This is a genomic window from Pseudomonas sp. KCJK9000 (assembly GCF_046230725.1).
Taxonomy (GTDB): domain Bacteria; phylum Pseudomonadota; class Gammaproteobacteria; order Pseudomonadales; family Pseudomonadaceae; genus Aquipseudomonas; species Aquipseudomonas promysalinigenes.
In genome coordinates, this window is the sequence record NZ_JBJJLN010000028.1 from 1 (window position 1) to 55,975 (window position 55,975).

The window sequence follows — 55,975 nt, forward strand, 5'->3', positions numbered from 1 at the left end:
CGCCGTTGCAAAATAAACCATAATCGGACGTGAGGTGAAGCATAAACTCAATTTTAAGCCCGATTTTTTCTCGTTATCCGCTGCCTGCTGTACATTTTGAGTTGCCGCTTGACGAATAATGGAAATGGCATTTCAAAAAAATCATACCAGTCGTGCCTTTCTGGTCAGCGTTTTGCTGATAAGCGCCAGTCGGAATTCGCCCGCCAGCAGCGGCCGCGCTGCCTGGCAGTTGCGGTTGCCAAGTGCGTACGCCAATTCATCTCCCGAGCCTTCCTGGTTTTTTATCCGTGCGATGGCGCATGCTACGTTGGCGGGGGCAGGCCATTGACGGATAATGCTGTTTTTGGGCCCTTGCCCTGAATTGAGGGTGTCAATCTGTGAGGTTTTGCAAAAATGGTTAAAGCGCGGCCGCGTCCGGCGGTGAATGGAGTGGCATCGGCAGACCGTGTTTTGACTGTGCTGACGGCGTTTCAGATAGGCGATTCAGCGCTCAGCCTTGTAGAGCTGGTCGAGCGTACTGGGTTGATCAAGAGCACCATCATGCGCTTGATGGTGTCCCTGGAAAATCATGGTTTCATCACTCGCATGGCCGATGGCAGATACCAGTTGGCGAGCGAGGTCATGCGTTTGAACACCGTGTACCAGGAGGCGCTCGACCTGGAAAAACACGTGATGCCACGTCTGCACCACTTGGCGGAGCAGTCGGGTGAGACAGCATCCTTCTATGTGCGCCATGGTGCATATCGGATGTGCCAATACCGAGTCAACTCTTCCCATCGGCTGCGCTTGAATCTTCAGCCCGGCGATATGCGGCCTATGGATGAGGCCGCAGGCGCCCAAGCATTACGTGCGCCTTACCCGGTCGGAATCACATTGGATAAGCCATTTTATTCCAAAGGCGCGACCGATCCGCATGCCGCTTCAATGGCCCTGCCCATCTACGGCGCGCAGCAGAAGCTCATGGGGGCGCTGGTGATTTCCGGGCCGGCCAGCCGTTTGACGGAAGACTATGCCGAGAGCCTCAAAGCGATGTTCTTTGAAGCGGCAAATGACCTAATGCGAAGCCTGGGCTACAAGCCTGCGTCTTCAGAGCCCGAAGCGATTAAGTGACCGGGCGACGGGCACCGCGGCAAACGGGGTGCGATCGCCAACGGATCTTTTCATGCCAGGCATGCCATGCCTAGGCCACGAGTTGGCTTGCCCTGGGCCAGCCAACCTCAAGCCACCCCTTGCGCGTGCCGGTCAGCTCAGCCCTTCGGCCTGTAGGGTTTTCTGCACGGCCGGCCGGCTGGCTACCCGCTTGTGAAATTGCGCGACCGCCGGCCAAGGTGTCAGGTCGATGCCTAACATCGGCGCCCAGTTGACGATGGTGAACAGGTAGGCGTCGGCCACGCTGAAGTGTTGTCCTGTCAAAAACGCCTGGCTGTGCAGGGCCGTGTTTACCAGGCCCAAGCGTTTGCCGAAGGTATCCAGGGTTTTTTGCTTGGCCTGGGGGCTGATGCCTGGGTTGAACAGCGCAGCAAGCGTCTTGTGCAGTTCAGTGCCAATGAAGTTGAGCCATTCCTGCACCCGCGCGCGCTCCAGTGAACCCGCCGGGGGCAGCAGGTTGGCCTCGGGTTTTTGGTCGGCCAGGTACTGAACGATGGCAGGGCCCTCGGTGAGCACTTGGCCGTCATCCAGTTGCAGGGCTGGTACATAGCCCTTGGCATTGACCGAATAGAAGTCGGCCCCGCTAGCTGTGGTATGAGCCTTGAGGTCGACTTTTTCGGCGGTGTAAGGCAAGCCCAGTTCGTTCAGCACGATGTGCGGCGAGAGTGAACAGGCACCTGGTGAGTAATAAAGCTTCATGGTTGTCTCCCATTGAGCAAAGGACGGGGCGCAGCAGCGTTAACGTTATGCCACCTACGTGCGATCTCAAGTACGGTGATGACCAATGGTCGATGATCGCGCTGGCGCTTACGGTTCACCGAGCGTTTCGCGTGCGGGGCTTAGACGGCGGGTATGGAAGTCGTACTCGAACAATTCAGCATAGCGCCCCCACTCGATGGCGACTTTGAGTACGCGTTCGGCTTCTTCGGCATCCATCGACTCGGCCAGGCGTTCGAGCACGGCTTTTTCCAGCAACCCCGCAGGCTCCAGGCGCAGGCTATCGAGGATATAGCCGATCAATCTCACGTGGCTCTTGCACTGGCGCGCGAACAAATCCTGGCGCCGTGCCTGGCGTGCAGTGACGTAGTTGCGCCCTTGGCGGGTAAGGCGGATGTCGCCCTCGACGACCTGGGCCAAGCCGAGCAGGCCAAGGGCCTCGTAGATCGGGAACAGCGCCTCGTCAGGCTGCTCGGCTTCCTCGGCCAGGTGAGGCAGGTCGGCTTCGCCGTTGAACGGCTCGCCAGCAATCAGTTCCAGCACGCTTTCCATGCGCGCGATGTCGGCATCAGGTAGCCGGTAGCCCAGTTCAACGGTTGACGGGGCGCCTGCGGCGGCTATTTCTTCAGGGCGTTGGGTCATCAGTGCATAGACCTCGTCGACCAGCCCGCGAACCTGGGCCGAGTCAGCGTTGCGCGGCCGGGGCAGGTCGATGTGCAGCTCGGAGCGAACGCGCCCTGGGTCGCTGGAGAGAATGAGGATGCGGTCAGCCATCATCACGGTCTCCTCGATATTGTGCGACACCACCAGAATGCCGCGAGTGGTGATGCGGCGCTCTTCCCAGAGTTCGAGCATGTCGTCGCGCAAGGTTTCGCCGGTGAGTACATCCAGCGCCGAGAACGCTTCGTCCATCAGCAGCACTTCTGGGTTCATCACCAAGGCACGGGCGATACCCACGCGCTGGCGCATGCCGCCAGACAGCTCACGGGGCAGGGCGCCACCAAACCCGGAGAGGCCGATCAGCTCCAGTGCAGCGTTGGCCAGGCGCTCGCGCTCAGCTCGGTTCACGCCCTGGGCTTCCAGGCCAAGCTCGACGTTTTGCTGCACGGTCAGCCACGGGAACAACGCAAAAGTCTGGAAGACCATGGCTACGCCGTCGACCGGGCCGTGGATCGGCTGGCCGCGGTAGCTGACGGTACCGCAGTCGGCGCCAACCAACCCGGCGATGATCCGCAGCAGCGTCGATTTACCGGAACCGGAGCGGCCGAGCAGGGCGACGATCTCATGCTCGCGCAGTTGGAAGTCGACGCCTTCAAGAATGGTCCGCGGCGTGCCATCGCTGGCCCGAAAGGCCTTGCTCACGCCCTTGAGTTCGATCAGCAGTGGTTTCATGGCAAATCCTCAGCGGCGGCTCTGGGCAAGCACATACAGGCGGCGCCAGAAAAACCGGTTCAGCAGCATCACATAGATGCACATGACCCCTATGCCCAAGGCAATGCGGTGAAAGTCACCGGCGTCGGTCATCTGCTTGATGTAACTGCCCAGGCCGTCGGCGACCAAAGAAGTGTCGCCCCAGCTGACATACTCGGCGACGATGCTGGCATTCCACGAGCCGCCGCTGGCAGTCATGGCGCCTGTCACGAAACTGGGGAGCACCGCCGGCAAGTACACACGGCGCCACTTCAGCCAGCCACGCAAACCCAGGTTGTCTGCGGCAAGGCGCAGCTCGTAAGGGATGGCCGTCGCGCCGGCGACCACGTTGAACAGGATGTACCACTGGGTGCCGAAAACCATCAGCGGGCTCAGCCAGATGTTTGGGCTGAGTTGAAAGTGCACCAGTGCCATGACCACCACGGGGAATAGTAGGTTGACCGGGAAGGCAGCGAGAAACTGGGCCAGCGCCTGGACTTTCTGCGAGTAGCGCGGGCGCAGGCCGATCCACACTGACAGCGGCACCCATATCAATGAGGCAAGGGCAATCAGCAGCATGACCCGGCACAGGGTGATCAAGCCCAGGCCCAGTACATGCAGTGCCTCGCCCCAGCCGACATCCTGGTGCACGAACAGCCCCAAGCGCGCGAAGGCCAATGCACAGGCAAGCACCAAGATGACGTCCCAGGCCTGCGGCCCCCAACCCGGTAGGCGCAGCCACCGGCGCGGCGCTGTACTGCCGTCGCGGCGCACAGGGAATGCGCCGGTAGCCTGTTGTATGCCTTTGGCTAACCACTCGCTCAATGCGCTCAGCCAACGGCTGCGCCGGGCAGCGTCGAGCACCCAGGAGCGCTGCGCGGTGTCGCCTTGTGCGTCTTCGAAGCGAAAGCGGTCGGCCCAGGCCAGCAGGGGGCGAAAAAACAGCTGATCGTAGAGCACGATGCCGGTGAGCATCGCACCGATTGCCCAGGCAATGGCGCCCAGGTTGCGTTGGTCGATGGCCACGGCGATGTAGGAGCCGATGCCAGGCAGCTTGATATCCTGCCCGGCCACCGAGATGGCCTCGGCGGCTACCAGAAAGAACCACCCGCCGGACATCGACATCATCATGTTCCACAACAGGCTCGGCATCGCGAACGGCAGCTCCAGGCGCCAGAAGCGCTGCCACACCGAGAGCCGCAAGACTCGTGCCGCCTCGTTCAGCTCCGCCGGCACGCTTCGCAACGACTGGTAAAGGCTCAGCGCCATGTTCCACGCCTGAGAGGTGAAGATGGCGAAGATCGCCGCGCACTCGACGCCCAGCAGGTTTCCCGGAAACAGCGCGATGAACGGGGCAATGGCGATGGCCTGAAAGCCCAGGATGGGCACCGACTGCAGTACGTCCAACAAAGGAATCATGGCCTTTTCAGCGGCACGGTACTTGGCGGCCAGCGTGGCGAACACGAAGGCGAACAGCAGCGAGATCCCCAGTGCGATGAACATCCGCACGATGGTGCGCATCAGGTAGTAGGGCAGGTAGGCCGGATCGAGTGAAATTGGCAGTGATTGGCCGACCACGAACGGCCGACTCATCTGCATGGCGGCATACGCGGCAAGCACAAGCACCACCAGCACCAGTGGCAGCAGTACCCAGTCCCAGCGATTCGGTACGCCATTGCGCAGGCCTGGCGACGGGTTGAACAGGCGGGCCATGTACAAGTCTCGAGCGTCAGGGTGTGGGAGGGGCCGGTGCCATCACATGAGCCAGTATGGTTCAGGTGGGTGACAGTTCAATGTGCCCAAAGGGTCGGCCTCAGGCAGAGGAAAGTCACGTGAAGGCGCAGTGCCCTTGGGTAACTTTTTTGATAGGTTCGGGCCGCTTCAGAGCCCGCCTTAGCGTCCTATCGGTGGCCCAGCGCGAAGCACTGACCCAAGCCTTACCACTCGATCGCTTGCCCGTCCCACGCCCAGAAGCCCCCGCTGTCTGCGGGCCCGAATCTTTGTACCTGTTCGATCACGCACTGTGCGGCGAATGCCGGGTCGAACAGCTTGCTCGCCGGTACATTGCCTTGAAATGGGCGCGATAGATCGGTGTCGGTTGTGCCGGGATGCAACGCCATAATCGTGGCTGCCGGGTTCAGGCGCCGCAGCTCGATACTTGCGGTGTGCAGCAACTGGTTGAGCGCAGCCTTGCTGGCCCGATAGCTGTACCAGCCGCCCAGGCGGTTATCGCCGATCGAACCCACCCTGGCCGACAGAGCAGCGAAGGTTGCCGGGTTATTGCGCAAGAACGGTAGCAGGTGTTTGAGCAGGAGTATGGGAGCGAAGGCGTTGCTGGCGAAGCTCGCCTGCAGGCTGGCCAAATCCAACTGGGCCAGTGATTTTTCGGGCTTGGCGCCGTCCTGGTGGAGAGTACCCAGCGTACTGATGACCAAGTGAAGGTGGTCGCATTGTGCCTTAAGCTCAGTGGCCATTGTTGCAAGTGCCTGTTCTTCGCGGGCATCGCAATCGATCAGCACCAAGCGCTTGCCATGCTGCGTGGCCAGGCGTGCCAGCGCGTCATTGTGGGTCGCATTGCGCGAGATGGCCCAGAGCCTGCTCACCTCATCGCTTGCCAGCAATGTGCTGCATAGGGCCAAACCGATGCCGCGGCTGGCGCCTGCTATCAGCACATTGGCTTGGCCATCAAGGTTGGGTATCAAGGGCATGGGGCACCTCTTGCAGTTGTAAGCCACTGAGCTTAGCACCGGCCGAACCGTGCTGGCCTGGCATTGAACTCGCGAAACGGCGCGCTACGCTTTGGGCAGCGATGCTTTGTTCTGCAGCCTTTGCCCCCGTCCATTGAGTGAGTGCGCAGATGATTCGCAGCTACCTGCTAATGCTGGTCACCGCTGCCTTGTTGGCGGCCTGTGGCGACGACTCCTCCCACTACGCAGTCTCCGATGAGCATTGCCAGCCCGATCGGCTGAAAACGCTGCCCAACAATCCCAGCCGGGATAGCTTGGTGGAAAAGTGCATGCCGCGTCAGTCGCCCTGAGGCTGTAACTGCGTGCCTGGGGCAAACTGATCTTGAGGTCGCTGTTCGACGAGCGAATCGTTGTGGCGCCTGCTTGGGGCCAATGGCGGGGCGGCAGGCACCTTGTTCGCTATGCCAAACGGCACATGAACCATTGGCAGGTCACCTGCGGCCGAGAACAAATGGCTGCGTTGATCGTCGAAGAACATATGTGGCTTCAAGATCTGAAGCACGCGAGCCTTCTCCATGCCGCCGAGGAAGAATGACTCGTCTGGCGAAACGCCCCAGTTTTTCAGTGTTGTCACCACCCGCTCATGGGCTGGAGCGTTACGCGCCGTGACGATCGCGATACGCAGAATCCGCTTGTACTGCGGGTCCTCTGCCAGCTTGCGGTCTTCGAGTTGGCGTATCAGCGAGAGCTTGCGATACAGGTCTGCCAGGGGCCCAGGTTGGTGTGGGATGGCCTTGCGGTCGCGCTCATGGGCCTGGAACTCACCCAGATCCAGGTGCTGTTTGTACACACTCTCTGCCTCGTCATCGGCGATGACGCCATCGAAGTCGAAGGCCACGCGTAATTCGGAGTCGATTTCGTCATCATAGATGCGCGTGGGCAGCACAAGGCCGGCAGGGTAGTCGGCATCGATGGCGCGCTGCACGTCGCCCTCGTGGGCGCTGAGAAATAGCGAAGCGTTGAACGCGGGGATGTACTCGTAGGGTGAGCGCCCGGACATGAACGCTGCCCGGGTGATATCCAAGTTGTAGTGGTTGATCGAGCGGAACACCCGTAGCCCCGTCTCTGGGGAATTGCGCGAGAGTAGCACCACCTCGACTGGCAGTTGTTCGGGGAAGGCTTGGTTGATGCTCAGGAAACGCCGGATGAACGGAAACGCCACGCCTTTGGGGAAGGGCACGTCGAGGTTTTGTTCCTGATGCAGGCGGTACGCTTCGACGCCTTCGGCTTGATAAATGTCGTCGGACACCGTCAGGTCGAACAGAGCGCTGGAGGCGACGCCGACGACGAGTTTCTGCTCGATGGGGTAGGGCATGGATTGTCCTGGGAAAAACGGGAACAGGCTCAATCATAGGCCAATGCCCCTCCAGGATGGGCGATTTCATATCGGCGCTGCTCGCTGCGCCGCCTGTGCTAAATGACGGTGGGCGAGCCATCCAGATCGCGACGGGCCCTGGCCCGCTCGGCTGAGTCATCAATGCTGTCTATCAACCCATCCACGCTATCAATTTGACTGCGACAACCTGCCTCAGTAACTTGCCCCGCTGTTCGCTGCAACCCAGAGATCATCCGCTTTGCCTTCCTCCTGACCTACCGCCGCCACTCCCCCGCAAACCGTAAATTCACGACCTTCGGCATGCCTTCTGGCATCGCTGTCGTCCCTGCGTTCGAGTCTTTCAAATGTCTGTCAATGCACCCTCCCAGATCACCGAACTCGTTATCGAGGCCGGTACCAAGAAAGCCCAGTTGCCCGCCCGTGCCTTGCTGATTCTGGGGTTTCTCGCTGGCGGCTTCATTTCGATGGGCTTTATCCTGGCCATCCATGTCAGCGCCATGATTCCCGGGCAGTGGGCCTCGCTGGGCAACCTGCTGGGTGCGGCAGTGTTTCCCATCGGCCTGATTTTGGTGATCCTGGCCGGAGGTGAGCTGCTGACCGGCAACATGATGAGCCTGCCTTTAGCCATGTTCGCCGGGCGTATCCGCGTGGCGGCCGTGGCGCGTAACTGGCTTTGGGTGACTTTGGCCAACTTGCTGGGGGCCTTGTTCGTGGCCTACTTCTTCGGCCACCTGCTGGGCCTTACCGAAGGTGCCTACCTGGACAAGACGGTAGCTGGGGCCACGAGCAAGGCCAGCGCCGACTTCGTACATGCCTTCGTTTCCGGCATCGGTTGCAATTGGCTGGTGTGTCTGGCGGTTTGGCTGGCCTACGCAAGCCGGGAGATGAGTGGCAAGATTCTGGGGATCTGGCTCCCGATCATGGCGTTTGTGGCCATCGGCTTTCAGCATGTGGTGGCCAACATGTTCCTCATCCCTGCTGCAATCTTCGCCGGTTACCTGAGCTGGGCTGCCCTGCTGCACAACCTGGTGGCGGTATTTCTCGGCAACGCGGTGGGTGGGGCGATTTTCGTGGGCCTTGCTTACTATGTATCGTTCGGCGCCTCTGCCAAGCACCAGGCAACGGCGCAGTCATCTCAGGCCCCCGCGAACTAAGGCGCAGGGCGAGATGTGTTGAGTGCGTGGGGATTGGCCACGTTCTTCGGAGTGCCCTGGAAAAAGGCCAGTAGGTTGTCGAACGCATCGCCGAAATAAAGCTCGTAGCCGTTCCTTTCCACGTAGCCAAGGTGCGGTGTGCTTAGCACCCGGGGGTGGGTGAGCAGCGGATGGTCAGGGGCTAGGATCGGTTCCTGCTCGAAGACATCCACTGCTGCGAAGCCGGGCCTGCCGGCATCGAGCGCCTGCAGCAGTGCCCCCGGAGCGATGAGTTCGGCACGGCTGATGTTTACCAGCAGGGCATCAGCCTTCATGCGTGACAAATCGGCGAAGGTCACAGCATGGCGCGTGGTATCTGACAAACGCAGGTTCAGGCTGAGGATATCGGCCTCGGCGAAAAAGGCCTCGCGCGACGCCGCCGCCCGATGCCCGTGCGCCTGTGCCGCAGCCCGGCTGGCTTCGCTGCCCCACACCAGTACCGGCATGTCGAATGCCTGGGCGTAGCGGGCCAGGCGCTGGCCAATCTTGCCGTAACCCCAGATGCCCAGTACCTGGCCGGCCACTGCCTGGCCCAGATTGACCTGCCATTGGCCTTGCTTGAAGGCTTCGATCGCCGGCACCAGCTGGCGCCGGGCGTTGAGGATCAGCGCCCAAGCCAGCTCAGCCGGTGCCACCGGCGAGCCACGCCCCTCGGTGACGACGATGCCGCGGGCGGTGCACGCTTGAAGGTCAAGGTGCCCCGCGACCTTGCCGGTCTGGCTGATCAGCTTGAGGTTGGGCAAGCGCTCGAGCAGGGCTGCGTCGATACGGGTGCGCTCACGGGTCAGCACCAGGGCGTCGGCGTTGGCCAGACGTGCAGCCAATGCCTCCAGTGAGGCAGGCTGCCTGTCGTGAAACACGCTCACCTCATGCCCTGCCAGGCGCTTGTAGCAATCGAGTGTGCGGATCACGTCCTGATAGTCGTCTGGAATGGCAATGCGCATTGTCGTAGGCCCTGGGGTTGGTCGTGGCGATGGTGCTGAGAGTTGCGGTTCTGCCACACAGAAGTCAACCATGACCGCCTATGGCCGATGGCGCGTTCAAAGGGCAGCTTACTCAGCCCAATGCCTGGGGCCAGGCTTTGTGGTGCTCCACCAGAAAGTCCACGAAAACCCGCACCCGCGCTGGCATCGCCGACCCGCCCACGAACACGGCGTGCAAAGGCTCCTGGTCGCAAGGGTTGAAGTCCTCCAGAAGCGCCACCAGCTGGCCGCTTTTCAACTCATCTGCCACGGTGAATGTACCAATCCGGGCGATGCCTGCACCCAACCTGGCCAATTGCGCGAGCGCTTCGCCACTGTTGCACTCGATGTTACCCGTTACCTTCATTGAAAAATGCGCTTGCCCGCGGCGAAAAGGCCAATCCGGCGCCGCGCGCCGGAAGTTGAAGCGCAGGCAGTTATGCTTTTCTAGGTCCTCAGGCACTTGTGGCGTACCGCAGCGTGCCAGGTACTCGGGCGATGCCACCACTACCTGGCCAGTGTGGCCTATGTAACGTGCAGTCAGCGAGCTGTCTGGCAGCTGGCCAAAGCGCAGCGCGACATCGGCTTGCCCGCCATGGATGTCAGCGATTTCATCGCTCAGGGCCAGGTCCAACAGCACCTGTGGATACTGGGCGCTGAATGCCGTCAGCAAGGGCACTAGGGTCTGGCGTCCGTGGCCGAGTGCCGCACTGACCCGTAAACGCCCCCGTGGTACCCCTTGGTCGGTGATCGCCTCTTCGACCTCCAGCAGGTCTGCCAGGATGCGCCGGGCGCCGCGCAGATAGGCCTCACCCTCGGTAGTCAGGTTGATCGCGCGTGTGGTGCGCAGTAGCAGGCGAGTCCCCAGGCGCTGCTCGGCACGGGCAACGATGCGGCTCACCGCTGACGGTGTAAGGCCCAGCGCCCGTGCGGCGCTCGACAGGCTGCCGCTTTCGACCACCTTGCAGAACACCTCCATTTCCCCGGATCGACCGTAGTATTCCATTTGTGCCTCCAGCGCAAAGGTGATTGCCAATAAAGCTGTCTAGTGCGCTAAAGGGAGTGATCGTAGCATTCGCGTCATAGATAAGGAGCCTCTCATGCGAATCAATCCCCCCCTTGTGGCACTGGCCATCGGCGCCTTCGGCATCGGTGTCACCGAGTTCGCCCCCATGGGCATGCTGCCCGGTATCGCCGCCGATCTTGGCGTATCCATCCCGGCGGCAGGCCTGTTGGTCAGTGCCTACGCCTTGGGCGTGCTGATCGGTGCCCCCTTGATGACCCTGGCCACGGGCAAAATCCCTCGGCGTTATTTATTGATCGCGCTGATGGCCATCTTCACCCTGGGCAACGTGATGTCGGCGATGGCTACCGACTATCAGAGCCTGCTCTTGGCGCGGGTAGTCACCTCGCTGAACCACGGTGCGTTCTTCGGCGTGGGTTCGGTGGTAGCGGCCAGCGTGGTACCCCCGGACAAGCGCGCAGGCGCAGTGGCGGCCATGTTCATGGGCCTGACCCTGGCGACCATCGGCGGCGTGCCTTTGGCCACCTGGTTTGGCGAACTGCTCGGTTGGCGCACGGCGTTCTGGGGCATTGCCGGCCTTGGCCTGGTAGCGATGGCGTCGCTGTGGTTTGCGCTGCCCGATGTGCCGCTGCCCAAAAGTGCCGGCGTAATGGCCGAAATTCGAGTATTGGGCCGCGGGCCGGTGCTGGCGGCCTTGACGCTCACGGTGGTGGGCTCCAGCGCGATGTTCACTGTGTTCACATACATTGCGCCGATGCTGCACAGCCAGGCACAGGCTTCGACGTCCTTCATCACAGCCATGCTGGTGCTGTTCGGCATCGGCCTGACCCTCGGTAATGTGTGGGGCGGCAAGGCGGCGGATCGCTCGGTCGATCGGACCTTGATCGTTTCGCTGCTGGTGCTGATCGCGGTGCTGCTGGTGCTTCCAGCGACGTTTGGTTGGTCGCTGCCCACGGCACTGGCGATTCTGCTCTGGGGCATTGCCAGTTTTGCCTTGGTGCCGCCCCTGCAAATGCGGGTGATGGATGCGGCAAAGGACGCACCCAACCTTGCATCGGCGGTCAACATCGGAGCCTTCAACCTGGGGAATGCGATCGGTGCTGCGCTGGGTGGCGCGGTGATCAACGCCGGGTTGGGGTATTCGGCGGTCGCTTTCGCCGGCGCTTCGATGGCCGCGTTGGGCTTGGTGTTGACCCTGGCCTGGCGCAACCGCCCGGTCGTCCCCGTTGACCAATCGGTACAGCCCTACAGCCCCTCCTGAACCCTTTGCAGGAAGGTGACCACCACCGGGCGTGAGCGCTGCAGCACGCCAGGGCGGTGACACGTTCGCCTAAGGCGGGCGCGTGCTGGCGATGAGATTACTTGTCGATCCACTGCCTGAGGGCGTATAAACTGCTCCCACTTTTGGCCGGTCGCTTCCTGAACCGGCCGCGGAAACAAGAGAGTCGACATGGGCGCACAGTGGAAAGCCAAGCATAGAGAAACAGCTGCCAACGCCAAAGGCAAGATCATGGGCAAGCTGGCCAAGGAAATTCAGATCGCCGCCAAGTCCGGCGCCGACCCGGACATGAACCCGCGCCTGCGCCTGGCCATCTTCCAGGCCAAGAAAGCCTCGATGACTCGCGAGACCCTTGAGCGCGCGATCAAGAAGGGCGCAGGCCTTGACGGTGAGTCCGTGCAATACCACGCCGTCAGCTATGAAGGTTTCGCCCCGCACCAAGTGCCGCTGATCGTCGAGTGCCTGACCGACAACGTCAACCGCACCGTTGCCCAAATTCGCGTGCTGTTCCGCAAGGGCCAACTGGGGGCCAGTGGTTCTGTAGCGTGGGACTTCAACCACGTTGGCTTGATCGAGGCTACCCCGGAAGGCGACGCCGACCCGGAAATGGCCGCGATCGAAGCCGGGGCCCAGGACTTCGAGGAAGGTGAAGAGGAGGGTTCGACCCTGTTCATCACTGACACCACCGACCTGGATGCGGTGCAGAAAGCGCTGCCAGACCATGGTTTTACCGTGACTTCGGCGAAGATCGGCTATACCCCGAAAAACCCGGTGAGCGCTGCCAGCCTGAGTGCCGAGGCGCTGGCCGAGGTTGAAGCCTTCCTCGAAGCAATCGACGAGAACGAAGACGTGCAGAACGTCTATGTCGGTCTGACCGCTTGATCGCTAAGGGCCGCTCAGCGGCCCATTCGCCGGTGAACCCGCCCCCGCAGGAATGACACAAGCTTTGGTTTTGTGCGGCCCTGCAGGGGCGGGTTCACCCGCTAATGGGCCTGTGCTTTTCAGACGGGAGCTTGCATGAACCCGACTTTCGCCACCCTTAGCCTTGCACACCTGCGCACCCTCGACTGCCTCCTGCAGCTCAAGAATCTCAGCCATGCCGCCGAACGCGTGGGGGTCAGCCAATCGGCCCTGAGCCGGCAGTTGGCTCATCTGCGCGAGGCCTTTGACGACCCACTGCTGGTCCGCCAGGGCCGGGGTTATGTGCTCAGCGAACATGCCCAAACCCTGATCGAGCCCCTGCGCCAAGTGCTTGAAGCGCTTCATGCGCTGCGCCAACCTGCCGTCTTTGATCCAGCGCGCTGCGAGCGCCGCTTTTGCCTGGCCGCGTCGGACTACGTGGCCGAACACATGCTACCGCTGTTGGTGGCTGCGCTGGAGCAGGAGGCCCCAGGCGTGTCCATCGACTTTCGCACTTGGCAGGCCGGGCAGTACGCCTTGCTTGCCAGCGGTGAAATCGACCTTGCTACCACCCTGTTCGACGAGTCGCCACCGAACCTGCACGGTCGCCTGCTTGGCGAAGACCGAGCGGTATGCCTGATGCGCAAAGATCATCCCCTGGCGGCTCTCGAGCAGCTGGGGCAGGACGATTACTTGGCCTGCAAGCATGTGCGGGTCTCTGGCGGCGGCGACAAGGACAGCTTCATCGATCGCCAGCTGCGTGCCCAGGGTTTGCAGCGGCGCATCAGTCTGCAAGTGCCGTTTTTCTCGGCTACGGTGCAGGTGCTCGGCAACAGCCAGGCGCTTGCCACCGTCCCTGAGCACATCGCGCGGCAGTTGTGCCGTTTGCATGGCCTGGCATGGCGACCGTTGGCATTCGTCGAGCATACCCAGCGCTATTGGGTGGTGTGGCATCAGCGCCTACAAGCTTCGGCCGAGCACCGTTGGTTGCGCAACCGAGTGTTCGAGCTGTGGCGGCAGTCGCAGTTCGGCGTGCAGGGCGGTGCTGCGGGTTTGCCATAGCAGCTATGCACGAAGCGGGGTTATTCGCTCAAGCGCAGGGGCCTAGACTGCGGGGTATCGGATAACCCCCAGGAGTGCGCGCGTGACCCCAGAACAATTTCGCCTGTACGGCCATCAACTGATCGACCTGATCGCCGACTATCGCCAGACCGTTGCCCAGCGCCCGGTCATGGCCCAGGTACAGCCAGGCTATCTCAAGGCCCAGTTACCTGCAGGCGCCCCCCAGCAGGGCGAGCCCTTCGAAGCGATCCTCGATGACGTCATCCAGTTGCTCATGCCGGGGCTGTCGCACTGGCAACACCCGGATTTCTACGGTTACTTCCCCTCCAACGGTACGTTGTCGTCAGTACTGGGTGACTTTCTCAGTACTGGCCTCGGTGTGCTGGGCCTGTCGTGGCAATCGAGCCCGGCGCTGAGCGAGCTGGAGGAGACCACCCTCGACTGGCTGCGCCAGCTGCTTGGCCTGACGGCGCAATGGAGTGGGGTGATTCAGGACACTGCCTCCACCAGTACCCTGGTAGCGCTGATCAGCGCACGCGAGCGTGCCACTGACTACGCACTGGTACGCGGCGGTCTGCAGGCCGAGGCCAAGCCGCTGATCGTCTACGTCAGCGCTCATGCCCACAGCTCGGTGGACAAGGCTGCACTGCTGGCAGGCTTTGGTCGTGCCAACATCCGCCTGATCGCCACCGACGATCAGTTCGCCATGCGCCCACAGGCCCTGCAGGCAGCCATCGAACAGGATTTGGCCGCTGGCAACCAGCCCTGTGCGGTGGTTGCTACCACCGGTACCACCACCACTACCGCCCTTGACCCACTGCGCGCGATCGGCGAAATAGCCCAGGCCAACGGGTTGTGGCTGCATGTGGACTCGGCCATGGCAGGTTCGGCGATGATTCTGCCGGAGTGCCGCTGGATGTGGGACGGCATCGAGCTGGCTGATTCCGTGGTGGTCAATGCGCACAAGTGGCTTGGGGTAGCGTTCGATTGCTCGATCTACTACGTGCGTGATCCTCAGCATTTGATACGAGTAATGAGCACCAACCCCAGCTACCTTCAATCGGCGGTGGATGGCGAGGTGAAAAACTTGCGCGACTGGGGTATTCCACTGGGGCGGCGGTTCCGGGCGCTCAAGCTGTGGTTCATGTTGCGCAGCGAAGGGGTCCAGGCATTGCAGCAGCGGTTACGGCGCGACCTTGACAATGCACGTTGGCTGGCAGAGCAGGTGGGGGCGGCGGCGCAGTGGGAAGTGCTGGCACCTGTGCACTTGCAGACCCTGTGCATTCGTCATCGGCCGGTAGGGATGGAAGGTCAAGCACTGGATGCCCATACCAGGGCGTGGGCAGAGCGCTTGAATGCGTCCGGGCTGGCGTATGTGACGCCGGCAACGCTCGAAGGGCGGTGGATGGTGCGGGTGTCGGTAGGGGCCCTGCCGACCGAGCGCGAGCATGTCGAGCAGCTTTGGCGCAACCTACAGGCGGTGGTTGCAAACTGAAAGCGCCGGGGCCGCATGGCGGCCCCGGCGGTCCATCAGTGGCTTACTGCCTGGAAGCTGCCCTTGCGGCTGGCTTCGAAGGTGTCCTTGTCCATTGGCTTGGCGTCTGGATTACCCAGGTCTTCCATCGCCAGGCGATGGGTTTCCGGCGCAATGTAGGCCGCCAGTGCACACACGCAGGTGATGAAGAAGGCCAGGCCACCCACGACCAGCGGGATATTCTCAGAGCCCGGTGGCGCCACCAGGGCGAACAGGGCAGGCAGCATGGCAGTGAGCATGGTGCCGATGTTCTGCGCGATGGCCATGGCCGAGACGCGGTAACGGGTCTGGAACAGCTCTGGATAGAAGCTTGGGAATACCGCGTTGTAGCCTTGGTAGACCATGCCCCACATCAGGATCGAGGTGGCGAATGCCAGCGGCATGTTCTGGATGCTGATTGCGTAGAGGTACACGAAAGCCAACAGGCCAGAGCCCAGGCAACCGGCGATCATGGTCGGGCGACGGCCAATCTTGTCCGACAGGTTGCCTACGAATGGAATCACCAGCACCGCGACGATGTTGCCCACCACCGGGATCCACAGGTATACGCTCTTGTCGAAACCGATGCCGTAGGCCGGTTGCACGGCGTACGCAGCCCCGAAGATGGTGGCGACCACAGGGATCACGTTCATCAGGGCCATGAACATTACCAGCACCATGTGTTTCCAGCTGTGGCGGAAGGCCTCGCTGATTGGCGATTTGGCAACCTTGGCCTGCTTCTCTTCCTTCACGAACGCTGGGGTTTCGTGCACTTCCTTACGAATGATGAAGCCTGCGATCAGCACAATGGCGCTCATCAGGAACGGGATGCGCCAGCCCCAGTCGTTGAATGCTTCGCTAGGCATGAAGTAGGCCAGTGGCAGGAATACCGCTGCCGCCATCACCTGGCCAGCCTGCACACCCTGCAGGGTGAAGCTTGCGTAGTAGCCACGCCGGCCGAACGGCGCATGCTCCATGATCATCGAACTGGCACCGGAAATTTCCCCGGCCACGGCAAAGCCCTGGACCAGGCGCAGCAACACCAGCAGAGCTGGGGCGAGCATGCCGATGTCGTGGTAGGTCGGCAGCAGGCCGACAGCCATGGTCGAGATACCCATCAGGAACATGCACAGCAGCAGAACGTTCTTGCGCCCGCGGGTGTCACCCCAGTGACCGAGCACGAAGGCGCCGACCGGGCGCGCCAGGTAACCCACACCATAGGTGGCAAGCGACGCGATGATGGCCATCTTCGGGTCTGTGTTGGGGAAGAAAATCTGCGGGAAGATCAGCGCCGCAGCCTGGGCATAAATGAAGAAATCGTAGTATTCGAGTGCCGAGCCAATCCAACCGCTGGCGGTCGCTTTCTTGGCTTGAGAGCTGGAGTGAGCCATCGTTGTCTCCGTTGTTCTTGTAGGTCGCCGCACGGCTGGCGTCGCTGGACGCGGCCAACTGGGTGCGTTCGCTTGTCGGGAGTAGGGCGTGGGTTATAGCGCGATTGCTCGCAGCAAGTGTCTGCAATGTGAGAACGAACGAGCAGGTGCGGATCGCAAGGCGATGGAGGTGTGCATAGGTCGGTACCCGGTTTATTGAACTTATTATGTTGTGACGTTGGGCTGGTCTGCGCAGGTTTTCCCAACGGCCCTCTGGGCAGCAGGGGCAGTGGGTGTAGCTGCGTCTGGGTTCATGTTTGCCTAGGCTTGGCAGCGAATCAATTCGCCAAAATCGGTATTGTGCGATAATCGAACGCAAAACTAACCGTTTCGTACAAACAGATTGCCGGACTGACTTTACCTGCGAATAATCAACTGTGCCAGAAACCCTGTTGGGCTTCGGCCTGTCGTCTGTTCAACAACAAGGAACTCCCCATGCAGCGTTCGATTGCCACCGTGTCCTTGAGCGGTACTCTGCCGGAAAAGCTCGAAGCCATCGCTGCCGCCGGTTTCGACGGCGTAGAGATCTTCGAGAACGATTTGCTGTATTACGCTGGCAGCCCCCGCGAAGTGCGGCAGATGTGCGCCGACTTAGGCATTGCCATCACCCTGTTTCAGCCGTTTCGTGATTTCGAAGGTTGCCGCCGCGACCGACTGCAGAAAAACATCGACCGCGCCGAACGCAAGTTCGACTTGATGCAGGAACTGGGCACCGACCTGGTACTGGTTTGCAGCAATGTCCAGGCGGACGCCCTGGGGGATGAGCAGATTCTGGTGGATGACCTGCGCCTGCTCGCCGAACACGCTGGCAAACGCGGCCTGCGCATCGGTTACGAAGGCTTGGCCTGGGGCCGCCACGTCAATAGCTATCAGCAAGTCTGGAACTTGGTGCGCCAGGCCGACCATTCAGCGCTGGGGGTGATTCTTGACAGCTTTCACACCTTATCGCTTAAAGGCGACCCGGCTGCGATCCGTGACATCCCCGGCGACAAGATCTTCTTCGTGCAAATGGCCGACGCGCCCATTCTGAACATGGACGTGCTGGAGTGGAGCCGCCACTTCCGTAATTTCCCAGGCCAGGGCGAATTGGACTTGGCCGGCTTCCTGGCACCGATTCTGGCAACGGGCTATCGCGGCCCGTTGTCGCTGGAGATCTTCAACGATGGGTTCCGCGCTGCCCCCCCTCGGCAGAATGCCGCTGACGGCCTGCGCTCGCTGCTCTACCTCGAAGAGCAAACCCGCCTGCGCTTAGAGCAGGAGGGCACTACGATCGAGCCGGGCGTGCTGTTCACCCCACCGGCTGCCAGTGCCTATGGCGGTGTGGAGTTCCTCGAATTCGCTGTCGACGAAGCCGTCGGTGCGCGTTTGGGCAGTTGGCTTACCCGGCTGGGCTTCGCCGAAGCCGGCAAGCACCGCAGCAAGGACGTGCGCCTATTGCGTCAGAACGACATCAACATCGTGCTCAATGCCGAGCCCTATTCCTTTGGTCATAACTTTTTCGAAGCCCACGGCCCCTCGCTGTGCGCCACCGCCCTGCGGGTGAAGGATGAACACGCCGCGCTGCAGCGTGCCACCGATTTTCGCGGCCAGCCATTCCGTGGTCTGGTCGGCCCCAACGAATGTGAAGTGCCGGCCGTGCGTGCGCCTGACGGCAGCCTGATCTACCTGGTGGAGCAGGGCAAGGAGGGGCCTTCATTGTATGACACGGACTTCCGTCTGGACGCGGCTGCCACTGTCACCGGTGGCCTGCAGCGTATCGACCACATGGCCTTGGCACTGCCGGCCGAGGCGCTGGACAGTTGGGTACTGTTCTACAAGAGCTTGTTCGATTTTGCTGCCGATGACGAAGTTGTCCTGCCAGACCCATACGGCCTGGTCAAAAGCCGCGCTCTGCGCAGCCCCTGCGGTAGCCTGCGGTTGCCGTTGAACATATCGGAAAACCGCAACACCGCCATTGCCCACGCGCTGTCCAGCTATCGTGGCTCGGGGGTGCACCACATCGCTTTCGACTGCGCGGACATCTTCAGCGAGGTGGCGCGGGCTAAGGAGTCTGGTGTACCGCTGTTGGAAATCCCGTTGAACTACTACGACGACCTTGCGGCGCGCTTTGATTTCAACGATGAATTCCTCAGTGAGTTGGCGTATTACAACGTGCTGTACGACCGTGATGCCCAAGGCGGCGAGCTTTTCCACGTCTATACAGAGCCATTCGAGGAGCGCTTCTTCTTCGAAATCATTCAGCGCAAAGGCGGCTATGCCGGATATGGCGCTGCCAACGTGGCGGTACGCCTGGCTGCAATGGCCAAACGTCGCAGCGGGGCTGCGCGCAAGCCGGTGCTCTGACGGCTGATGCGACAAGGCACCGGTGAACCGGTGCCTTGAACCCAATGCTAGGGGAGCGCGACGGCATTGCCGTCTGCGCAAATCAGCGTCGCAACAAGCGGCTGACAAACAGTGTCAGGCCCGCAGCCACGGCCAGTGCCGTCAGCGGCTTCTCCCGGACGAACGCGGATACGTTATCCAGGGCATCGCCATAGCGTTTGGTCACCTCGCCTGACACTTGGCGCGCATCTCCCTGTGCTTCGAGCTCAGGGTCTTCCAGCCACTGGCCTGCCGCGCTCTGCGCCTTGCCTGCCACTTTCTCAGCAATCCCTTCGATCTGTTCACGCTTCATGGTCAAGTGATTCCTCTGTTATGAACAATGCATGGTCTGGCAGAGCGTTAGGTCGGCGTTGCTGCGCATTAGTTCAGACAATCACCTTGGCAATAGCCGCTTCCCTGCATCCGCTCACTCACGGATAATCCCTGGTCAATTCCAATAATCATTCCCGTGAGCCTCCATGACCGACCCCGTAGCCCCCCTCAGCCCGCCTGAACCCTCGGCTACGCGCCAACCGCGCAAGAACAACCCCGAGAAAACCCGTGAGGACATCCTCCAGGCCGCCATCAACGAATTCGTCCAGCAAGGCCTGGCCGGTGCACGCGTAGACGCTATCGCTGAGCGTACGGCCACCTCCAAGCGCATGATCTACTACTACTTCGGTAGCAAAGAGCAGCTGTATGTCGAATGCCTGGTAAAGCTCTACGGCGACATCCGCAAGACCGAGCAGAATCTGGAGCTGGAATCGCTGCCGGCCGAGCAGGCAATCCGCCGGCTGGCCGAGTTCACTTTCGATCACCATGACCGCAATGTCGATTTCGTGCGCATCGTCAGCACCGAAAACATTCACTACGGTGAGTACGTCAAGAAGTCCCCGGCCATCCGGGAGATGAGCAGCCTGGTGTTGCAAGCCCTGGGTAGCACCCTGGCGCGTGGTGTGGAGGAGGGGGTGTTTCGCCCCGGCATCGAGGTCATCGACCTGCACATGCTGATGAGCGCTTTCTGTTTCTATCGAGTGTCCAACCGCCATACCTTCGGTGACATCTTTCAGATCGACCTGGCCGACGAGCAAGTCAAACAGCGTCACAGGCAAATGATCTGCGACGCTGTCCTGAGTTATATCCGGGCTTGAAGCGCCTTATTCGCCCAACCGCTGCTCCCGTGAAGGTGGGTAGCCGAAGTAGGCGGCGTAGCACTTGCTGAAATGCGATACCGAGACGAAACCGCAGGCCACTGCTACCTCCATTACCGACAGGTCGGAATATTGCAGCAGGCGGCGGCTTTTGGTAATGCGCAGCTCCATGTAGTAGCGCCGCGGCGAGGTGCCAAGCTGTGCTTGGAACAGGCGGTCGATTTGCCGGCGCGAGCGGCCGCTGTAGGCAGCCAGCTGATCGAGGCTCAGGGTCTCTTCGAGGTTGTTTTCCATCAGCTCGACGATGGTGCGCAGGTGCAGGCTCATGGATTTTTTCGCCCCGGGCCCTACCTGGCGATAGCGGGCACCAGAGAACGAGAGAATTTCTTCCACGCCTTCGGCCAGCCCGTCGCCGTAAAGGCGACGCACCAGGCCGAGCATCAGCTCCATGGCACCATTGGGGCTGGCGGCACTGAGACGGTCGCGGTCCAAGGTGAAGCTGGCCGGGGTAATGCGGGTTTGCGGGCTGCGTTCGGCTAGGCTGGCGCGCTGTTCTGGGTGGACGCTGCAGCCGTAGTCGTCGAGCACGCCGGCTCGGCCAAGGAACCAAGAGCCATTCCACAAGCCGCCCAAGGCCATACCGTGGGCGGCGGCATCGCTGAGCAGGCGGTCGAGCTCGGGGTACTTGAGGGGGGTGCGCAGGCCACCGCAGACGATCAGCAAGTCAAGTTCCTTGAGTTCGTTCAAGGTCAACTCATTGGCCACCAACTCCAGGCCCAGGTCGCTCAATACCCGATCACCCGTCAGGGACAGCGGTGTGAACCGGAAGCTGTCAGCACGCAGCAAGTTGGCGGTGACCAGCACGTCCAGTGCCACGGTGAAACTGGCCATCGAGAAGTGCTCAAGCAGGATGAAGTCGACGCGGTAGGGCGCTTGCGCAGAACCGCCGCTGGCTTTGAGCCGCAGCATGTTACTGGTGCTGGTCTTCTTGCTGAACTGACGTGGGGTAGGCACTCTAGGCTCCGCTTCCTGGCTTGCCGGCAGAGTGTGGCTGCAGCCTTCGCGAAAGACAATCGCCTGGGTGGGCTTGGTGTATTGAAGGTCGTATTGAGGCAAGTCAGCTATGCTGACGCTATTGCTTTGGAGAATCTCGATGAAGTACCCCGCTGCCTTGTTGTTAGCGCTAATGCCGCTGCTGGCCAACGCCCTGGAGCCCGGCACCCGATTGGCGCCTTGGACCTTGCTCGACCAATATGACCAGCCGTACAGCCTCAATGCCAACACGCACGTGTTGCTGGTGGCCCAGGACATGGATGGCGCAAAACTGGTCAAAGCGGCCCTGGCCGAAACACCCAAGGGCTACCTGGAATCGCGCGACGCCGTGTTCGTGGCAGACATCCAACGGATGCCAGCGTTGATTAGCAAGCTGTTCGCTGTCCCGGCGATGCGCGATTACAGCTATCGGGTCATGCTCGACCGCGATGGGCGAGTGGCCAGCCGTTACGATGTGCCCGCCGGGCAAGTGTTGTGGTTGCAGTTGAAAGACGGGGTGTTGGTGCGCCAGCAGGCCTTCGCTGAGGCTCAGGCACTCAAGGCGGCCATGGCCGATTCGCCTGCGCACTGAGGTGGACTGCACTATGGCCCACTAGAATTGAAATGAACCCTCAGGTCTGTCAGCGGCCCAATTTGTACATGCCAACAGGAGAGTGCTCATGGAAATCGGAACGGTCTGGATCATTGTCGCGGTGTTGGTCATCCTGCTGGAGATCATGGCCATCTGGCATATCATCGGCAGCGACCGGCGCGCTGAGCGCAAGATGCTGTGGGTGGTATTCGTTGTTTACGCACCGTTCCCAGGGTTGTTGTTCTGGGCCTGGCGCGGGCCGCGTGCCGTCAAGGGCAGGTCGGTGCTGGAAGAAAAATGACCCTGCGGCCTCAGACGCTGGCGCCTGAGGCCCAGGCGCTCAGTCGGGGCTGATGCTGATGTTTATGGCTGGGGCCAGGCCGCTCACCAGTAAGCTGCCGGCGAAGCCGACTGTCTTGTGTACCTCCAATGTTTTGAACGCGTCTCGAATGCAGGCGCGTACCAACCGTCCCGCTTCCTTGCGTTTCTCTTCAAGGGTGCCTGGGCCCAGGTCCAGCTCACCCAGGAGCGTCGTTTCGATTTTGTCCGTGGTTTTCCAGCCCATCTGCTCGCGCAAGTAGCTGCGGGCGCTGGCGGCGTCGCTCTCATAACGACTATCGATTGGGCTGACCGTATAAGAGAGTTGGAACGCGTGGGGCTTGCTCATGGCTTCTCCTTCGGGATAGCGGCACTGTGCTGCAGTGCACGGCTGCGTGCCGGGAATGGCAATTTAGCGAAGCACATGGCGTATTCCTACATACAAGGTGTTGAGTGCAATTGGCCCTATGTAGAAAGCTCCTACAGTGCGGGCAGCGGCCGGAAAAGCCTTACAATGCTCAATTTGACCGAGCTGCTTTCTTCATGCTGCCCATCGAACTACAACGCACCACGGCCGATCAGGCTGATCTGATTCGCAATCTCTATCAGTTCTATGCCTATGAGTCTTCCGATTGGGAGCAGGAAGATGTGGAGGTCGATGGCCGCTTCTACATCCATGAAGACCATCTTGTACGCTACTGGCAGTGCCCTGGCTGGAGTGCCAACCTGGTGCTGGTCGATGGGTTCATCGCAGGCTTCGTGCTGCTGGAGCGCAGCGAACTGCCCGGCATCGATGCCATGGAGCTTGCGGATTTGTTCATCCTCAAGCGCTATCGACGTCAGGGCATAGGCCGGGCCGTAGCCATCGAACTGCTCACGCAACCTGGTGACTGGCTGTTGCGCTGCCACGCTTTGGACACTGGCGCGGTTGCGTTTTGCAACGCTGTGGTGAGCGACTTGCACCGGCCTGCGCAGCGGATATTCCCAGGCGATGACCCCCAGTTGCTGACTTACCAGATAACGTCCGTTTTGCACTGATTGAAGGTGAATCAGCCAGTTTTTGTGAAACGCTTCACAAAATTTCCGGCCAAGGCATAATGCCATCACTCTTTCACAACTTCTGGCCGAGCTGGCCCGTGTTTCATTCGAGCATGATGCACGCTCAGGTAAATTACATGTCGTTAGCCGCCAACCCCGACATCATGTACCGGCTGTTGATTCAGAGCGTGGTGGACTATGCCATCTACATGCTCACCCCGGACGGGGTAGTGGCCAACTGGAACCCTGGCGCTCAGCGAGCCAAGGGCTATCGTGCCGAAGAAATCGTCGGCAAGCATTATTCGCTGTTCTACAGCGAAGCCGACCGCTGCGCAGGCTTGCCCGAGCAGAACCTCGAACAGGCCCGCAACATCGGCCGGTTCGAAGAGATCGGTACCCGCCTGCGCAAGGACGGCACAGTCTTTCACGCCCATGTGGTGATCGAGGCAGTGCGGGACGATCAAGGCCAACTGGTAGGCTTCGCCAAAGTCACGCGTGACATTTCCGAACGCCGCCAGCAGGAGCTGGAATTGCTGCAGGCCAAGGAGCTTGCCGAGCAGTACAGCCAGGAAATGGCCAATCTGTCGCAGTTCCTGGACTCGGTCATCGCCAACATTCCCGCCAGCGTCATCGTTCAGGACCTGCAAAGCCAGCGCATCCTGCTCGCCAATCAGCAGGCCGAGCAGCTGTTCGGGCAACCTGGCAAGCCCATGATCGGCCATACGCCCAGGGAATGCCTGGCACCTGCCGTAGCGGCTTATCTGGAAACTCAGCTCAGCCGGGGGGCGCGCAGCAGCAAAGGCTTCGCCGCCCAAACCCTAGTCGATACCGCCGGTGGCTCGCGCACGCTTCGCAGCCGTGCTTTGCTCAGCCAGAAATGCGAGGGCCAGGCCGATTACGTGCTGTTCGTGGCCGAAGACGCCACTGAGCAACTGGCCGCCCACGCCCAGATCCACCACATGGCCCACCACGATGCCCTCACCGGCCTGCCCAACCGAACACTGTTTCACGAGCGCCTCAAGCAGGCGCTGGCCCGGGGGCGGGATAACCAACAACTGACCGCCACACTGTGCCTGGACCTGGACAACTTCAAGAACATCAATGACTCCCTCGGCCATGGTTACGGCGACAAACTGCTGCGAGCCCTGGGCAAGCGGCTGCGCAGCGAGCTACGCGAGGACGATACGCTGGCCCGGCTTGGCGGTGACGAGTTTGCCGTGGTGCTGGCCCAACTCGACAGCCGCGACGCTGCCTGCGCGACCGCCAAGCGCCTGATCGAGGCGATGAGGCCGCCCTTCCATATCGAAGGGCATCAGTTTTCCGTGGGCTTGAGCATCGGCATCGCCCTGGCTCCCGAAGACAATGAAAACGGCGAACAACTGCTGGGCTACGCCGACATGGCCTTGTACGAGGCCAAGCGCAACGGCCGCAATCGCTACGAGTGCTTCCATTTGGAACTGGACGTCGCCGCACGCCAGCGCCGGCTGGTGGAAACCGACCTGCGTACCGCTCTGCACCTGGGGCAGTTGCATTTGCACTACCAACCCGTGGTGGATCAGCAGACCAATGCTGTGACCGGCTATGAGGCTCTGTTGCGCTGGCAGCATCCAATCCGTGGGATGGTCATGCCCTTGGATTTCATTCCCATCGCCGAAGAAACCGGGTTGATACATGAACTGGGCACGCGGGCACTGAACCTGGCCTGCCAGGAAGCCGCCAGTTGGGGCACAGAACAGACGGTTTCGGTCAACCTGTCGCCTGTGCAGTTCAAGAACGCCAATCTGGTTCATACCGTGGCGTTGGCCCTGGCGGACTCGGGGCTGGCGCCGCAGCGCCTGGAGCTGGAAATCACCGAGTCGGTGCTACTGGGCAACAGCGAGGAAAACGTGCGCACTCTGCGTGCCTTGAAGGACTTGGGTGTTTCCATTTCGCTGGATGATTTCGGCACAGGCTATTCCTCGCTGGGTTACCTGCGCGCGTTCCCGTTCGACCGCATCAAGATCGATAAGTCGTTCGTCCACGATATGTGTGACAGCCGTGAGGCAATGTCGATCGTGCGCGCCATCACTGAGCTGTCCAATAGCCTGATGATCAAGACCACGGCCGAAGGCGTAGAGTCGCAGGAGCAGATGCAGCGGCTGCGAGCTGAAGGCTGCTCGCACCTGCAGGGTTACCTGTACGGGCGCCCGGTGCCGGCTAGCGAGCGCCTGAAACAGGTCAGCCTATAGTGCCAGCGCTGGTCCCCTGGCGGCGTTGCAGCCTTCAGCTACTCCAGTCGGGCGCGAAGTCCGGGCTGACCAAGCGCTGATCTTTGGCCAACCCTGCAATCAGTGCCCGGTCGGCATCATCAAGCTGCACCTGCAGCGCCGCCAGGTTGGCCAGCTGGTTCTCCCGAGTGCTGGCTTTGGGGATCACCGCGACTCCGTCCTGGTCCAACAGCCACTTCAGTGCGACCTGGCTGGGCAGCACGCCATGCTTGCTGGCGATCTCTTGAATGGCCGACTGCTGCGCCGCGTGGCCGCGAGCCAGCGGCGAGTAAGCCGTCAGCGCCAGGTCATGCTGGCGTGCATAATCGAGCATTGGCTTCTGGCTGAGCAGTACATGGTATTCGACCTGGATCGCCGAAAGCGGCGCGCCGAGCTCCTCGATTACCCGGCGTAGCAGGCCGAGCGGAAAGTTGGCCACGCCAATGCTGCGCGCCTTACCTTCTTCACGCAGGGCCACCAGGGTTTCGATACTCCGGGCCAGGTCCCAGTCCTTGCCAGGCCAGTGGATATGGAACAGGTCGACCTGCTCAGTGCCCAGCGCGCGCAGGCTGTCTTCCAGCGACTGGCGCATGGCTGTGGGGGCCAGGCGATCCCACCAGACCTTGGTGGTCAGGTGTATCTGCTCGCGCGGCACGCTGCTTGCGCGCAGCGCCTGGCCAACGGCCGCCTCGTTGTCGTAGGCAGTGGCCGTATCGATATGGCGGTAGCCCAGCTCCAGTGCCTGCTGCACAGCGCGGCTGCAGGCATCACCGGTCATCGGCCAGGTGCCCAGGCCGATGCAGGGCATGTCAAGGCCGTTGGTGGTTGTAAGCCGGTGCATGAAAACTCCTTGTTAGCAGTCGAAGGTCCGCGATCGATAGTGCGCGCTCTGGCCGTCAGGGGCCATGCCGGCGAGGCAGAAAGTGGTCGATCAGCGAACGTATTGCTGCACCCACCCTGCAAAGCGTTGAAATGAACTTCCTCACGTTGTCGTATCTCTTCTAGAATCCGTGCTGTCGCAGCTTCCCTTGGCGCAGCATTGAGCCGCGCCGCCGTCGAGTACGCCATGAGTTCCAGCACACCGCTGTCCGGAGTCAACCAACCCCTGCGTGGCATCGCCCTGGTGGTGGTGGCGACGTTCCTGTTCGCCAGCCACGATGCCCTGTCCAAGTTCCTCGGCGGGCTGTACCCGATCGTCATGGTGGTGTGGGCACGTTATGTGGTGCATACGCTGCTGATGGCCGGGATCTTCCTGCCCAAATCAGGCCTCAATGTGCTGCGTACCCGCCGGCCAGTGCTGCAAACATTGCGTGCGCTGAGCCTGCTGAGCACCAGCCTGTTGTTCACCACAGGCCTGCAGTACCTGCCATTGGCCGAGGCCACCTCGGTCAACTTCCTTGCGCCTGTGCTGGTTACAGCGCTGTCGGCTCCGCTGCTCAAGGAGCGGGTCACCGTTGGCCAGTGGGTGGCCGTGGTGCTGGGCTTCATTGGCGTATTGGTGGTTGTCCACCCCGGTGGCGCGATGTTCACCCCAGCCATTTTGTACCCGTTCGGCTCGGCCCTCGGGTTTTGCTTCTACCAATTGCTCACGCGCATTCTGGCGGCCCACGACAGCCCCACCACCAGTAACTTTTACGCCGGGTTGTGCAACACCTTGGTGATGAGTGCGCTGGTGCCGTTTTTCTGGGAAGTGCCGCGCTGGGACCACGCGCTGCTGATGCTTGCCTTGGGAGGCTTTGGCATGAGCGCCCACCTGTTGCTGACTCAAGCGTTCCGCCACGCCGCCCCGGCGCTGCTGGCGCCGTTCAGCTACTGCCAGATCGTTTTCGCAGGCTTGCTGGGGCTGCTGATCTACCGCCAGATGCCCGATAGCGCGAGCCTGCTGGGTATCGCCATCATCTGCCTCAGCGGCCTGGGCGCAGCCTGGATGCAGCGCAAGCGCTAAACTGGCCGATGCCACTGGGGCGACCGTTCATGCAAACATCGAAGGTGCCTGCCATGTCTGAATACACGCTGCATTGCTTCGCCGAGTCCGGTAATGCCTACAAGGTTGCACTGATGCTCGAACTCACCGGCCAAGACTGGCAGCCGGTGTTCGTCGACTTCTTTCACGGCCAGACACGTGATAGCCAATGGCGCGAAACGTTGAACGAACAGGGCGAGGTGCCGGTGCTTGAGCATGCTGGGCAGCGCCTTACCCAGTCGGCGCTGATTCTCGATTACCTCGCCGAGCGCACGGGGCAATACGGCCCAGGTGACGAAGATGAGCGGCGTGAAATCTGGCGCTGGATGCTGTTCGACAACCACAAGTTCACCAGCTACTACGCCATGCTGCGTTTTCTGCTGTGCCTGAAGCAGACCGGCGAGACCGAAGTGACCGGTTTTTTGCGCGAGCGTGCCAAGGCGGCTTATCGGGTTGTCGATGCGCACCTGGCCAACACGCCGTTCATGGTCGGCAGGCGGCTGACCATCGCTGACCTGTCGCTGGCTGGGTATGTGTTCATGCCCGAAGATACCGGCATCGTGCTTAGCGAATTCGGCCATATCGAAGCCTGGAAGCAGCGGCTTCGGGCGTTACCAGGTTGGAAGCACCCCTATGACCTGATGCCGCGCACCGCTTCATAGGGGTAACGCGCCAATTGCAGGTCGGATAGATACAAAAGTGCCCTTGTCGGTTCTGTTGCAATGCTTTCCAGGCGGCCGGCCTGAACAGCGTGCTCACAACGACAAGGAACACCGACCATGCAAATGCCCCATACCCTGAAAATCCGTAATGGCGACAAGGTCAAGCCGACCTTCTCTGTACAGGAGTACGCCGCCCGTCATGCCCGGCTGCGGGCCTACATGGCCGAGCAGGACATCGAAGCGGCCATCTTCACCTCCTACCACAACGTCAATTACTACAGCGATTTCCTCTACTGCTCCTTCGGTCGCCCCTATGCACTGGTGGTCACCCAGGACAAGGTCGTCTCGATCAGCGCCAATATCGACGGTGGCCAGCCTTGGCGGCGCACGGTGGGCACCGACAACATCGTGTATACAGACTGGCAGCGCGATAACTACTTCATAGCCATCCAGCAAGCTCTGCCACTGGCCTCGCGCATCGGCGTTGAATACGACCATCTCAACCTGCAAAACCACGCCAAACTTGCGGCCTGCTACCCCAGGGCCGAACTGCTGGACATCGGCGTGCCATGCATGCGCCTGCGCATGATCAAGTCGGCCGAGGAGCAGGCACTGATCCGTCACGGCGCACGGGTCGCCGACATCGGAGGAGCGGCGGTGGTCGAAGCGCTGCGCGATCAGGTGCCAGAACATGAAGTGGCTCTGCATGCTACCCAGGCGATGGTCCGCGAAATCGCTCGCAGCTTTCCCGACGCTGAGCTGATGGATACCTGGACATGGTTCCAATCAGGGCTCAACACCGACGGTGCGCATAACCCGGTGACCAGCCGCAAAGTCAATAAAGGTGACATTCTCAGCCTAAATTGCTTCCCGATGATTGCCGGCTACTACACAGCGCTGGAGCGCACCCTGTTTCTCGACCATTGCCCCGACGATCATCTGCGCCTCTGGCAGGCCAACGTCGAGGTGCATGAGGCCGGTCTGAAGCTGGTGCGCCCAGGCATGCGCTGCTGCGACATCGCTCAGCAACTGAACGAAATATTCCTGCGTCACGACCTGCTGCAGTACCGCACCTTCGGCTACGGCCATTCGTTCGGCACGCTCAGCCACTACTACGGCCGCGAGGCCGGGCTGGAACTGCGCGAAGATATCGACACGGTACTGGAGCCGGGCATGGTGGTGTCGATCGAACCCATGATCATGTTGCCCGAGGGGCGGCCAGGGGCGGGTGGCTACCGCGAGCATGACATCCTGATCGTCAATGAGCAGGGGGCTGAGAATATCACCCAGTTCCCGTATGGGCCGGAGCACAACATCATCCGCAAGTAAACCGCAGCCTGGCCCCTTCGCCATCACTGCGGCGAAGAGGCCTGCTGGCACCACAACAATAATGACCGTATGACCCCAACACCCTGCCTCCAATTAGAACAATCAGAGGGTAACCCGTCATGTCCAGCACCACGCTCAATATCCCCACCCTCGACGGCGCTGCAGCCGGCGCCGAACGCCAGGCATTGCGCAAGGCCGCGCGAGCCAGCTTCATGGGTAATTTCGTCGAATGGTTCGACTACGCAGCATACGGATACCTTGCGACCATCATTGCCGCCACCTTCTTCCCCCAGGCCGACAAGACCAGTGGCCTGTTGGCGACCTTTGCGGTGTTTGCCCTGTCATTTCTGGTACGCCCACTGGGCGGCGTAGTCTGGGGCCACTTGGGCGATCGCCATGGACGGCGCAACGCCCTGTCATGGTCGATTCTGATCATGTCACTTTCCACGTTCTGCATCGGCTTGCTGCCCGGCTATGCACAAATCGGCCTGTGGGCGCCATGCCTGCTGCTAGTGATTCGGCTGGTGCAGGGTTTTTCGGCATCGGGTGAGTATACCGGCGCAGCGGCATTTCTGGCCGAGTACGCCCCCGCTGGGCGACGCGGGCTCTACACCAGTATCGTGCCGGCCAGTACGGCGGCGGGGCTGCTGTTCGGCGCAGCATTCGTCGCAGCACTCCATGAACTGCTCAGTAGCCAGGCTCTGCACAGCTGGGGCTGGCGCCTGCCGTTCCTGCTGGCGGCACCGTTTGGCCTGGTCGGTCGCTACATCCGCATGAACCTGCAGGACACGCCGAAGTTTCTGGAAATGGAGCAGCGCCTGGAGCACAAGACGGGCATGACTGCCACGCCGATCGGCGTGCTGTTGACCCATCACCGTCGCAGCCTGGCCATCGGCCTGGGCGTCACATGCCTCAATGCCGTTGCGTTCTACCTGCTGCTCAGTTACATGCCAACCTATCTCTCCAGCGAAATGGGTATGAGTGAGCGTGACGCGTTCATCGCCTCGACGGTATCCCTGGCGACCTACATCGGCCTGATTTTTCTGATGGGGCGGCTGTCCGACCAGTTCGGGCGCAAGACCATGCTGGTAGTGGCTTCACTGTTGTTTCTGGGCTTCACGGTGCCGCTGTTCAAGCTGCTCGATGGCCAGCCGCTGCTGGTGATCCTGGCAATCCAGATCATCTTCGGCGCCATGCTGGCCATGAATGACGGCACCTTGCCGTGCCTGCTCGCCGAGATTTTCCCGACCGCAGTGCGCTTCAGTGGTTTCGCCCTGAGCTTCAACCTGGCCAATGCGCTGTTCGGCGGCACAGCTCCATTCATCGCGACTTGGTTGATCCAGGCCAGTGGCAATAAGCTGGCGCCGGCTGGCTATCTGCTGGTGGCGGCGCTGGTAGCCCTGGTGGCGATGCTGATGTGCAAGGAGACAGCACATTCGCCATTGAAGGATTGATGCCCCAAAGCCGTCAATGCAAAGAGGCCTGGCGCCGCTCGCCCAGTGGCGACAGGCCGAAGAAGCGGCTGTAGCTCTTGGAAAAATGCGCCGGTGAGCTAAAACCACACGCCAGCGCCACCTCGCGCACCTGCACATCGCTGTGCAATAGCATCTCCCTTGCCCGTGACAGGCGCAGTTGAAGGTAATACTGGCTGGGGGTGCGCTGCAGATACTTGTGGAACAGTCGCTCTAGCTGGCGCACCGTCACTTCGTTGAGGCTGGCCAGTTCTTCCAGCCCCAGCGGCTCTTCAAGGTTCGCTTCCATGATCGCTACCACTTGGCTCAACTTGGGTTGAGCGCTGCCTAGCAAGGTGCGCAGCGGCACCCGTTGGCGCTCGCGCTCCCCTCGCACGCGGTCGCACAACAGTAGCTCCGCGGCCTTGGCAGCGATGGCCTGGCCGCCTTCCTGGCGGGCCACTAGTTGCAGCATCATGTCCATCGCCGCGACGCCACCGGAGCAGGTAAAGCGGTCGCGGTCCAGCTCGAACAGCTGGCTCGAGATGATGATGCCGGGAAATTGCTCTTGTAGGGTCAGCAAGTCTTCCCAGTGGATGGTGCAGCGGTAGCCAGCGAGCAGATCGGCTTTGGCCAGCAGATAACTACCCGTGCAGATCCCGCCTAGCGGCAAACGTTCATGGGCCAGTTGCCGTAGCCAGTCGATCAGCGGCCGTGCGCCACTGCGGCTGCGATCAATCGGGTTGGCACCGACCACGAACAGCGCATCGAGCGTTGGCGCCTGGGCAATGCTGTAGTCGGGCAGCACCCGCATGCCGTTGCTGGCCACCACTGGCTCTGCACTGGCGGCAATCAGCACGGTACGGTACAACGGGTGACGCGCGGCCAAGTTGGCCATGCGCAGGGTTTCCACAGCCGACGCCAGGCCGATGGTGGTGAAGTTTGGCAACACCAGAAAGCCGAAGGTTCTGGTTGGCGGTAGGGATTGGCCGGTAGCAAGGGGGTGGACCATTGCGATCTTCCTGTGCAAGCTGAGGCGTAGTGGGTCAGGGGCAGTGGAAAAACAGGCCTTGTGGATGTCTTGTTATTAAGGGTCGTCGCCGGGCTGATCTTAAACCCCCGCGCAACGGCCAGGAATGGTCCTGACTATAAAAAGGAAGGTGATCGTACGTGAACCCCGAATCCATGCTGGCGGCGCTACCGGGCTTCGCCATTGCCCCCGAGGCGGTCCAGGTGCTGCCTGATGCCGCGGCCTATCGCACCTGCCTGCTCGAGCGCATTGCCTCGGCGACGCGGCGCATCGTCATCGTTGCACTGTACTTGCAGGAGGACGAGGCCGGCCAGGAGGTGCTCGACGCGCTCTACCAGGCCAAAGCGCACCGGCCGCAGTTGCAGGTGATCATCGTGGTCGACTGGTTCCGCGCCCGCCGTGGCTTGCTGGGGGGCGGGCGCCAACCGGGCAATGCAGCCTGGTACCAGGCCCAGCGCCAGTTGCATGGGCTCGACATCGTGATCCATGGCGTACCGGTGCAGACCCGTGAGTTGTTCGGCGTGCTGCACCTCAAAGGCAGCGTGATCGATGACTGCGTGATCTATACCGGTGCCAGCCTCAACAATGTCTACCTGCACCGCTTCGATCGTTACCGGCTTGACCGTTATCACCTGTTCCATTCGCCGGGGCTGGCCGACTCCATGGTCGACCTGGTTCAGCGCCTTTTGCATCATACCGCGACCCCTCGGTTGGACCTCCCAGCGCCCCCGCCTACCCGCAGTCTGCGCGGCGACATACGGCGCCTGCGCGCACGCCTTCGGCGCATGGCGTACGACGCGCCGGCGGCGGTGGCAGGGCAGGGGTTGCGGGTGATCCCATTGCTCGGGGTGGGTCGCGGCAACCCGCTCAACCGCACAATCTGCGCTTTGCTGGCTCAAGCGCATGAGCAGGCGGTCATCAGTACCCCGTATTTCAACCCCCCGCGCGTGGTGATGCGTGAGATCGACCATGCCTTGGACCGTGGCGTGCGTATCGAGCTGATTGTCGGCCACCGTACTGCCAATGACTTCTATATCGCGCCTGGTGAGCCATTCAGTGCCAGCGGCGCTTTGCCTTACCTGTACGAGGATAACCTGCGAGCTTTTGCACGGCGCCGTCACACCGCCGTCGCCAGCGGTCAACTGCAGATACGTATCTGGAACGACCCAGGGCATACCTTTCATGCCAAAGGGGTTTGGATCGACCAGCGTTATTCCCTGTTGACCGGCAACAACCTTAACCCACGCGGGTTCAACCTCGACCTGGAAAACGGCCTGCTGATCGACGATCCCCAGGGACAATGGCGGGTGCCGCGTGCGGTGGAGCTCGAGAGTATCCGCCGGCATGCTCCACAAATCAGTACGGTCGCCGAACTGGGCGAGAAGGCCGAGCACCCCAAGAACGTACGCAAACTCCTGCGCCGCTTACGCTACAGCCGGCTTGAGCCATTGATCAAGCGAATGCTCTGACCGGCGGCGGACACAGGCGGCCCTTTTGCTGGGCTGTGCGAATCCTTGTTGGCAAGCATCCGCTAAGATCAACTTCAGGCCTGGAGCGTTAGGTCGCCAACCAGGCCAGGACATGCACAGCTTGCAGGGAGCTATTCATTTGCATGCAAAGCGAAGTGTCGCCCCTCTGAAAAGTTCTCTCAAGCGCATACAATCAGCCTTTTCTCGTTAACCAGATAGGCCAATCCGTATATGGCGCTTGATCCACCTACGATGCTGACCATCACCGTCGCCCTGGCCGCTGCTGCGGCGTTCTACCTGGCGATCGAGTGGCGCAGTGTCCGCGAAACTTCGCTGCTGTTCTGGAGTGCAGGTTTTGCCACCATCACAGTCGGCTCGACCCTGGCTCTGCTGCGCGGGATCGGCCTGCTGCTGATCGGGATCTGGTTTGCCAATGGCTTGCTGGTGGTCGCGCACGCGTGCTTCCTGGCCGGGGTGGTGCGTTTTACCCAAACCCGGCTTTCGCGGGGGTGGCTGCTGATCGTGCTGGTGTGGTTTGGCTTGCTGCTGCTGCCAGTGGGGCCGCAATGGTCGAAAGTCATGCTGACCGTCAACTCGCTGCTGGTGGCACTGTTGACCTTGAAGGCCAGCTGGCTGCTACGGCCCCATGGCAAATCATTGAGTGTGGGAGCGGTGCAACTGCGTTACGTGCTGCTGTTCCATGGCCTGTTCTATGTGGCCAAGGCGATCGTGGCTTTGACGTCCGGTTCGCTGATCGACCTGGCAACCTTTGGCGGCTTGATCATCCAGATCTCGCTGGTGGAGGGGGCAATGGCACTGATGCTTATTGCGCTGTCGATGACCGGCACTGTTCGTTATCGCCGGGAAGAGCGCATTGCCCGATTGGCCGCCCGTGACCCGTTGACAGCGTTGTACAACCGGCGTGCCCTGGAAGTTCGCGCACCGCACCTGTTCAAGGCGGTCAGTCCCACACACCCAGGTGCGTTGTTGCTGATCGATATCGACAATTTCAAGCTGGTCAATGACCTGCACGGGCATGCCGCTGGCGACCGTCTGTTGATTGCCTTAAGTGAAATGATTCGCGCAGTGCTGCCGGAGCGGTCGCTGGCCGCGCGGCTGGGTGGCGATGAATTCGTGATTCTGCTCAGCGATGCCAGCAGCGATAAAGTGGTGGAGCTGGGCAGCCAATTGCGCGAGCAGTTCCAAACGTTTGCCAGGGAGGGGATGCCGACCCCGCAGGCAGTGACCTTGAGTATTGGCGCCAACCTGTTCGACCAGCCGCCAGCCAGCCTGGCAGCAGTGATCGAGCAGGGGGATGTGGCGTTGTATCAATCCAAGCGCGGGGGGCGTGACAGCATCCGCCTGGTGAATCGTACCTTGGCCGGCTTGTGACAAGCGGGGCCGACGTGCGGCCCCGGCTCCCTCAGGTCACCACCTGATAGCAAGGCACGTAAGCTGCGCCGCCTGGTAGTTTCATGCGGTGCTGGTCGACGAATGCCTGCAACAGGCGGCCGAGCGGCTCGAGTATCGCCGCATCGCCACGGATCTGATACGGCCCGTGCTCTTCGATCAAACGGATCCCCTTGTCCTTCACGTTGCCCGCCACGATGCCGGAAAACGCCCGGCGCAGATTGGCGGCCAACTCGTGGGGGGGCAGATCGCGGCTCAGGGCCAATTCGGCCATGTTGGCGTGGGTTGGATCGAACGGGTGCTGGAAGCCTCCGTCGATTTTCAGCAGCCAGTTGAAGTGGAAGGCATCGTTGCGTTCGCGGCGGAACTGCTTGACCTCTTTGAGCCCTTCGACCATCTGCCGCGCGACCTGCGCCGGGTCATCGATGATGATCTGGTAGTGACGCTGCGCGGCTTCGCCAAGGGTGGCGCCGACGAAGGCATGCAGCTGTTGCAGGAACGGTTCGGCGCTGCGCGGCCCAGTAAGCACCACTGGGAAGGGCAGGTCCTGGTTGTCCGGGTGCATCAGGATGCCGAGCAGGTAGAGGAACTCTTCAGCGGTGCCGGCACCGCCAGGGAAGATAATGATGCCGTGGCCGACACGGACGAAGGCCTCAAGGCGCTTTTCGATGTCTGGCAGGATCACCAGTTCGTTGACGATAGGGTTCGGCGCCTCGGCAGCGATGATGCCAGGCTCGGTCAGGCCCAGGTAACGGCTGCCGTGCATGCGCTGCTTGGCATGGGCGATGGTGGCACCTTTCATCGGGCCCTTCATCACGCCCGGGCCACAGCCTGTGCAGATGTCCAGCTTGCGCAGGCCCAGCTCATGGCCGACCTTCTTGGTGTATTGATACTCCTCGCTGCTGATCGAGTGGCCACCCCAGCACACGACCATTTTGGGTTCCACACCCGGACGCAGGGTACGGGCGTTGCGCAGCAAATGGAAAACGTAATCGGTGATTCCCTGGGAGCTTTCCAGGTCGATGCGCTGGCTGGCCAGTTCGCTTTCGGTGTAAACGATGTCGCGCAGGGCGCTGAACAGCATTTCTCGGGTACTGGCGATCATTTCGCCGTCGACGAAAGCATCGGCAGGCGCGTTCAGCAGTTCAAGGCGTACGCCCCGGTCTTGCTGGTGGATACGGACTTCGAAGTCCTTGTAAGCCTCAAGGATGGTCTTGGCATTGTCGACATGGGCGCCGGTATTGAGAATGGCCAGGGCGCACTGGCGGAACAAGGTGTAGAGCGTACCGCTACCGGCTTCACTCAATTGTTGGACTTCACGTTGCGACAGCGTCTCCAGGCTGCCTTTGGGGCTGACGGATGCATTGATGACGTGGCGTTGAGGCATCTAAGTCGTTCCTGTGCAGGTAAAAACATCCTTGTAAGACAACACCATACCGATCATTGCACGTCAACCTAAAAGGCGTTGTACGGCCAAAGTGATTGCCAGGCCACCCGCGACGAGCCATACGTTGAGCAGTGCGCCAGTGACCAGTGCTTTGGGGCCTGCCTGACGGATCTGGCTCCAGCGCGTCTGAATCCCGAGGGCGGTCATGGCCATGGTCAGGGCGAATGTGTCCAGGCTATTGACTGCTTGGGTCACACTGCCCGGTAGTACCTGCAGCGAGTTCACCACAACCAGGGCGAGGAAGCCGAAGGCGAACCAGGGCAGGGTGATGGGACCATTGCCCTGGGCAAGGCCCGGCCGGCGTGAGCGGCTGACCCAGATACCCACCACCAGCAGCACCGGCACCAACAGCATCACGCGGGTCATCTTGACGATGGTCGCAATGTGCGTGGCTTCAGGGCTGACGTTGCTGGCCGCGCCCACGACTTGAGCCACCTCGTGCACGGTGCCGCCCAGGAACAGGCCGGCACCCAGTGTGTCCAGCGGCAGCCAGCCAGCGTTGATCGCCCATGGTAAAAGGAACATCGACAACGTACCGAACAACACCACGCTGCCCACTGCCATGGCACTTTTGTGAGGAGCACTGCGTAGCGCCGATTCGAACGCGAGCACTGCCGCAGCACCGCATATCGCACTGCCGGCTGCAGTCAGCAACGCGGTGTCGCGGTCCAGCTTCATCAGCTTGGTGCCGCACCACCAGCCGATCAACAGCGTGCTGCTGACCACCAGCAGAGAAACGCAAAGCCCAGCCCAGCCGACCTCGGCAATTTCTTGCAAGCTCACGCGCAGGCCGAAGAAGGCTACGGCGATGCGTAGCAACTGGCGTGCGGAAAAGTTGATGCCGGCCGCCCAACCTGCGGGTACGGCGTCGCGCAGAACGTTGCCGTACAGGGCGCCGGCCACTATCCCAACAATCAAGGGGCTGATGCCGATGCTGGCAATGCTGGGCAGGGCTGCCAATTGGGTGACTGCCAGCGCAAACAATGCAACGAACAGAATGCCGTTGAGCCGCCCTCGGGGGGAATGGGTGGGCGCCAACGAGGAGTTGGAAGAAACCGTGGCCATGTTAGGACCTCTGGAAGGATTGCGACATGGCCTAGATTATTCTGGTTATAAGCTTATAAAAAATCGTGATTTAGGATGGAAAATATCCGACTAGCTGATATTTTAGGGGTATGAGTCCAGAGCAGCTGATAACGTTCGCAACCGTCGCCGAGCATGGCAATATCAGCCATGCCGCTTTGGCGTTGCATTTGTCGCAACCTGCGGTTTCCGGCCAGCTCAAGTTGCTCCAGGAAGACTTCGGCGAGCCGCTCTATCAGCGTGCCGGCCGTGGCGTGCGGCTGACCGCGGCCGGCGAGCAATTGCTGGCACATGCGCAGCGGCTTCGGGAAACCTTCCGCCAAGCCCAGGCTTTGGCTGAAGCAATGCGTGGGCTGGAACGCGGCACGCTGCGCATTGGTGCCAGTACCACGCCGGCCAGCTACCTGTTGCCCTACCTGATCGCAGACTTCCATGCGCGCTATCCCGATGTGCTGGTCAGCACGACCCACGGCAATACGGCAGAAATCGTCGCGGCACTGCACAGTGTCGACATCGCCTTGATAGAAGGCCCGCCTGGGCAAGACTTGCCCGTGGGCACGGGCGTCACCCCGTGGCAGCAGGATGAAATCGTGGCGATCGTTCCCGGCGGTCATCCGCTTGCGGACGCAACCGAACAGTCCCTCACGGCGCTGGGCGCTTACCCTTTGGTGCTTCGGGAAAGTGGCTCCGGGGTGCGTCAGATCGTTGAGCGGGCTTTTGCCCGGCAAGGTATCGCCGTGCGTGTGGCGCTGGAGATCGCGGGTGTGGAGGGGGTAAAAGAGGCCGTCCGGGCTGGCATGGGGATTGGCTTCGTGTCGGCTATGTCGATCCGCCACGAAGATGGCGTATTACGGGCAGTGAGAATCGCGCATGAACCTCTGCTGCGGCGCTTTTCCATTCTTCTACCCCATGCCGCCGCACCCTCGCGAGCAGCGTCACGGTTCATGGAGCTCTGTTTAGAGCAACACTAGGCTGTGATAGCCAAGCGATCAGTGTTGTACCGTTTGGCCGAACTGCTTGACTGCCTCCACCACCTGGCGTGCCCCGCATTGAATTTCCTCGATCACTTTGCCTGCCTTGCCAACCATTTCAACACCAAGGCCGGTCTTGTCCAGGCTGATCTGCATACCCTGAACGGCTTGTTGGGACAGATCATTGTTACGCTGTACCACCTCTTTGATTTCCATCGTGGCCTGAGCGGTACGCACTGCCAGGTTGCGTACTTCGTCTGCTACCACAGAAAAACCTCTGCCGTGTTCTCCTGCTCTGGCCGCTTCGATCGCTGCGTTCAAGGCCAGCAAGTTGGTTTGCTCGGCGACTTCGCGAATGGTTTGAATAATCTGGGTGATGACTTCCGATTGCTGGTTCACCGCATGGATACGCTGCGCAGCCTTGGACAGTTCTGCAGCGATTTCCCTAACAGTGGCAATGGTATCGCCGATGATGCGCGCGCCTTGCACTGCGTGGTCATCGGTCCTCTGGGCAACCGCGTACGCCAGGCTTGCCGCCGCTGACTCAGCTTTTTGCTGATTGACTTGAGCGGTGATGTCGCGGGCAAATTTAACAATCTTGTAGAGCTTGTTTTGCCCATCGAACACCGGATTGTACGTGGCGCTCAACCAAACGGTAGCGCCCAGCCGATCGATCCGCTCGAAGCGGCCAGAGCAGAATTCGCCTTTGTTCAATTGAGCCCAGAACTTCTTGTAGTCAGCCGAGCCCGAGGCTTCACGGGTGCAGAAAAGGCGATGATGCTTGCCTTTGATGTCTTGCAGTTCATAACGCATGGTCCGCAAGAAATTCTGATTGGCCTCAAGCACATGACCATCAGGATCGAATGACACCATGGCCATTGATCGGTTGATCGCGTCCATGGTGCTGTGCTGCTCTTGTTCAAGCTTTACCCGTTCGGTGATCGGGTGGGCCAGCATGATGATGCGTTCCACGCGCCCGTCGGCGCCATGGACAGGGTTGTAACTCGCCTCTAGCCACAGAGTGGTTCGATCTTTACTGCGCAACATCACGCGATTCGAAACAGGCGTACCCTGGCGCAGCCTTGGCCAAAGATCGCCACTGGTACACGAGGTCGTCGACTCATGTGCTTCAAGCAAGTCGTGGTGCTTGCCGATGATATCTTCCAGGTTGTAGCCAAGCGCATGCAGGAGGTTTTGGTTGGCAGCGAGTATCAAGGCATTTGGCGTCAACTCCAGCATCATGTTGGATAGATCCAGCGCGCGCTCCCTCGCTTGCTTGCTTTTCAATGCCAAAGAGAGGTTTTCAAGATCGAGTTTAAGTCGTTTATTGAACATAGGCTGGCCCGATATCGGTGCGCACGAGGGATGAAAGCATTGGGTTATGAAAAGCCAAGTCTGGAGAGCGCTGCTAAGGCCAATGGACGGCGGGAAGGCCTTCGTAAGCTGGGCGAGCGAAAAGAAAGCCCTGGAACAGGTTGATACCAAGCGCTTGCAGGGTGACGAGTTCTTCGAAGGTCTCGACCCCTTCGGCGATGACCTCGATGCCTAACTCGCGGGACATTGTGACGATCCCTGTGGTTATGACTTGCTTGGGTCTGCTCTGGCCTATACCTCGGATCAGGTCCATGTCGATTTTAATGATATCTGGCTGAAACTCCGCGAGCAGGTTGAGGCCGGCATAGCCTGCGCCAAAGTCATCGATAGCAGTCTTGAAGCCTTGTTTTTTATAACTGCTCAAGATTTTCTTGATATGAGATCTGTCGGTGATGCTCTCACTCTCGGTGACTTCGAAAATCATCTTTTCAATGGGGAACTGGTACTTTTCAGCCGCTTGAAGCGTTGTCCGTATGCACGCTTGCGGCTGGTAGACGGCGTTGGGCAGAAAATTGATGCTGAGAAACGCTTGGATGCCGTTCTGTGCGGCCAGTTCGACGGATTTGACGCGGCAGGCCTGATCGAAGCTGTACCTGTTCAGATCATTCACTTGGCTCAAGACGGCTTGAGCACCTGCTCCGTCTTTGCCGCGCACCAACGATTCATAACCGAAGATGCTGTGATCGCGCGTGTTCACGATTGGCTGGAACGCCATCGTGAAGTCGAAGTCCATACCTTTATTGTCCCTGCAGTTGCGGCAACCGGAAGGCTGTTCAAGCGTAAGGGGTATCAGTTGCATAGGTAATCTCGCACCTCATGGGTTGACGGCAGTGTGAAGGCTCCGTGCCAGTTCCGAAGGTGCGTACACGCTCAGTGGGTACAGTATTGCTCCAATACTTGTACAAAGGAAGTGTGTTGTACAAGTATTTTGCATATTTTCCGTGCCGAAATGGCCAATTCAGGCGGTGATAGTGCCAATCTGTACAAATTTGTTCGTCATTGCTTGTGCAAAAAACCGATGTGACAGGCCAGTGAGGTGCTGCAGGGTTGGTTTAGCTTTGGAAGAGTGGCGTGTGCCGTGATAATGGGCACTTCGAAAAGGGCCCTGTCATGCTTAGCATCAACAATCATGTGCATCTGCCAGATGCTGAAATCGAATTGACCTACATCCGCGCGCAAGGGGCGGGCGGGCAGAACGTCAACAAGGTGTCGAGCGCTGTGCACCTGCGCTTTGATATCCGAGCTTCGTCCTTGCCCGAGTTTTACAAGGAGCAACTGCTGGCCTTGCGCGATAGCCGCATCACCGCAGATGGGGTATTGATCATCAAAGCCCAGCAGTTTCGCACCCAAGAGCAGAACCGCACCGACGCGCTGGCGCGTTTGGCCCAAATGATTCTCGCGGCGGGCGAAATCCAGAAAAAGCGCCGCCCCACCAAACCTACCCTTGGTTCGAAAACCCGTCGCCTCGAAGGCAAGGCCAAGCGCAGCACCATCAAGGCGGGGAGGGGCAAGGTAAAGTTCTAGGGTTATGCCTGCACTAGCTGGCGACGCGCCGGTGTAGCCGGCCCCGCAGATCAGTTCACCTTGAACACGTGCTTCATGTAAGCCACGAAGTTCTCGTCCCGACACTGTGTCTTGCCAGGGCTGTCGGAAATTTTCGCCACTGGCGCGCCATTGCAGTCGGTCATTTTGATCACGATGTTCATCGGTTCAACACCGGGAATATCGCATGTCAGGCGTGTGCCAATGCCGAAGCTTACGTTGATACGCGGATGCAAAGCTCGATACAGACCCAAGGCTTTGGCGAAGTCCAGCCCGTCGGAGAAGATCAGCGTCTTGCTCTTTGGGTCGATCCCCAGCCGTTCGTAATGCGCGATGGCCTTTTCCGCCCACACTAGCGGGTCGCCCGAGTCGTGGCGCAGGCCGTCGAACAGCTTGGCGAAGTACAAGTCGAAGTCGCCCAGAAACGCGTCCATGGTGATGCAGTCGGTCAAGGCGATACCCAGCAAGCCCCGGTATTCCCGCACCCAGCATTCCAAGGCCGCCACCTGGCTGTCCACCAGGCGCGGGCCCAGTTGTTGGTGGGCCATGAACCACTCGTGGGCCATGGTACCCAGCGGCTTGAGTTCAAGCTCGCGGGCCAAGTGCACGTTGCTGGTGCCGACGAAACGGCCAGGGAAGTCATGCTTGAGGATGTAGACCACCTCTTCCTGCACTCGGTAGGAAAACCGCCGCCGAGTGCCAAAGTCGGCCAGTTGAAAGCCAGCGAGCTCTTCGTTGCTGGCCTGTGCCTTGAGCCAGTCAAGCTTCTGGTACAACCGCTCACCTACTTGTTCGATGACAACGTCACGGTAGCGGATACGGTTACGCACCTCGCTGATGATCGCCAGCAGCGGTATTTCGTAGAGAATCACGTGCAGCCAAGGCCCACGCACACGAATAGCCAACTGCCCAGCGGCGTCGAGGCCGACCTGCACGTAACGCAGGTTGAAGCGGAACAGGCTGAGGAAGCGCAGGAAGTCCGGCTTGAGGAACGGGATCTTTTCCAGATAGGCCAACTGGTCATGGGTGACGGTGACTTCAGCCAACTGCTCGATCTGATAGCGGATTTCTGCCAGGTATGGCGAGAGGTCTTCGCCATTGCGGCAGCGAAACTCCCATTCCACCTCAGCGTTGGGGTAGTTGTGCAGCACCGCTTGCATCATGGTGATTTTATAGAAGTCGGTGTCCAGTAGGTTCTGGATGATGCGCGGGCCAAAGACGCTTTCACTCATGGGCGGTCTTCCTTGATCAGAGAGAGTTGGTAGTCCAGGGCTGCTTCGTCGCCGCACAGGATCACGCCTTCGGCGGCCAACGAGCCGCACGCGGTGATGGCACCTGCCTGGGTCAGGGCTCGGCAGGCCGGTAGATAGAGCAGCACCTTGAACCCTGCCTGGCGCAGTTGCCGTGCGGTGGTCTTGACGCAATAGTCCAACGCCAGGCCGCCAACGATCACAGCGCCTACACCGTGCACTTTGAGGTACTCGATAACCCCCGTGGACCGCCGCTCTGCCAGGTCGTGATAACAAGCGCCGTAGGGGTGCAGGTCAGGTTCGACTCCCTTCCAGACGAAGTAGTCGTAGTCGATGGGCGCGGGCAAGCCGGGCAGCAGGTCGAAACCAGGGGTGCCGGGAACGCAGTGGCTGACCCAGGTCAGGTCGGCATTATCTAGGGCGAGGGGTTGCAGCATCTGGCCGGGTTCGGCCACCACCCACGCCGCGTTGGCCGGATGGGCGTCCTTGCTGCCCAGGCGCAGATCGGCGCGCAGGGCCATCGTGTTGAGGTCCGGGGCGATTTCGTTGCCTTCGGGCACCGGCAACTCCTGAGGGGCATTGGCGGTGAAGCCATTCTGCGCATCCACATCGAAACTGGCGATCTTCATGGCGGGTCTCCTCGCTGGAATGACTATATAATCCACCTGGTGTTGTAAGTATGTCAAGTTCTCCGTTTGGTGATGTTCTGGCTTGCCATACTTAGATGCTCTGGTGGATTATTGGCTAGATTGATAAGGAGCTTTGTCGTGAGTACAGTCGAAGTCCTGGCCAGTGTCGATATCGTCGCCCTGCGCTTGGCCCCTGATGCCCAGCATCTGCAAGTGTTGTTGCGCCGTCGGCAGCGCGAACCCCATGCCGGCCAATGGGCCTTGCCTGGCGTCATCGTCAATGGGCGCATTGCCGATACCACCCTGGACGGCGCGGCGCAGCGCGCCTTGTGTGAGAAGGCTCGGGTTGTGCCGTGCCACCTTGAACAAGTGGGGACTGAAGGCAATGCCTTCCGCGATCCGCGTGGGTGGTCGTTGAGTACCTACTACCTCGCGCTGCTCAACCCGCAACAGCAAATTGAAGATGAGCAATTGGCATTTTTCGATCTCGTCAGTGTGATCGAGCGCAAGGTGCTATTGCCGTTCGACCATAACCTACTGGTCGAACGGGTGCGCGAACGCCTGGCATCCAAGACTCTTTACAGCAGTCTGCCGTTGTATCTGCTGGCGCAAAAGTTCACGGTGCTCGATGCAGTAGGGGCGGTGCAGGCGTGCTTGGGGCAGGCGGTGAACAACACTTCGCTGCGCAAACGCCTGGATCGCTTGCGCGAGCTGGGGTGGGTGCGCGATACGGGGGAAAAGAACCAGCCCCGACTAGGCCGACCGCAGCAGTTGTATGAGCACACCCCGCAAGGCGACCGGGTATTCATGTTCGACCGCAGCCTTCTGCCAGAAGGGGCTTGAACGAGCGCAGGCTTACTCGTCGCTGTAGTTCATGATCGATAGCAGGCGAATTGGCACTTTCACCAGTTGCTCCGGCCCATGGGGCGTTTCGCCATCGAATGTCAGGCTGTCCCCGGCCTGCATGCGGTAGAGCTGGTTGCCGTGGCGATAGACCAGTTCACCCTCCAGCAAATGTAGGAACTCGGTACCGGGATGGGCGAAGGTGGGGAATTCCTCGCTGGCGTCATCCATGGTGACCATGTACGCCTCGAAGTTTTTCTTCGGCCCTCTGGCATGGTTGAGCAAATGATAGGTATGGCCTTTCTCGGTGCCGCGGCGCACCACCTCCAGCCCTTCGCCGTCCTTGACCAGCAAGGCATTGCCATCAGGCTGATCATATTGGCTGAACAGCTTGGCCATCGGCATCCCCAGCACGTCGCACAGGCGGCTCAGGGTGTCGAGGCTGGTGGACACTTGCGCATTCTCTATCTTGCTCAGCATGCCCTGGCTGATGCCTGCAATGCGTGCCACGTCGGCAAGCTTGAGCGACTGAGCCTGGCGCTGGCGCTTGATCTGTAGACCTAGATATTGCTCCAGGCGCAGCCGCGGTTCGGTTTCGGTTGACATCAGATGCCCTGCACGTTTTCAGTTCAAGAATAAATATTTCGCACTGGGAAAGTGCGCAACTTAGGTCGTCTGCGCGTTTTTTTCCTCAGACGAAAACAAGTTTCCCATAAAGGTGGCACAAAAACTTGTACTGATTTTGCCCGGGTTTCTGAGGGTCCGAAGCTTCTCCCATAGGGCTTGCAAGGCATCTCAAGAGCGGACTGAGGCGTGAGTAGGGCGTAGAAGCGCGAGATGGCGTTGAAGCATTGCGATGTTGGCAAGCACATTGCATTCCTGTTGGGAAAGTAAATTTCCCATGCGGAATTAGCGCACCTCAGCCAGGAGTGACCAACCCATGTTGCCAGCAGAAACGCAGCGCACCCTCGATCAGCACGGTATCAAGTACGTGCTGGCGCAGTTCGTCGACATCCACGGATCGGCGAAGACCAAGTCGGTGCCGGTATCGGGCCTGAAAATGGTAGCTGAAGAGGGTGCCGGCTTTGCCGGGTTCGCCATCTGCGGCATGGGCATGGAGCCCCATGGCCCGGACTTCATGGCCCGTGGCGATCTGTCCACGTTGATTCCAGTACCGTGGCAGCCGGGCTATGGCCGCGTGGTCTGCGTCGGACATGTCAATGGCCAGCCCTGGCCCTATGACAGCCGTTACGTGTTGCAGCAACAGGTACAGCGCCTGGCCGACAAGGGCTGGACGCTGAACACCGGGTTGGAGCCGGAGTTCAGCCTGTTCCGCCGGGACGAGGGCGGCAAGCTGCAACTGGTGGATGCCTCCGACAACCTCGATAAGCCTTGCTACGACTACAAAGGCCTTTCGCGTTCGCGATTGTTTCTCGAACGCTTGACCGAGGCGCTACAGCCGGTTGGCTTCGACATTTACCAAATCGACCACGAAGATGCCAACGGCCAATTCGAAATCAATTACACCTACAGCGACGCAATGGAGTCGGCCGACCGCTTCACGTTCTTCCGCATGGCCGCCGGGGAGATCGCCAATGACTTGGGTATGATTTGCTCGTTCATGCCCAAGCCCGACCCCAAGCGCGCTGGCAATGGCATGCACTTCCATTTGTCGTTGGCCAGTAGCAGCAACAAAAACCTGTTCCACGACCCCTCCGACAGCAGCGGCATGGGGCTGTCGAAGCTCGCTTACCACTTCGCCGCTGGCTTGCTGGCCCATGGTCCGGCGCTATGCGCTTTCGCAGCGCCGACGGTCAACTCGTACAAACGCCTGGTGGTGGGTCGCTCGCTTTCCGGCGCCACCTGGGCGCCGGCTTTCGTCGCCTACGGCGCCAACAATCGATCGGCGATGGTGCGCATCCCATACGGACGCCTGGAGTTTCGCCTGCCCGACGCCGGCTGCAACCCGTACCTGGTCACTGCCGCGATCATCGCTGCGGGCCTTGATGGCATCGACCGCGAGTTGGAACCGGGCCAGATGTGCAACGAGAACCTCTACAACCTGAGCCTGGAACAGATCGCCGCACGGGGTATCGCGACCCTGCCGCAGTCGCTCAAAGAAGCCGTTGACGCGCTCGAGGCCGACTCGCTGTTTCGTGAGGTGCTCGGTGCCCAGATCGTCGACGAATTCATCAAGCTCAAAGGCATGGAGTGGGTTGAGTACTGTCGCCACGTCTCCGACTGGGAAATTCAGCGTTACACCGAATTCTTCTGACCGCCAACCCAATCCCGGGGTGGCGGCGCTTGCAGCGGCTACCCACTGCATAGAAGGAGTATCAGCATGTGTGGAATCGTAGGGCTGTACCTGAAAAAGCCGCAGTTGCATGCGCAGCTCGGCAAACTTTTCGAACCCATGCTCCAAGCCATGACCGACCGCGGCCCGGACAGTGCCGGCTTTGCCATCTATGGCGATGAAGTGACCGATGGCTGGGTCAAGCTGACACTGCAGGTGACGGAGATAGACTATCCCTGGGCCGCCCTGATGGGCCAGCTCGAGGGGCGCTTGGGTTGCTCGCTGGAGTGGTTCCAAAACGCCAGCGCTGCCGTACTCAAAGCCCAAACCAGCGAGGCGCTCGTCCGTAAGGCCCTGACTGAGCTGGCACCGGATGTGCGCATCATGAGCGCCGGGCAGAGCATCGAGATCCTCAAGGGCATGGGCCTGCCGGCAGACATTTCCAGCCGCTTCCGCCTGGCAGGCATGAAAGGGAGCCACATCATCGGCCATACCCGCATGGCCACCGAAAGCGCGGTGACCCTGGAAGGTAGCCACCCGTTTTCGACCGGGGCCGATCTGTGCCTGGTACACAACGGCTCACTGTCCAACCACTTCCGCCTGCGCCAGGAACTGCGTCGCGAAGGCATCACTTTTGAAACCGAAAACGATACCGAAGTCGCCGCTGGCTATCTGACCTGGCGATTGCAGCAGGGCGATACCCTGGCCCAGGCCCTGGATGGTGCTCTGGAAGATCTGGACGGCTTTTTCACCTTTGCCATCGGCACCCGCAACGGTTTCGCCGTGATCCGCGATCCGATCGCCTGCAAGCCCGCAGTGCTGGCTGAAACCGACGACTACGTGGCCATGGCCTCGGAATATCAAGCGCTGGCGAGCTTGCCTGGTATCGAAAAGGCCAAGGTCTGGGAGCCTGCCCCGGCCACACTCTACGTCTGGGAGCGCGAAAGCGCCTGACCTCACCGAACCACTGGAGAACTTCATGAAGACGATCGACCTTTCCAGCGCCTCGGTGCGCGCACTCAACCAGTCCCTGCATGGCCAGGTGCATGACCAAGAATGGCGGGTGACCCACCCTGACGGTAAGCACAACCTGGCCGTAGGTATCAACGCCGCCGTATCGGTGGATATCGAAGGCCACGCGGGCTACTACTGTGCCGGCATGAACCAACAGGCCAGTATCACTGTGCACGGAAACGTCGGTGTGGGCGTGGCCGAGAACATGATGTCAGGTTCGGTAAGGGTCAAGGGCAGCGCTTCTCAGGCGGCCGGCGCGACCGCCCATGGCGGGCTACTGGTCATCGAAGGGGATGCGGGCGCGCGTTGCGGTATTTCCATGAAGGGCGTGGATATCGTGGTTGGCGGCAGTATTGGCCACATGAGCTGCTTCATGGGCCAGGCCGGGCGCCTGGTGGTATGCGGCGATGCCGGGGATGCCTTGGGCGATTCGCTGTATGAGGTGCGTATCTACGTCAAAGGTACGGTGAAGTCGCTGGGGTCGGACTGTATAGAGAAAGAAATGCGCGCCGAGCACTTGCAAGAGCTGCAGCAATTGCTGAACCAGGCCGGCCTTGGGCACAAGGCGGCCGATTTCAAACGTTATGGCTCGGCTCGCCAGCTGTACAACTTCAAAGTCGACAACGCCAGCGCGTACTGATCCAGGAGCATCGCCATGAGTGAACAAACCCCCCCGGTATTGCGTGAGTCGGCCACCTTCGATCGCCTGACCATCCAGGAAATCCAGCGTGCCGCCGAAACCGGCATCTACGACATTCGCGGTGGCGGTACCAAGCGCCGCGTGCCGCATTTCGACGACCTGTTGCTGCTAGGCGCCAGCGTGTCGCGTTACCCGCTCGAAGGCTACCGTGAAAAATGCGGTACTGACGTGGTGTTAGGCAACCGTTTTGCCAAGAAGCCGATCCACCTGAAAATTCCGGTGACCATTGCTGGCATGAGTTTCGGCGCATTGTCGGCCAATGCCAAAGAGGCCCTGGGCCGTGGCGCGACCATCGCGGGCACCAGCACCACTACCGGTGACGGCGGCATGACTCCGGAGGAGCGCGGCCAGTCGCAGCACCTGGTGTACCAATACCTGCCGTCGCGTTACGGCATGAACCCTGACGATCTGCGCAAAGCCGACGCCATCGAGATCGTCCTGGGCCAAGGCGCCAAGCCGGGCGGCGGTGGCATGCTGCTGGGCATGAAGGTGACCGAGCGCGTGGCCGGCATGCGCACCTTGCCGGTCGGCGTGGATCAGCGTTCAGCGTGCCGTCACCCGGATTGGACGGGCCCTGACGACTTGGCCATTAAGATTGCCGAAATCCGCGAGATCACTGACTGGGAAAAACCTATCTATGTGAAGATCGGCGCCAGCCGCCCGTACTACGACGTCAAGCTGGCGGTGAAGGCCGGCGCCGATGTGATCGTGCTCGATGGCATGCAGGGCGGTACCGCCGCCACCCAGGAGGTGTTCATCGAGCATGTTGGCATCCCGATCCTGCCGGCTATACCCCAGGCGGTGCAGGCGCTGCAGGAGATGGGTATGCACCGTAAGGTTCAGTTGATCGTCTCCGGTGGCATTCGCAACGGCGCCGACGTAGCCAAGGCCATGGCCTTGGGTGCCGACGCTGTGGCCATCGGTACGGCGGCATTGATCGCGTTGGGTGATAACCACCCGCGCCTGGATAGTGAGCTGAAGAAAATTGGCTCCGCTGCCGGCTTCTACGACGACTGGCAGAATGGCCGCGACCCTGCCGGTATCACCACCCAGGACCCGGAGCTGGCCAAGCGCCTGAACCCGGAGGAGGCTGGCCGGCGTTTGGCCAATTACCTGCGGGTGCTGGTGCTGGAGGCACAGACCATGGCCCGCGCCTGCGGCAAGTCGCATCTGCACAACCTCGACCCAGAAGACCTGGTGGCACTGACCGTTGAAGCCGCCGCCATGGCCCGGGTGCCGTTGGCCGGCACAGCCTGGGTGCCTGGCCAGGCGCAGTACTGACCCATCACTACACCGCCGGCCTTGAAGCCGGCGGTGTAGGTTTGCGCGGGAGTGATTTCAAAGCGTAACCGGCCTTATCGCGGGCTCACCCGCGAGCAGGCCGGTACAGGTCAATCAGTGACTCATGGCCAGCTTGGCACTGGTCTGGCGACGACGGTAAGCGCTGTCGCGCGAGGCCAGCCACCAGTACAGCGGCGAGGTGATCGCCAGGCCCACCAGCCATGACAGGTCTGCGCCGTTAATGTGCTCGGAGATCGGCCCGACATACAGCGGCGTGTTCATGAACGGGATCTGCACCACGATGCCCACTGCATAGGCAATCAGCGCCTGCGGGTTATAGCGGCCGTAGATACCGCCATCGACCTTGAAGATCGACTGGATGTCGTAGTCGCCCTTGTGAATGGCATAGAAGTCGATCAGGTTGATCGCCGTCCACGGCACCAGCACCACCAGCAGCACCAGGACCATGTCGACGAAGTGGCCAATGAAGTCGGCCGAGGCGAACACCGCCACAACGCAGCACGCGGCCAGCACGATCAGCGACAGCACCGCGCGGCTCTTGGCGGTCGGGATCCAACGGTAGGCGAAGGTTTGTACCAGGGTGATGATCGACAGCACCGCACCGTACAGGTTGAGGGCGTTGTGGCTGATCACGCTGAGCAGGAACAGCACCAGCATCACCGGGCCCAGAGTACCGGTAGCGAGTTTGACCGCGTCCATGGTGTCCATGCCCGCCGGGATCGCCAACACGGCCACGGCGCCGAAGATGAACGACAAGCTCGAACCCAGGGCCGAGCCCAGGTAGGTAGTCCAGAAAGTCGAGCTGACCTTCACGTCAGCCGGCAGGTAGCGCGAGTAGTCCGACACGTACGGCGCGAAGGCGATCTGCCAAAGTGCTGCCAGCGACACAGTGGCCAGCCAGCCGGCCAGGTTGAAGCCGCCGCGGGTGAGGAAATCGTCGCTTTGCACATGGCTGAAGATGTAGCCAAAGCCCACCACGATGCCGATACCCAGCACCCAGGTGCCGATGCGGTTGAGCACGTGAATGAAGCGGTAACCGATGATGCCGATGATGCCTGAGCCCAGCGCACCAATGACGATGCCTACCGGCACTGGCACGGCCTCGACCACGCCATGCAGCGACTTGCCCGCCAGCACGATGTTGGAGGCGAAGAAGCCGATGTACATCACCCCGGCGATCACCACCACCAGTAACGCGCCGAGGGTGCCGAACTGAGCGCGGCTCTGGATCATTTGCGGGATGCCCATCTGCGGGCCCTGAGCTGAGTGCAGGGCCATCAGCACCCCCCCGACCAGATGGCCGACCAGAATGGCGACGATCCCCCACACCAGGTTCAGGTGAAACAGTTGCACGCCCAGGGCGCCGGTAACGATGGGAAGGGGTGCGATGTTGCCACCGAACCATAATGTGAACAGATCCCTTACCTTTCCATGGCGGTCTTGCGGCGGTACGTAGCCGATCGTGTGTTTTTCTATGAGGGGTGCCGAATTGGCTGCACTGGTCATGACTGACTCCAAGGCAAGGTGGGGCATCGGGTGCTGCCCGGGTGCGTGCCGGCGAAGGGCGACGCGTTCTTGTTGGAGTGATGATGCGGGGCGTGGCGATTAGGAGAAATTAGTAAATTTGTACCCATAAACCTTAAAAAACCTAAGGCTGACAAAAGGTTAAGCGGTGGACGGTAGCAAGTTGAGTGCCAGTTGATGGCAAGCACTGTACTAGAGGGCTTTGGCTTCGCTGGGCTGGCGTGGTGCGGGCTACATAGGGGCGCTGCGCCCCCTGATGGTGCAGGCTATTTGGGTGCTCGAGCTTGCAATGCCAGCCCTTGAGGTCAGGCGCGAAGTCTTTTGTTCAATAGCTGGCACAGCTGCTCAGCAGAGTACGGCTTGGCCAGGAAGCAGAAACCTTCGTGGCCATCTTCGGCAATTGTTTCGCTGTAACCGGAGGTCAGGATCACCGGCAGGTGTGGCCGCTGCTGTTGCAGTTGCCTGGCCAGGGCCAGGCCACCGATACCCGGCATGACTACGTCGGAAAAAACCGCATCAACATCGCCTTGGGGGCCACTGAGCTGAGCAAGGGCCTCTTCGGCCGAGGTGACCAAAAGGATGCGGTAGCCATGGTCCTTGAGAATCTGCGCAGTAAAGTTGCCTAAATCAGGATTGTCCTCGACCACCAGGATCAGCGGCTCGCCGTCAGCCTGGGCAGGTAGTTCATCGTCTGCGCTGCCCGGCGCTGAGTTGGTGGGCGCAGGCTCCTGAGGCAGATAAAGCGTAAAGCGGGTGCCGTGGCCCGGTGTGCTACTGACCTTCACGTCGCCTCCGGACTGTTTGGCAAACCCGAACACCTGGGACAGACCCAGGCCTGTCCCCTCACCAGGTGCCTTGGTGGTGAAGAACGGGTCGAAGATGCGCTCCAACAGCTCAGGCGCGATACCCATACCGCTATCGGCTACCGAAATCGCGGCAAACACCCCATCGAGCCCCGGTACAGACTGATCGGCCTGCAACTGCAGCCGCAGAGTGCCTTCACCCAACATGGCGTCGCGGCCGTTGAGCATCAAGTTGATCACCGCTGTTTCCAGTTGGCTGAGGTCGGCGCGGATGTAGCAGGGCGTTTGTGGCAACTGCAGCTCCACCAGCATGCGTGCGCCAGTGGCGGTGTCGAGCATGTCAGCCATGGCCTCCAGACGTGGCGCGGCCTCGAATACCTGGGGGCTGAGGGCCTGGCGCCTGGCGAAGGCGAGCAATTGACCCGTCAGCTTGGCGCCCCGATCTATCGAGTCGGTCATGGTCTTCAAATAGCGTTCGCGCCGGCTGATATCGAGGTCGGGGCGCTGCAGGAAGTGTAGTGACGAGCGCATGATGGTGAGCAGGTTGTTGAAGTCGTGGGCCACGCCGCCAGTCAACTGGCCGATGGCTTCGAGTTTCTGGGCCTGGCGCAGAACGGCCTCGGTATGTAGCAACTGGGTCGTACGCTCCTCGACGCGTTGCTCCAGGGACGCATTGAGTGCCTGTAGTGCGGCCATTGTCTCGCGCGTTTCGGCATAGGCCTGCACCCGCTGGATGTGCGCCCAGCAGCGCTCGGTCACTTCACTGATCAATGTCTGTTCGTAGGAGGTCCATTGGCGCGGGAGCTTGTCGTGGATGGCCATCAGTGCAGTCAGCCGGCCGTTTTCGATGAACGGGATGCAAATGGTGGCGCTGACACCAATGGCCTGGAAGGTGGCCGCCGCCTCCGGCGGCAGCTCGCTCAGGTTGTTATTGATCACCAAAGCTTGGCCGCTGCGCAGGCGGCTGATGGCCAGTTGCCCGAAGTCATGCAGGTGGTACTGGCCGAGCAAGTGCGGCGAACCGGGGGCCACCGCATCGCCGCAGATGGTGAAAGCATCCTCGTCAGGACCCATGATGGCGTAGGCGCAACTCGACAATTGCATGTGTTCGAGCAACTGTTGAGTGATGATGGCGAGAACCCGGTCAGCCTGCGTCGCGCCCGCCAGCGCTCGGCTAAGCCCGTCGAGAAAGTTCAGGCGCTGGTTGGCAAGTACTGTGGCGGTGGTTTCGGTAACCGTGTCGAGCATGCCTACGACTGTCCCGTGGTGATCACGGATGGGGCTGTAGCAGAAGGTGAAGTAGGCGCGTTCCGGCCCACCGTTGCGTTCGATGGTCAGCGCAAAGTCCTGGATGAACACTGCCTCTCCAGCTAGCGCTCGCGCAGCCATGGGGCTGATCTCGGGCCAGGCCTCTTGCCAGACCTCACTGAATGGCCTGCCCAACGCCTGGGGTTTCTGCCCCAGGATTGGCATGAAGGCATCATTGTGCAGGGTCAGCAACTCTTGGCCCCAAAGCACGGCCTGCGGGAAGCGCGAGCCTAGGCACAGCGCCACGGTGGTCTTGAGGGCTTGCGGCCAAGTCTGCAGTGGGCCGAGAGTGGTGTTCGCCCAATCGTAGCTGCGGATGCGCTCGCCCATCAGGCCGCCGCCGTGTAGCCATTTAGCCATCTGCTCTGCCGATCCTTTTGCACAAGGCTATAAGGGTGCACCGAGAATAGCCGCTTGGCGAGCGGTTTCTTGCGGCCTGCCGAGCACTGCGGTGTGGCGCCTAGGCGCAAACCTATAGGCACCCATTTGGTTTGTTCGAGCAGACGCCGCAAGCCGGGCGTTCTGCGATTATCCGCCGGCGCTTCTTCCAGGCAGCGATCCGGGGTTGGCCTATAAGGCAGCCTCCCGGCACTGGCGGTTTACTTTACGCTGGGTTAGCGCATGAAGTGCACTTTGCCGGTGTCGTCATTGCCCATATAGATGCCATAAACCCCAGCTTGGCGTTCAAGTATGTAGCGCTCAAGGATCTGGCGGATCGCCGGGTAATAGATCTCGTCCCACGGGATCTGGTGGGGTTCGAAGAACTTGTAGGCCTGCGTTTCAGGCCCGTACTGCCCAGTTTCTTCGGTGGCGATGGCGCGGAAGATGATGTACACCTCGCTGATTCTGGGCACGCTGAAGATAGAGTAGGGCGAGACGATGTCGGCGCGCACGCCGCTTTCTTCCCAGACCTCGCGCAGGGCAGCCTGCTCGGTGGTCTCGCCAGCTTCCATGAAGCCGGCGGGCAGCGTCCAGGTGCCCGGACGGGGCGGGATGGCACGTTGGCATAGCAGGTACTTGCCTTCACGCTCGATGATGCAGCCTGCGATGATTTTCGGGTTCACGTAGTGAATGTAACCACAGGCGGCGCAATGCAGGCGCTCGTGGGTATCACCTGTGGGAACGCCCCGAGCCAGTTCGGCGGTACAGTGCGGGCAATAGCGCGGGGCGTTGGGCATGATCAGCGGCCTATGCGAGGTTCCTTCAGGGCCAATGGCTCGACGATGTCGCGCACTTTGGCATTGTCATCCTGCTTTTGACGCAGGTAGTCAAGCGCCACCTTGGCGGCGGCGCGCACATGATCGACCGAGGCCTGGTGTGCCACCAGCGGATCGCCGCCCTTGATGGCCTCGACGATTTTTTCCATTTCACGGTTACTGGCGCCGCGGCGGTTCTCTTGGGACACTGACGTAGCGCGCAGGTAGCTGATTCGCGCTTGCAACTGACGCAACTGCTGCGCAGCCACCTGGTTGCCGGAGCCTTCCAGAAGCACGTCATAGAAACCTTGCACCGAATCCAGTACCTGCTGCAGCTCGCCTTCTTCCAACGCTTCGCGGTTGACCTCCAGCGCACGTTCCAGCGCCCGGATGTCCTTGGCCTTGGCGTTGAGGGTGAACAGTTGCACGATCAAGCCTTCGAGCACGCAGCGCAATTCGTAGATATCGCGGGCGTCTTCCAGGGTGATGATGGCCACGCGAGGGCCTTTGGCGTCGGCAAACTCCACCAGGCCTTCGGATTCCAGGTGGCGCAGGGCTTCACGCACCGAGGTGCGGCTGACGCCGAGGCGGTCGCAGAGGTCGCGTTCGACCAGGCGGTCACCCGGCAGCAGGTGGAAGTTCATGATCGCGCCACGCAGCTTGTCGAGCACGATTTCGCGCAGGGTAACGGGGTTGCGGTTGACCTTGAAGCTGTCGTCGAGGGGCTGGCGTTTCATCAAGTGCGCTCTGATAGAGGCTGCCCGGCCCCCACCGACAATTGCACCACGAACCATCGGTGCTCCTTGCGTGGGTTCGGACAGCCCGCTGTTAACGGGTTGACTCCGCATCGGCTTCGGCGAAGGCCTCGCGAGCTAGGCGGAAACTGTCCACCGCCGCGGGCACGCCGCAATAAATGCCGACCTGGAGCAGGATCTCGCGAATCTGTTCACGGCTCAGGCCATTGCGCAATGCGCCGCGGATATGCAGCTTGAGCTCGTGGGGCCGGTTGAGCGCGGAAATCATGGCCAAGTTTATCATGCTGCGCTCTTTGAGCGAGAGGCCTTCACGGCCCCAGACATGGCCCCAGCAATATTCGGTGACCAGCTCCTGCAGTGGCTGGGTGAATGCGTCGGCGTTCTGGATGGAGCGGTTGACGTATTCCTCGCCCAGCACCTGGGTGCGGATCTGCAGGCCTTTTTCATATTTCTCGTTGCTCATTGCCGTGCTCCATATCAAAAAAGGGGCTGCAACCGAGGGTGAGACGATTAGTGCAGCCCCTGAAACAGGGTCATCGGTGTGGGCTGTTTCGCGGGTGAGCCTGCTTCTAAAGGTTCAAGCCTTTGCTCAACCGCTGGGGAGCGGGTTCATCCGCGAAGCAGCCGATGAGTTCTATCAGACCAATGGCGGCAGGGCGCCCAGCTTGCCTTTGTGGTAGACCATCGGCGTGACCGGCTCGGCCGGCAGGACCAGATTCTTCACCGCGCCAACGATGATGGCATGGTCACCGCCATCGTATTCGCGCCACAGTTCGCACTCGATGATCGCCGTGGCCTTGGTCAGCAGCGGGTTGCCCAGCGCGCTCAACTGCCACTCGATACCTTTGGCCTTGTCCTTGCCTTTGCCTGCAAAAGCGTAGGCTTCGGCGGTTTGCTCGGCGGACAGCAAGTGAATGGCGAATTGCTTGCTGTCGCGCAGAATCGGGTAGGTGTCCGATGCGTAGTTGGGGCAGAACAGCACCAGCGCCGGGTCTATCGACAGTGCGCTGAACGCGCTGGCGGTAATGCCGACGATGCCGCCGTCGGTGTCCAGGGTGGTGACCACAGTGACACCGGACGGGAAGGAGCCCATCACGTCTTTGTAGATGCCTGGTTCGATCATCTCGTGCTACCTCTTAGCGCATCACAAACGGGTCGGGCATCGGC

The 55,975-nt window shown here is 60.8% G+C and carries 53 protein-coding genes and 1 pseudogene (1 of these 54 cut by a window edge); 26 read left to right on the plus strand and 28 right to left on the minus strand.

Annotated elements, in window-relative coordinates:
- The first annotated feature begins 393 nt into the window (after positions 1-393).
- Complete coding sequence (locus ACK59H_RS13915) at positions 394-1,110, plus strand: IclR family transcriptional regulator (protein ID WP_081016652.1); 717 nt, start codon at positions 394-396, stop codon at positions 1,108-1,110.
- A 132-nt stretch (positions 1,111-1,242) separates the two neighbouring features.
- On the opposite strand, the gene gstA is transcribed toward ACK59H_RS13915, so the two are convergent.
- The 4 genes from gstA to ACK59H_RS13935 all read right to left on the minus strand — a co-directional run bounded on the left by gstA (position 1,243) and on the right by ACK59H_RS13935 (position 5,984).
- Positions 1,243-1,848, minus strand: a complete 606-nt coding sequence (gene gstA, locus ACK59H_RS13920; protein WP_060478461.1) for a glutathione transferase GstA — start codon at positions 1,846-1,848, stop codon at positions 1,243-1,245.
- A gap of 108 nt (positions 1,849-1,956) precedes the next feature.
- Positions 1,957-3,258, minus strand: coding sequence for a nitrate/sulfonate/bicarbonate ABC transporter ATP-binding protein (locus ACK59H_RS13925; RefSeq protein ID WP_060478460.1), 1,302 nt, complete (start codon positions 3,256-3,258; stop codon positions 1,957-1,959).
- A gap of 9 nt (positions 3,259-3,267) precedes the next feature.
- Positions 3,268-4,989: an ABC transporter permease subunit gene (locus ACK59H_RS13930; protein WP_060478459.1), complete on the minus strand. Its 1,722-nt coding sequence runs from the start codon at positions 4,987-4,989 to the stop codon at positions 3,268-3,270.
- A gap of 224 nt (positions 4,990-5,213) precedes the next feature.
- Positions 5,214-5,984, minus strand: coding sequence for an SDR family NAD(P)-dependent oxidoreductase (locus ACK59H_RS13935; protein ID WP_060478458.1), 771 nt, complete (start codon positions 5,982-5,984; stop codon positions 5,214-5,216).
- Between the two features lie 149 nt (positions 5,985-6,133).
- Here ACK59H_RS13935 and trbK point away from each other — a divergent pair, with 149 nt between their 5' ends.
- Complete coding sequence (trbK, locus tag ACK59H_RS13940; RefSeq protein ID WP_060478457.1) at positions 6,134-6,313, plus strand: entry exclusion lipoprotein TrbK; 180 nt, start codon at positions 6,134-6,136, stop codon at positions 6,311-6,313.
- Here trbK and ACK59H_RS13945 read toward each other — a convergent pair.
- The gene (locus ACK59H_RS13945; RefSeq protein ID WP_060478456.1) at positions 6,301-7,338 is read right to left on the minus strand and encodes a 5'-nucleotidase; all 1,038 of its coding nucleotides are present in this window, start codon (positions 7,336-7,338) and stop codon (positions 6,301-6,303) included. The genes trbK and ACK59H_RS13945 overlap by 13 nt on opposite strands.
- A 365-nt stretch (positions 7,339-7,703) precedes the next feature.
- Between ACK59H_RS13945 and ACK59H_RS13950 the strand changes: the two genes are divergently transcribed.
- A complete protein-coding gene (locus tag ACK59H_RS13950) occupies positions 7,704-8,513 on the plus strand; it encodes a formate/nitrite transporter family protein (RefSeq protein ID WP_409264571.1) in 810 nt (269 codons plus the stop codon).
- Here the strand turns inward: ACK59H_RS13950 and ACK59H_RS13955 are convergent.
- Both ACK59H_RS13955 and ACK59H_RS13960 read right to left on the minus strand, forming a co-directional pair.
- Complete coding sequence (locus tag ACK59H_RS13955) at positions 8,510-9,496, minus strand: D-2-hydroxyacid dehydrogenase family protein (RefSeq protein WP_060478454.1); 987 nt, start codon at positions 9,494-9,496, stop codon at positions 8,510-8,512. The genes ACK59H_RS13950 and ACK59H_RS13955 overlap by 4 nt on opposite strands.
- Before the next feature lie 112 nt (positions 9,497-9,608).
- A complete protein-coding gene (locus ACK59H_RS13960) occupies positions 9,609-10,520 on the minus strand; it encodes a LysR family transcriptional regulator (RefSeq protein ID WP_060478453.1) in 912 nt (303 codons plus the stop codon).
- Positions 10,521-10,614: 94 nt separating this feature from the next.
- Here ACK59H_RS13960 and ACK59H_RS13965 point away from each other — a divergent pair, with 94 nt between their 5' ends.
- The 4 genes from ACK59H_RS13965 to ACK59H_RS13980 all read left to right on the plus strand — a co-directional run bounded on the left by ACK59H_RS13965 (position 10,615) and on the right by ACK59H_RS13980 (position 15,274).
- Positions 10,615-11,799, plus strand: a complete 1,185-nt coding sequence (locus ACK59H_RS13965) for an MFS transporter (protein ID WP_060478452.1) — start codon at positions 10,615-10,617, stop codon at positions 11,797-11,799.
- Positions 11,800-11,988: 189 nt separating this feature from the next.
- On the plus strand, positions 11,989-12,699 hold the full coding sequence (locus ACK59H_RS13970) for a YebC/PmpR family DNA-binding transcriptional regulator (protein WP_060478451.1): 711 nt from the start codon (positions 11,989-11,991) through the stop codon (positions 12,697-12,699).
- A gap of 135 nt (positions 12,700-12,834) precedes the next feature.
- Positions 12,835-13,779, plus strand: a complete 945-nt coding sequence (locus ACK59H_RS13975) for a LysR family transcriptional regulator (RefSeq protein WP_060478450.1) — start codon at positions 12,835-12,837, stop codon at positions 13,777-13,779.
- 82 nt (positions 13,780-13,861) lie between these two features.
- Positions 13,862-15,274 carry a DOPA decarboxylase gene (locus ACK59H_RS13980; protein WP_060478449.1) on the plus strand — a complete coding sequence of 471 codons (1,413 nt, stop codon included), beginning with the start codon at positions 13,862-13,864 and terminating at the stop codon, positions 15,272-15,274.
- A 35-nt stretch (positions 15,275-15,309) separates the two neighbouring features.
- Here ACK59H_RS13980 and ACK59H_RS13985 read toward each other — a convergent pair whose 3' ends face one another.
- Positions 15,310-16,683, minus strand: coding sequence for an MFS transporter (locus ACK59H_RS13985; protein WP_060478448.1), 1,374 nt, complete (start codon positions 16,681-16,683; stop codon positions 15,310-15,312).
- A 474-nt stretch (positions 16,684-17,157) separates the two neighbouring features.
- On the opposite strand from ACK59H_RS13985, the gene quiC reads away from it, so the two are divergent.
- Positions 17,158-19,065 carry a 3-dehydroshikimate dehydratase QuiC gene (quiC, locus tag ACK59H_RS13990; RefSeq protein WP_060478447.1) on the plus strand — a complete coding sequence of 636 codons (1,908 nt, stop codon included), beginning with the start codon at positions 17,158-17,160 and terminating at the stop codon, positions 19,063-19,065.
- A gap of 82 nt (positions 19,066-19,147) precedes the next feature.
- Here the strand turns inward: quiC and ACK59H_RS13995 are convergent, their stop codons facing one another.
- Positions 19,148-19,396, minus strand: a complete 249-nt coding sequence (locus ACK59H_RS13995) for a CsbD family protein (protein WP_060478446.1) — start codon at positions 19,394-19,396, stop codon at positions 19,148-19,150.
- A 166-nt stretch (positions 19,397-19,562) separates the two neighbouring features.
- Here ACK59H_RS13995 and ACK59H_RS14000 point away from each other — a divergent pair, with 166 nt between their 5' ends.
- Entirely contained in the window at positions 19,563-20,234 is a 672-nt protein-coding gene (locus ACK59H_RS14000; RefSeq protein WP_060478445.1) for a TetR/AcrR family transcriptional regulator, read from the plus strand.
- Positions 20,235-20,240: 6 nt separating this feature from the next.
- On the opposite strand, the gene ACK59H_RS14005 is transcribed toward ACK59H_RS14000, so the two are convergent.
- Positions 20,241-21,248 carry a GlxA family transcriptional regulator gene (locus ACK59H_RS14005; protein ID WP_060478444.1) on the minus strand — a complete coding sequence of 336 codons (1,008 nt, stop codon included), beginning with the start codon at positions 21,246-21,248 and terminating at the stop codon, positions 20,241-20,243.
- A 139-nt stretch (positions 21,249-21,387) separates the two neighbouring features.
- Here ACK59H_RS14005 and ACK59H_RS14010 point away from each other — a divergent pair, with 139 nt between their 5' ends.
- A complete protein-coding gene (locus ACK59H_RS14010; protein WP_060478443.1) occupies positions 21,388-21,858 on the plus strand; it encodes a hypothetical protein in 471 nt (156 codons plus the stop codon).
- A gap of 88 nt (positions 21,859-21,946) precedes the next feature.
- On the plus strand, positions 21,947-22,159 hold the full coding sequence (locus ACK59H_RS14015; protein ID WP_060478442.1) for a PLDc N-terminal domain-containing protein: 213 nt from the start codon (positions 21,947-21,949) through the stop codon (positions 22,157-22,159).
- 39 nt (positions 22,160-22,198) lie between these two features.
- Here ACK59H_RS14015 and ACK59H_RS14020 read toward each other — a convergent pair whose 3' ends face one another.
- Positions 22,199-22,525 carry a hypothetical protein gene (locus tag ACK59H_RS14020; protein WP_060478441.1) on the minus strand — a complete coding sequence of 109 codons (327 nt, stop codon included), beginning with the start codon at positions 22,523-22,525 and terminating at the stop codon, positions 22,199-22,201.
- Positions 22,526-22,719: 194 nt separating this feature from the next.
- Between ACK59H_RS14020 and ACK59H_RS14025 the strand changes: the two genes are divergently transcribed.
- Positions 22,720-23,214, plus strand: coding sequence for a GNAT family N-acetyltransferase (locus tag ACK59H_RS14025; protein WP_409264572.1), 495 nt, complete (start codon positions 22,720-22,722; stop codon positions 23,212-23,214).
- 137 nt (positions 23,215-23,351) lie between these two features.
- Positions 23,352-25,442, plus strand: a complete 2,091-nt coding sequence (locus tag ACK59H_RS14030; RefSeq protein ID WP_060478439.1) for an EAL domain-containing protein — start codon at positions 23,352-23,354, stop codon at positions 25,440-25,442.
- A gap of 34 nt (positions 25,443-25,476) precedes the next feature.
- Here the strand turns inward: ACK59H_RS14030 and ACK59H_RS14035 are convergent, their stop codons facing one another.
- Positions 25,477-26,301: an aldo/keto reductase gene (locus tag ACK59H_RS14035; RefSeq protein ID WP_060478438.1), complete on the minus strand. Its 825-nt coding sequence runs from the start codon at positions 26,299-26,301 to the stop codon at positions 25,477-25,479.
- A gap of 225 nt (positions 26,302-26,526) precedes the next feature.
- Between ACK59H_RS14035 and ACK59H_RS14040 the strand changes: the two genes are divergently transcribed.
- From ACK59H_RS14040 to ACK59H_RS14055, 4 genes are all read left to right on the plus strand, one after another.
- On the plus strand, positions 26,527-27,405 hold the full coding sequence (locus ACK59H_RS14040) for a DMT family transporter (protein WP_060478437.1): 879 nt from the start codon (positions 26,527-26,529) through the stop codon (positions 27,403-27,405).
- 53 nt (positions 27,406-27,458) lie between these two features.
- Entirely contained in the window at positions 27,459-28,085 is a 627-nt protein-coding gene (locus ACK59H_RS14045) for a glutathione S-transferase (protein ID WP_060478436.1), read from the plus strand.
- A 117-nt stretch (positions 28,086-28,202) separates the two neighbouring features.
- Entirely contained in the window at positions 28,203-29,414 is a 1,212-nt protein-coding gene (locus ACK59H_RS14050; RefSeq protein ID WP_060478435.1) for a M24 family metallopeptidase, read from the plus strand.
- A 119-nt stretch (positions 29,415-29,533) separates the two neighbouring features.
- Positions 29,534-30,868 (plus strand): MFS transporter, encoded by a 1,335-nt coding sequence (locus tag ACK59H_RS14055; protein ID WP_409264573.1) that lies wholly within the window; start codon positions 29,534-29,536, stop codon positions 30,866-30,868.
- Between the two features lie 13 nt (positions 30,869-30,881).
- Here ACK59H_RS14055 and ACK59H_RS14060 read toward each other — a convergent pair whose 3' ends face one another.
- Positions 30,882-31,877 carry a GlxA family transcriptional regulator gene (locus tag ACK59H_RS14060; RefSeq protein WP_060478433.1) on the minus strand — a complete coding sequence of 332 codons (996 nt, stop codon included), beginning with the start codon at positions 31,875-31,877 and terminating at the stop codon, positions 30,882-30,884.
- A 158-nt stretch (positions 31,878-32,035) separates the two neighbouring features.
- Here ACK59H_RS14060 and pssA point away from each other — a divergent pair, with 158 nt between their 5' ends.
- Positions 32,036-33,364, plus strand: coding sequence for a CDP-diacylglycerol--serine O-phosphatidyltransferase (pssA, locus tag ACK59H_RS14065; RefSeq protein ID WP_081016651.1), 1,329 nt, complete (start codon positions 32,036-32,038; stop codon positions 33,362-33,364).
- A gap of 231 nt (positions 33,365-33,595) precedes the next feature.
- Positions 33,596-34,756: a GGDEF domain-containing protein gene (locus ACK59H_RS14070; RefSeq protein WP_081016650.1), complete on the plus strand. Its 1,161-nt coding sequence runs from the start codon at positions 33,596-33,598 to the stop codon at positions 34,754-34,756.
- 31 nt (positions 34,757-34,787) lie between these two features.
- On the opposite strand, the gene ppnN is transcribed toward ACK59H_RS14070, so the two are convergent.
- Together ppnN and ACK59H_RS14080 are read right to left on the minus strand one after the other, a co-directional pair.
- Positions 34,788-36,161 (minus strand): nucleotide 5'-monophosphate nucleosidase PpnN, encoded by a 1,374-nt coding sequence (gene ppnN / locus ACK59H_RS14075; RefSeq protein WP_060478430.1) that lies wholly within the window; start codon positions 36,159-36,161, stop codon positions 34,788-34,790.
- Between the two features lie 63 nt (positions 36,162-36,224).
- Entirely contained in the window at positions 36,225-37,286 is a 1,062-nt protein-coding gene (locus ACK59H_RS14080) for a YeiH family protein (RefSeq protein ID WP_060478429.1), read from the minus strand.
- Between the two features lie 110 nt (positions 37,287-37,396).
- On the opposite strand from ACK59H_RS14080, the gene ACK59H_RS14085 reads away from it, so the two are divergent.
- Complete coding sequence (locus ACK59H_RS14085; protein ID WP_060478428.1) at positions 37,397-38,275, plus strand: LysR family transcriptional regulator; 879 nt, start codon at positions 37,397-37,399, stop codon at positions 38,273-38,275.
- An 18-nt stretch (positions 38,276-38,293) separates the two neighbouring features.
- Here ACK59H_RS14085 and ACK59H_RS14090 read toward each other — a convergent pair whose 3' ends face one another.
- The 3 genes and pseudogenes from ACK59H_RS14090 to ACK59H_RS14100 form a co-directional block, all read right to left on the minus strand.
- On the minus strand, positions 38,294-38,764 hold the full coding sequence (locus ACK59H_RS14090; RefSeq protein WP_230849762.1) for a methyl-accepting chemotaxis protein: 471 nt from the start codon (positions 38,762-38,764) through the stop codon (positions 38,294-38,296).
- 72 nt (positions 38,765-38,836) lie between these two features.
- Positions 38,837-39,610 (minus strand): annotated as a pseudogene (locus tag ACK59H_RS14095) (PAS domain-containing protein); the annotation flags it as partial.
- Positions 39,611-39,683: 73 nt separating this feature from the next.
- Entirely contained in the window at positions 39,684-40,382 is a 699-nt protein-coding gene (locus ACK59H_RS14100; RefSeq protein WP_230849761.1) for an EAL domain-containing protein, read from the minus strand.
- Between the two features lie 377 nt (positions 40,383-40,759).
- Between ACK59H_RS14100 and arfB the strand changes: the two genes are divergently transcribed.
- Positions 40,760-41,173 carry an alternative ribosome rescue aminoacyl-tRNA hydrolase ArfB gene (gene arfB, locus ACK59H_RS14105; RefSeq protein ID WP_060478479.1) on the plus strand — a complete coding sequence of 138 codons (414 nt, stop codon included), beginning with the start codon at positions 40,760-40,762 and terminating at the stop codon, positions 41,171-41,173.
- A gap of 50 nt (positions 41,174-41,223) precedes the next feature.
- Here arfB and pncB read toward each other — a convergent pair whose 3' ends face one another.
- Both pncB and ACK59H_RS14115 read right to left on the minus strand, forming a co-directional pair.
- Positions 41,224-42,423: a nicotinate phosphoribosyltransferase gene (gene pncB, locus ACK59H_RS14110; RefSeq protein ID WP_060478425.1), complete on the minus strand. Its 1,200-nt coding sequence runs from the start codon at positions 42,421-42,423 to the stop codon at positions 41,224-41,226.
- A complete protein-coding gene (locus tag ACK59H_RS14115; protein ID WP_060478424.1) occupies positions 42,420-43,070 on the minus strand; it encodes a nicotinamidase in 651 nt (216 codons plus the stop codon). The genes pncB and ACK59H_RS14115 overlap by 4 nt, the downstream gene beginning before the upstream one ends.
- A gap of 138 nt (positions 43,071-43,208) precedes the next feature.
- On the opposite strand from ACK59H_RS14115, the gene ACK59H_RS14120 reads away from it, so the two are divergent.
- Positions 43,209-43,913: an NrtR DNA-binding winged helix domain-containing protein gene (locus tag ACK59H_RS14120; RefSeq protein ID WP_060478423.1), complete on the plus strand. Its 705-nt coding sequence runs from the start codon at positions 43,209-43,211 to the stop codon at positions 43,911-43,913.
- A 12-nt stretch (positions 43,914-43,925) separates the two neighbouring features.
- On the opposite strand, the gene ACK59H_RS14125 is transcribed toward ACK59H_RS14120, so the two are convergent.
- Positions 43,926-44,519, minus strand: coding sequence for a cupin domain-containing protein (locus tag ACK59H_RS14125; protein WP_060478422.1), 594 nt, complete (start codon positions 44,517-44,519; stop codon positions 43,926-43,928).
- 334 nt (positions 44,520-44,853) lie between these two features.
- Between ACK59H_RS14125 and glnT the strand changes: the two genes are divergently transcribed.
- From glnT to ACK59H_RS14145, 4 genes are all read left to right on the plus strand, one after another.
- Positions 44,854-46,188, plus strand: a complete 1,335-nt coding sequence (gene glnT / locus ACK59H_RS14130; protein ID WP_261743545.1) for a type III glutamate--ammonia ligase — start codon at positions 44,854-44,856, stop codon at positions 46,186-46,188.
- A gap of 66 nt (positions 46,189-46,254) precedes the next feature.
- Positions 46,255-47,160 (plus strand): glutamine amidotransferase family protein, encoded by a 906-nt coding sequence (locus tag ACK59H_RS14135; RefSeq protein ID WP_060478420.1) that lies wholly within the window; start codon positions 46,255-46,257, stop codon positions 47,158-47,160.
- Positions 47,161-47,185: 25 nt separating this feature from the next.
- A complete protein-coding gene (locus ACK59H_RS14140) occupies positions 47,186-47,860 on the plus strand; it encodes a protein glxC (RefSeq protein WP_060478419.1) in 675 nt (224 codons plus the stop codon).
- Positions 47,861-47,875: 15 nt separating this feature from the next.
- Entirely contained in the window at positions 47,876-49,201 is a 1,326-nt protein-coding gene (locus tag ACK59H_RS14145; RefSeq protein WP_060478418.1) for an FMN-binding glutamate synthase family protein, read from the plus strand.
- A 114-nt stretch (positions 49,202-49,315) separates the two neighbouring features.
- Here the strand turns inward: ACK59H_RS14145 and ACK59H_RS14150 are convergent, their stop codons facing one another.
- From ACK59H_RS14150 to ACK59H_RS14180, 7 genes are all read right to left on the minus strand, one after another.
- Complete coding sequence (locus ACK59H_RS14150; protein WP_060478417.1) at positions 49,316-50,728, minus strand: cytosine permease; 1,413 nt, start codon at positions 50,726-50,728, stop codon at positions 49,316-49,318.
- A gap of 323 nt (positions 50,729-51,051) precedes the next feature.
- Positions 51,052-53,217, minus strand: coding sequence for an ATP-binding protein (locus tag ACK59H_RS14155; RefSeq protein WP_060478416.1), 2,166 nt, complete (start codon positions 53,215-53,217; stop codon positions 51,052-51,054).
- A gap of 254 nt (positions 53,218-53,471) precedes the next feature.
- Positions 53,472-54,035, minus strand: a complete 564-nt coding sequence (locus ACK59H_RS14160) for an NUDIX domain-containing protein (RefSeq protein WP_060478415.1) — start codon at positions 54,033-54,035, stop codon at positions 53,472-53,474.
- Positions 54,036-54,037: 2 nt separating this feature from the next.
- Positions 54,038-54,790, minus strand: a complete 753-nt coding sequence (locus ACK59H_RS14165; RefSeq protein WP_060478478.1) for a GntR family transcriptional regulator — start codon at positions 54,788-54,790, stop codon at positions 54,038-54,040.
- 91 nt (positions 54,791-54,881) lie between these two features.
- Positions 54,882-55,271 carry a carboxymuconolactone decarboxylase family protein gene (locus tag ACK59H_RS14170; RefSeq protein WP_060478414.1) on the minus strand — a complete coding sequence of 130 codons (390 nt, stop codon included), beginning with the start codon at positions 55,269-55,271 and terminating at the stop codon, positions 54,882-54,884.
- Positions 55,272-55,445: 174 nt separating this feature from the next.
- The gene (locus ACK59H_RS14175; RefSeq protein ID WP_060478413.1) at positions 55,446-55,931 is read right to left on the minus strand and encodes a flavin reductase family protein; all 486 of its coding nucleotides are present in this window, start codon (positions 55,929-55,931) and stop codon (positions 55,446-55,448) included.
- 13 nt (positions 55,932-55,944) lie between these two features.
- Positions 55,945-55,975, minus strand: the 3' portion of a protein-coding gene (locus tag ACK59H_RS14180; protein ID WP_060478412.1) for an aldehyde dehydrogenase. 1,451 nt of this gene lie beyond the right edge of the window; only the last 31 of its 1,482 coding nucleotides appear in the window; its start codon lies off the right edge, out of view — the gene reads right to left on this strand; it ends in the stop codon at positions 55,945-55,947.

Bases quoted from the DNA above. Each gene is read 5' to 3' on its own strand.
- ACK59H_RS13915 (WP_081016652.1), top strand. From the start codon at position 394: ATGGTTAAAGCGCGGCCGCGTCCGGCGGTGAATGGAGTGGCATCGGCA.
- gstA (WP_060478461.1), bottom strand. From the start codon at position 1,848: ATGAAGCTTTATTACTCACCAGGTGCCTGTTCACTCTCGCCGCACATC.
- ACK59H_RS13925 (WP_060478460.1), bottom strand. From the start codon at position 3,258: ATGAAACCACTGCTGATCGAACTCAAGGGCGTGAGCAAGGCCTTTCGG.
- ACK59H_RS13930 (WP_060478459.1), bottom strand. From the start codon at position 4,989: ATGGCCCGCCTGTTCAACCCGTCGCCAGGCCTGCGCAATGGCGTACCG.
- ACK59H_RS13935 (WP_060478458.1), bottom strand. From the start codon at position 5,984: ATGCCCTTGATACCCAACCTTGATGGCCAAGCCAATGTGCTGATAGCA.
- trbK (WP_060478457.1), top strand. From the start codon at position 6,134: ATGATTCGCAGCTACCTGCTAATGCTGGTCACCGCTGCCTTGTTGGCG.
- ACK59H_RS13945 (WP_060478456.1), bottom strand. From the start codon at position 7,338: ATGCCCTACCCCATCGAGCAGAAACTCGTCGTCGGCGTCGCCTCCAGC.
- ACK59H_RS13950 (WP_409264571.1), top strand. From the start codon at position 7,704: ATGTCTGTCAATGCACCCTCCCAGATCACCGAACTCGTTATCGAGGCC.
- ACK59H_RS13955 (WP_060478454.1), bottom strand. From the start codon at position 9,496: ATGCGCATTGCCATTCCAGACGACTATCAGGACGTGATCCGCACACTC.
- ACK59H_RS13960 (WP_060478453.1), bottom strand. From the start codon at position 10,520: ATGGAATACTACGGTCGATCCGGGGAAATGGAGGTGTTCTGCAAGGTG.
- ACK59H_RS13965 (WP_060478452.1), top strand. From the start codon at position 10,615: ATGCGAATCAATCCCCCCCTTGTGGCACTGGCCATCGGCGCCTTCGGC.
- ACK59H_RS13970 (WP_060478451.1), top strand. From the start codon at position 11,989: ATGGGCGCACAGTGGAAAGCCAAGCATAGAGAAACAGCTGCCAACGCC.
- ACK59H_RS13975 (WP_060478450.1), top strand. From the start codon at position 12,835: ATGAACCCGACTTTCGCCACCCTTAGCCTTGCACACCTGCGCACCCTC.
- ACK59H_RS13985 (WP_060478448.1), bottom strand. From the start codon at position 16,683: ATGGCTCACTCCAGCTCTCAAGCCAAGAAAGCGACCGCCAGCGGTTGG.
- quiC (WP_060478447.1), top strand. From the start codon at position 17,158: ATGCAGCGTTCGATTGCCACCGTGTCCTTGAGCGGTACTCTGCCGGAA.
- ACK59H_RS13995 (WP_060478446.1), bottom strand. From the start codon at position 19,396: ATGAAGCGTGAACAGATCGAAGGGATTGCTGAGAAAGTGGCAGGCAAG.
- ACK59H_RS14000 (WP_060478445.1), top strand. From the start codon at position 19,563: ATGACCGACCCCGTAGCCCCCCTCAGCCCGCCTGAACCCTCGGCTACG.
- ACK59H_RS14010 (WP_060478443.1), top strand. From the start codon at position 21,388: ATGAAGTACCCCGCTGCCTTGTTGTTAGCGCTAATGCCGCTGCTGGCC.
- ACK59H_RS14015 (WP_060478442.1), top strand. From the start codon at position 21,947: ATGGAAATCGGAACGGTCTGGATCATTGTCGCGGTGTTGGTCATCCTG.
- ACK59H_RS14020 (WP_060478441.1), bottom strand. From the start codon at position 22,525: ATGAGCAAGCCCCACGCGTTCCAACTCTCTTATACGGTCAGCCCAATC.
- ACK59H_RS14025 (WP_409264572.1), top strand. From the start codon at position 22,720: ATGCTGCCCATCGAACTACAACGCACCACGGCCGATCAGGCTGATCTG.
- ACK59H_RS14030 (WP_060478439.1), top strand. From the start codon at position 23,352: ATGTCGTTAGCCGCCAACCCCGACATCATGTACCGGCTGTTGATTCAG.
- ACK59H_RS14035 (WP_060478438.1), bottom strand. From the start codon at position 26,301: ATGCACCGGCTTACAACCACCAACGGCCTTGACATGCCCTGCATCGGC.
- ACK59H_RS14040 (WP_060478437.1), top strand. From the start codon at position 26,527: ATGAGTTCCAGCACACCGCTGTCCGGAGTCAACCAACCCCTGCGTGGC.
- ACK59H_RS14045 (WP_060478436.1), top strand. From the start codon at position 27,459: ATGTCTGAATACACGCTGCATTGCTTCGCCGAGTCCGGTAATGCCTAC.
- ACK59H_RS14050 (WP_060478435.1), top strand. From the start codon at position 28,203: ATGCAAATGCCCCATACCCTGAAAATCCGTAATGGCGACAAGGTCAAG.
- ACK59H_RS14055 (WP_409264573.1), top strand. From the start codon at position 29,534: ATGTCCAGCACCACGCTCAATATCCCCACCCTCGACGGCGCTGCAGCC.
- ACK59H_RS14060 (WP_060478433.1), bottom strand. From the start codon at position 31,877: ATGGTCCACCCCCTTGCTACCGGCCAATCCCTACCGCCAACCAGAACC.
- ACK59H_RS14070 (WP_081016650.1), top strand. From the start codon at position 33,596: ATGGCGCTTGATCCACCTACGATGCTGACCATCACCGTCGCCCTGGCC.
- ppnN (WP_060478430.1), bottom strand. From the start codon at position 36,161: ATGCCTCAACGCCACGTCATCAATGCATCCGTCAGCCCCAAAGGCAGC.
- ACK59H_RS14080 (WP_060478429.1), bottom strand. From the start codon at position 37,286: ATGGCCACGGTTTCTTCCAACTCCTCGTTGGCGCCCACCCATTCCCCC.
- ACK59H_RS14085 (WP_060478428.1), top strand. From the start codon at position 37,397: ATGAGTCCAGAGCAGCTGATAACGTTCGCAACCGTCGCCGAGCATGGC.
- ACK59H_RS14100 (WP_230849761.1), bottom strand. From the start codon at position 40,382: ATGGACTTCGACTTCACGATGGCGTTCCAGCCAATCGTGAACACGCGC.
- arfB (WP_060478479.1), top strand. From the start codon at position 40,760: ATGCTTAGCATCAACAATCATGTGCATCTGCCAGATGCTGAAATCGAA.
- pncB (WP_060478425.1), bottom strand. From the start codon at position 42,423: ATGAGTGAAAGCGTCTTTGGCCCGCGCATCATCCAGAACCTACTGGAC.
- ACK59H_RS14115 (WP_060478424.1), bottom strand. From the start codon at position 43,070: ATGAAGATCGCCAGTTTCGATGTGGATGCGCAGAATGGCTTCACCGCC.
- ACK59H_RS14125 (WP_060478422.1), bottom strand. From the start codon at position 44,519: ATGTCAACCGAAACCGAACCGCGGCTGCGCCTGGAGCAATATCTAGGT.
- glnT (WP_261743545.1), top strand. From the start codon at position 44,854: ATGTTGCCAGCAGAAACGCAGCGCACCCTCGATCAGCACGGTATCAAG.
- ACK59H_RS14135 (WP_060478420.1), top strand. From the start codon at position 46,255: ATGTGTGGAATCGTAGGGCTGTACCTGAAAAAGCCGCAGTTGCATGCG.
- ACK59H_RS14140 (WP_060478419.1), top strand. From the start codon at position 47,186: ATGAAGACGATCGACCTTTCCAGCGCCTCGGTGCGCGCACTCAACCAG.
- ACK59H_RS14145 (WP_060478418.1), top strand. From the start codon at position 47,876: ATGAGTGAACAAACCCCCCCGGTATTGCGTGAGTCGGCCACCTTCGAT.
- ACK59H_RS14150 (WP_060478417.1), bottom strand. From the start codon at position 50,728: ATGACCAGTGCAGCCAATTCGGCACCCCTCATAGAAAAACACACGATC.
- ACK59H_RS14155 (WP_060478416.1), bottom strand. From the start codon at position 53,217: ATGGCTAAATGGCTACACGGCGGCGGCCTGATGGGCGAGCGCATCCGC.
- ACK59H_RS14160 (WP_060478415.1), bottom strand. From the start codon at position 54,035: ATGCCCAACGCCCCGCGCTATTGCCCGCACTGTACCGCCGAACTGGCT.
- ACK59H_RS14165 (WP_060478478.1), bottom strand. From the start codon at position 54,790: ATGAAACGCCAGCCCCTCGACGACAGCTTCAAGGTCAACCGCAACCCC.
- ACK59H_RS14170 (WP_060478414.1), bottom strand. From the start codon at position 55,271: ATGAGCAACGAGAAATATGAAAAAGGCCTGCAGATCCGCACCCAGGTG.
- ACK59H_RS14175 (WP_060478413.1), bottom strand. From the start codon at position 55,931: ATGATCGAACCAGGCATCTACAAAGACGTGATGGGCTCCTTCCCGTCC.